This is a genomic window from Microbacterium sp. MYb64 (assembly GCF_002979495.1).
Lineage (GTDB): Bacteria > Actinomycetota > Actinomycetes > Actinomycetales > Microbacteriaceae > Microbacterium > Microbacterium azadirachtae_A.
The window spans coordinates 1-57,228 of the sequence record NZ_PCOW01000019.1 but is presented as its reverse complement, the minus strand read 5'-3'; the positions used below and the strand labels follow the sequence as shown (position 1 = coordinate 57,228).

Annotated in this window: 50 protein-coding genes (1 of these 50 only partly in view); 25 read left to right on the top strand and 25 right to left on the bottom strand. The window is 70.5% G+C overall.

Annotated elements, in window-relative coordinates; all coding sequences use genetic code 11:
* Positions 1-341: the 3' portion of a hypothetical protein gene (locus CQ044_RS15215; RefSeq protein ID WP_105689242.1), read on the top strand. 61 nt of this gene lie to the left of the window's left edge; the window shows 341 of its 402 coding nt (coding positions 62-402); its start codon lies beyond the left edge, outside the window; its stop codon occupies positions 339-341.
* A 194-nt stretch (positions 342-535) separates the two neighbouring features.
* Here the strand turns inward: CQ044_RS15215 and CQ044_RS15210 are convergent, their stop codons facing one another.
* From CQ044_RS15210 to zapE, 3 genes are all read right to left on the bottom strand, one after another.
* Complete coding sequence (locus CQ044_RS15210) at positions 536-1,126, bottom strand: type II toxin-antitoxin system PemK/MazF family toxin (protein WP_258133336.1); 591 nt, start codon at positions 1,124-1,126, stop codon at positions 536-538.
* A gap of 41 nt (positions 1,127-1,167) precedes the next feature.
* Positions 1,168-2,403, bottom strand: a complete 1,236-nt coding sequence (locus CQ044_RS15205; protein ID WP_045273025.1) for an ammonium transporter — start codon at positions 2,401-2,403, stop codon at positions 1,168-1,170.
* Between the two features lie 131 nt (positions 2,404-2,534).
* Positions 2,535-3,587, bottom strand: a complete 1,053-nt coding sequence (gene zapE / locus CQ044_RS15200) for a cell division protein ZapE (RefSeq protein ID WP_105689241.1) — start codon at positions 3,585-3,587, stop codon at positions 2,535-2,537.
* A 178-nt stretch (positions 3,588-3,765) separates the two neighbouring features.
* On the opposite strand from zapE, the gene CQ044_RS15195 reads away from it, so the two are divergent.
* Both CQ044_RS15195 and CQ044_RS15190 read left to right on the top strand, forming a co-directional pair.
* On the top strand, positions 3,766-4,659 hold the full coding sequence (locus tag CQ044_RS15195; RefSeq protein WP_105689240.1) for a sulfurtransferase: 894 nt from the start codon (positions 3,766-3,768) through the stop codon (positions 4,657-4,659).
* 18 nt (positions 4,660-4,677) lie between these two features.
* The gene (locus tag CQ044_RS15190) at positions 4,678-5,127 is read left to right on the top strand and encodes a SufE family protein (RefSeq protein WP_105689239.1); all 450 of its coding nucleotides are present in this window, start codon (positions 4,678-4,680) and stop codon (positions 5,125-5,127) included.
* 85 nt (positions 5,128-5,212) lie between these two features.
* Here the strand turns inward: CQ044_RS15190 and CQ044_RS15185 are convergent, their stop codons facing one another.
* Positions 5,213-6,373, bottom strand: a complete 1,161-nt coding sequence (locus tag CQ044_RS15185) for an alpha/beta hydrolase (RefSeq protein WP_105689238.1) — start codon at positions 6,371-6,373, stop codon at positions 5,213-5,215.
* Between the two features lie 25 nt (positions 6,374-6,398).
* On the opposite strand from CQ044_RS15185, the gene CQ044_RS15180 reads away from it, so the two are divergent.
* From CQ044_RS15180 to CQ044_RS15165, 4 genes are all read left to right on the top strand, one after another.
* Positions 6,399-6,980 carry a DUF3000 domain-containing protein gene (locus CQ044_RS15180; protein ID WP_045273020.1) on the top strand — a complete coding sequence of 194 codons (582 nt, stop codon included), beginning with the start codon at positions 6,399-6,401 and terminating at the stop codon, positions 6,978-6,980.
* The gene (locus CQ044_RS15175) at positions 6,973-8,169 is read left to right on the top strand and encodes an HRDC domain-containing protein (RefSeq protein WP_105689237.1); all 1,197 of its coding nucleotides are present in this window, start codon (positions 6,973-6,975) and stop codon (positions 8,167-8,169) included. The genes CQ044_RS15180 and CQ044_RS15175 overlap by 8 nt, the downstream gene beginning before the upstream one ends.
* A 233-nt stretch (positions 8,170-8,402) precedes the next feature.
* A complete protein-coding gene (locus tag CQ044_RS15170; protein ID WP_105689236.1) occupies positions 8,403-9,608 on the top strand; it encodes a thiolase family protein in 1,206 nt (401 codons plus the stop codon).
* Positions 9,609-9,616: 8 nt separating this feature from the next.
* Positions 9,617-11,761, top strand: coding sequence for a 3-hydroxyacyl-CoA dehydrogenase NAD-binding domain-containing protein (locus tag CQ044_RS15165; RefSeq protein ID WP_105689235.1), 2,145 nt, complete (start codon positions 9,617-9,619; stop codon positions 11,759-11,761).
* Positions 11,762-11,871: 110 nt separating this feature from the next.
* On the opposite strand, the gene CQ044_RS15160 is transcribed toward CQ044_RS15165, so the two are convergent.
* From CQ044_RS15160 to CQ044_RS15150, 3 genes are read right to left on the bottom strand one after another with little or no spacing between them, the layout of a single operon-like run.
* The gene (locus CQ044_RS15160) at positions 11,872-13,509 is read right to left on the bottom strand and encodes a GMC oxidoreductase (protein WP_105689234.1); all 1,638 of its coding nucleotides are present in this window, start codon (positions 13,507-13,509) and stop codon (positions 11,872-11,874) included.
* Complete coding sequence (locus CQ044_RS15155; protein ID WP_105689233.1) at positions 13,506-14,408, bottom strand: diacylglycerol kinase family protein; 903 nt, start codon at positions 14,406-14,408, stop codon at positions 13,506-13,508. Before CQ044_RS15155 ends, CQ044_RS15160 begins: the two co-directional genes overlap by 4 nt.
* A gap of 3 nt (positions 14,409-14,411) precedes the next feature.
* Positions 14,412-16,070: an FAD-binding oxidoreductase gene (locus CQ044_RS15150; RefSeq protein WP_258133335.1), complete on the bottom strand. Its 1,659-nt coding sequence runs from the start codon at positions 16,068-16,070 to the stop codon at positions 14,412-14,414.
* A 20-nt stretch (positions 16,071-16,090) separates the two neighbouring features.
* On the opposite strand from CQ044_RS15150, the gene CQ044_RS15145 reads away from it, so the two are divergent.
* From CQ044_RS15145 to CQ044_RS15125, 5 genes are all read left to right on the top strand, one after another.
* On the top strand, positions 16,091-16,690 hold the full coding sequence (locus tag CQ044_RS15145) for a TetR/AcrR family transcriptional regulator (protein WP_105689232.1): 600 nt from the start codon (positions 16,091-16,093) through the stop codon (positions 16,688-16,690).
* Entirely contained in the window at positions 16,687-18,213 is a 1,527-nt protein-coding gene (locus CQ044_RS15140) for a glycerol-3-phosphate dehydrogenase/oxidase (protein ID WP_105689231.1), read from the top strand. The genes CQ044_RS15145 and CQ044_RS15140 overlap by 4 nt, the downstream gene beginning before the upstream one ends.
* A 66-nt stretch (positions 18,214-18,279) precedes the next feature.
* On the top strand, positions 18,280-18,972 hold the full coding sequence (locus CQ044_RS15135) for a TetR family transcriptional regulator (protein ID WP_045273012.1): 693 nt from the start codon (positions 18,280-18,282) through the stop codon (positions 18,970-18,972).
* The gene (locus tag CQ044_RS15130) at positions 18,969-19,523 is read left to right on the top strand and encodes a hypothetical protein (protein WP_146116800.1); all 555 of its coding nucleotides are present in this window, start codon (positions 18,969-18,971) and stop codon (positions 19,521-19,523) included. The genes CQ044_RS15135 and CQ044_RS15130 overlap by 4 nt, the downstream gene beginning before the upstream one ends.
* Before the next feature lie 50 nt (positions 19,524-19,573).
* Complete coding sequence (locus CQ044_RS15125) at positions 19,574-20,185, top strand: hypothetical protein (RefSeq protein WP_146116799.1); 612 nt, start codon at positions 19,574-19,576, stop codon at positions 20,183-20,185.
* Positions 20,186-20,195: 10 nt separating this feature from the next.
* Here the strand turns inward: CQ044_RS15125 and dxs are convergent, their stop codons facing one another.
* Complete coding sequence (gene dxs, locus CQ044_RS15120; RefSeq protein WP_105689228.1) at positions 20,196-22,178, bottom strand: 1-deoxy-D-xylulose-5-phosphate synthase; 1,983 nt, start codon at positions 22,176-22,178, stop codon at positions 20,196-20,198.
* A gap of 61 nt (positions 22,179-22,239) precedes the next feature.
* Positions 22,240-23,544, bottom strand: coding sequence for a citrate synthase (locus CQ044_RS15115; RefSeq protein ID WP_105689227.1), 1,305 nt, complete (start codon positions 23,542-23,544; stop codon positions 22,240-22,242).
* 131 nt (positions 23,545-23,675) lie between these two features.
* On the opposite strand from CQ044_RS15115, the gene CQ044_RS15110 reads away from it, so the two are divergent.
* The gene (locus CQ044_RS15110) at positions 23,676-24,836 is read left to right on the top strand and encodes a citrate synthase (protein ID WP_105689226.1); all 1,161 of its coding nucleotides are present in this window, start codon (positions 23,676-23,678) and stop codon (positions 24,834-24,836) included.
* A 30-nt stretch (positions 24,837-24,866) separates the two neighbouring features.
* Here the strand turns inward: CQ044_RS15110 and CQ044_RS15105 are convergent, their stop codons facing one another.
* Positions 24,867-25,322: a helix-turn-helix domain-containing protein gene (locus CQ044_RS15105; RefSeq protein ID WP_105689225.1), complete on the bottom strand. Its 456-nt coding sequence runs from the start codon at positions 25,320-25,322 to the stop codon at positions 24,867-24,869.
* A gap of 82 nt (positions 25,323-25,404) precedes the next feature.
* On the opposite strand from CQ044_RS15105, the gene CQ044_RS15100 reads away from it, so the two are divergent.
* Entirely contained in the window at positions 25,405-26,646 is a 1,242-nt protein-coding gene (locus CQ044_RS15100; RefSeq protein ID WP_105689224.1) for an MFS transporter, read from the top strand.
* A gap of 145 nt (positions 26,647-26,791) precedes the next feature.
* Complete coding sequence (locus CQ044_RS15095; RefSeq protein WP_219844975.1) at positions 26,792-28,084, top strand: serine hydrolase; 1,293 nt, start codon at positions 26,792-26,794, stop codon at positions 28,082-28,084.
* 168 nt (positions 28,085-28,252) lie between these two features.
* Here the strand turns inward: CQ044_RS15095 and acnA are convergent, their stop codons facing one another.
* The 4 genes from acnA to dut all read right to left on the bottom strand — a co-directional run bounded on the left by acnA (position 28,253) and on the right by dut (position 33,081).
* Complete coding sequence (gene acnA / locus CQ044_RS15090; RefSeq protein ID WP_105689223.1) at positions 28,253-31,072, bottom strand: aconitate hydratase AcnA; 2,820 nt, start codon at positions 31,070-31,072, stop codon at positions 28,253-28,255.
* 175 nt (positions 31,073-31,247) lie between these two features.
* Positions 31,248-32,024, bottom strand: coding sequence for a DUF3159 domain-containing protein (locus tag CQ044_RS15085; protein WP_105689222.1), 777 nt, complete (start codon positions 32,022-32,024; stop codon positions 31,248-31,250).
* Entirely contained in the window at positions 32,021-32,629 is a 609-nt protein-coding gene (locus CQ044_RS15080; protein WP_045273002.1) for a DUF3710 domain-containing protein, read from the bottom strand. The genes CQ044_RS15085 and CQ044_RS15080 overlap by 4 nt, the downstream gene beginning before the upstream one ends.
* Positions 32,626-33,081, bottom strand: a complete 456-nt coding sequence (dut, locus tag CQ044_RS15075; protein WP_045273001.1) for a dUTP diphosphatase — start codon at positions 33,079-33,081, stop codon at positions 32,626-32,628. The genes CQ044_RS15080 and dut overlap by 4 nt, the downstream gene beginning before the upstream one ends.
* Positions 33,082-33,093: 12 nt before the next feature.
* Between dut and CQ044_RS15070 the strand changes: the two genes are divergently transcribed.
* Positions 33,094-33,591 carry a DUF3093 domain-containing protein gene (locus CQ044_RS15070; RefSeq protein ID WP_105689221.1) on the top strand — a complete coding sequence of 166 codons (498 nt, stop codon included), beginning with the start codon at positions 33,094-33,096 and terminating at the stop codon, positions 33,589-33,591.
* 137 nt (positions 33,592-33,728) lie between these two features.
* On the opposite strand, the gene CQ044_RS15065 is transcribed toward CQ044_RS15070, so the two are convergent.
* On the bottom strand, positions 33,729-34,022 hold the full coding sequence (locus tag CQ044_RS15065; protein WP_045272999.1) for a DUF4193 domain-containing protein: 294 nt from the start codon (positions 34,020-34,022) through the stop codon (positions 33,729-33,731).
* 197 nt (positions 34,023-34,219) lie between these two features.
* On the opposite strand from CQ044_RS15065, the gene sepH reads away from it, so the two are divergent.
* Entirely contained in the window at positions 34,220-35,281 is a 1,062-nt protein-coding gene (gene sepH, locus CQ044_RS15060; RefSeq protein ID WP_105689220.1) for a septation protein SepH, read from the top strand.
* A 56-nt stretch (positions 35,282-35,337) separates the two neighbouring features.
* Here sepH and CQ044_RS15055 read toward each other — a convergent pair whose 3' ends face one another.
* Entirely contained in the window at positions 35,338-36,465 is a 1,128-nt protein-coding gene (locus CQ044_RS15055; protein WP_258133334.1) for an alkaline phosphatase family protein, read from the bottom strand.
* Between the two features lie 81 nt (positions 36,466-36,546).
* Between CQ044_RS15055 and CQ044_RS15050 the strand changes: the two genes are divergently transcribed.
* The 3 genes from CQ044_RS15050 (at position 36,547) to CQ044_RS15040 (ending at position 40,865) form a co-directional block, all read left to right on the top strand.
* A complete protein-coding gene (locus CQ044_RS15050) occupies positions 36,547-38,994 on the top strand; it encodes a DNA topoisomerase (ATP-hydrolyzing) subunit A (RefSeq protein ID WP_105689219.1) in 2,448 nt (815 codons plus the stop codon).
* On the top strand, positions 38,991-39,512 hold the full coding sequence (locus CQ044_RS15045) for an AAA family ATPase (protein WP_105689218.1): 522 nt from the start codon (positions 38,991-38,993) through the stop codon (positions 39,510-39,512). Before CQ044_RS15050 ends, CQ044_RS15045 begins: the two co-directional genes overlap by 4 nt.
* 81 nt (positions 39,513-39,593) lie before the next feature.
* Positions 39,594-40,865, top strand: coding sequence for an LCP family protein (locus CQ044_RS15040; protein ID WP_105689217.1), 1,272 nt, complete (start codon positions 39,594-39,596; stop codon positions 40,863-40,865).
* Positions 40,866-40,909: 44 nt separating this feature from the next.
* On the opposite strand, the gene CQ044_RS15035 is transcribed toward CQ044_RS15040, so the two are convergent.
* Genes CQ044_RS15035 through CQ044_RS15025 form a run of 3 tightly spaced genes read right to left on the bottom strand, consistent with a single transcriptional unit; the run spans position 40,910 to position 44,445 of the window.
* Positions 40,910-41,821, bottom strand: a complete 912-nt coding sequence (locus CQ044_RS15035; RefSeq protein ID WP_105689216.1) for an arginase family protein — start codon at positions 41,819-41,821, stop codon at positions 40,910-40,912.
* A 12-nt stretch (positions 41,822-41,833) separates the two neighbouring features.
* Positions 41,834-42,310 (bottom strand): GNAT family N-acetyltransferase, encoded by a 477-nt coding sequence (locus CQ044_RS15030; protein ID WP_105689215.1) that lies wholly within the window; start codon positions 42,308-42,310, stop codon positions 41,834-41,836.
* Entirely contained in the window at positions 42,310-44,445 is a 2,136-nt protein-coding gene (locus tag CQ044_RS15025; protein WP_374954866.1) for a type IIA DNA topoisomerase subunit B, read from the bottom strand. Before CQ044_RS15025 ends, CQ044_RS15030 begins: the two co-directional genes overlap by 1 nt.
* A gap of 183 nt (positions 44,446-44,628) precedes the next feature.
* Here CQ044_RS15025 and CQ044_RS15020 point away from each other — a divergent pair, with 183 nt between their 5' ends.
* Positions 44,629-44,841: a hypothetical protein gene (locus CQ044_RS15020; protein ID WP_045272992.1), complete on the top strand. Its 213-nt coding sequence runs from the start codon at positions 44,629-44,631 to the stop codon at positions 44,839-44,841.
* Positions 44,842-44,933: 92 nt separating this feature from the next.
* On the opposite strand, the gene CQ044_RS15015 is transcribed toward CQ044_RS15020, so the two are convergent.
* Positions 44,934-45,983, bottom strand: coding sequence for an alanine racemase (locus CQ044_RS15015; RefSeq protein ID WP_105689214.1), 1,050 nt, complete (start codon positions 45,981-45,983; stop codon positions 44,934-44,936).
* Positions 45,971-46,693, bottom strand: a complete 723-nt coding sequence (locus tag CQ044_RS15010; protein WP_258133333.1) for an alanine racemase C-terminal domain-containing protein — start codon at positions 46,691-46,693, stop codon at positions 45,971-45,973. Before CQ044_RS15010 ends, CQ044_RS15015 begins: the two co-directional genes overlap by 13 nt.
* Positions 46,694-46,810: 117 nt before the next feature.
* Here CQ044_RS15010 and CQ044_RS15005 point away from each other — a divergent pair, with 117 nt between their 5' ends.
* Positions 46,811-47,833 (top strand): sugar-transfer associated ATP-grasp domain-containing protein, encoded by a 1,023-nt coding sequence (locus CQ044_RS15005; RefSeq protein ID WP_105689212.1) that lies wholly within the window; start codon positions 46,811-46,813, stop codon positions 47,831-47,833.
* A gap of 122 nt (positions 47,834-47,955) precedes the next feature.
* Here the strand turns inward: CQ044_RS15005 and CQ044_RS15000 are convergent, their stop codons facing one another.
* The 3 genes from CQ044_RS15000 to CQ044_RS14990 all read right to left on the bottom strand — a co-directional run bounded on the left by CQ044_RS15000 (position 47,956) and on the right by CQ044_RS14990 (position 51,063).
* On the bottom strand, positions 47,956-48,660 hold the full coding sequence (locus CQ044_RS15000; RefSeq protein WP_105689211.1) for a coenzyme F420-0:L-glutamate ligase: 705 nt from the start codon (positions 48,658-48,660) through the stop codon (positions 47,956-47,958).
* Positions 48,657-49,901, bottom strand: a complete 1,245-nt coding sequence (locus CQ044_RS14995) for an RNA polymerase sigma factor (RefSeq protein WP_105689210.1) — start codon at positions 49,899-49,901, stop codon at positions 48,657-48,659. Before CQ044_RS14995 ends, CQ044_RS15000 begins: the two co-directional genes overlap by 4 nt.
* Before the next feature lie 226 nt (positions 49,902-50,127).
* Positions 50,128-51,063 carry a proteasome assembly chaperone family protein gene (locus CQ044_RS14990; protein WP_105689209.1) on the bottom strand — a complete coding sequence of 312 codons (936 nt, stop codon included), beginning with the start codon at positions 51,061-51,063 and terminating at the stop codon, positions 50,128-50,130.
* Between the two features lie 110 nt (positions 51,064-51,173).
* On the opposite strand from CQ044_RS14990, the gene CQ044_RS14985 reads away from it, so the two are divergent.
* The 3 genes from CQ044_RS14985 to sucB all read left to right on the top strand — a co-directional run bounded on the left by CQ044_RS14985 (position 51,174) and on the right by sucB (position 55,808).
* Complete coding sequence (locus tag CQ044_RS14985; protein ID WP_105689208.1) at positions 51,174-52,652, top strand: leucyl aminopeptidase; 1,479 nt, start codon at positions 51,174-51,176, stop codon at positions 52,650-52,652.
* Entirely contained in the window at positions 52,649-54,022 is a 1,374-nt protein-coding gene (gene lpdA, locus CQ044_RS14980) for a dihydrolipoyl dehydrogenase (protein WP_105689207.1), read from the top strand. The genes CQ044_RS14985 and lpdA overlap by 4 nt, the downstream gene beginning before the upstream one ends.
* A 97-nt stretch (positions 54,023-54,119) precedes the next feature.
* On the top strand, positions 54,120-55,808 hold the full coding sequence (gene sucB, locus CQ044_RS14975; RefSeq protein WP_105689206.1) for a 2-oxoglutarate dehydrogenase, E2 component, dihydrolipoamide succinyltransferase: 1,689 nt from the start codon (positions 54,120-54,122) through the stop codon (positions 55,806-55,808).
* Positions 55,809-55,814: 6 nt separating this feature from the next.
* Here the strand turns inward: sucB and CQ044_RS19635 are convergent.
* Positions 55,815-57,228: hypothetical protein (locus tag CQ044_RS19635; protein WP_105689205.1), on the bottom strand; the 1,414-nt coding region annotated here is incomplete at its 5' end.

Sequence of the window (57,228 nt, the reverse complement as noted above, 5' to 3'; positions counted from 1 at the left end):
TCGCCACCGGCGGGATCCACCTCTTCCTCGTGTTCGACGGGGTCGGCGGGATCCTCGGCGTGCTGTTCGTGCTCAACGCCGTCGCGGCGCTCGTGCTCGCGGTCGCGATGGCCCTGCTCCGCGGACGGCTCCTGCAGGCCGCGACGGTGCTGTCCCTGCTGTTCCTGATCGCGACGCTCGGCGCGCTCCTGCTCGCTCTCACCGTGGGGCTGTTCGGCATCACCGAGGTGTGGACGTTCACCCTCGTGCCCCAGACGGTCGTCGTGGAGGCGATCGGGATCGTCGTGCTCGCGGTCACGACCGTGCTCGTGCTGCGGAGCGGATCGCCGACGCGTCGCTGAGCAGCTCGCTCGGACGGCCTCAGGCGGCCGCGGTCACGCGGTCGGTCACGGCCTCGTGTCGCGTCCCGAGCCCGAGTGCACGGGATCCTGCCGGGTGCACGGGTTCTGCACGCCAACAGGCCGTGCACTCGGCAGCTAGCCGTGCGCTCGCGGGCCGCGGCCGGGGCCGGGGACGGCCCTTGTCGCAGCCGCCCTCAGGCGGCCGCGGTCCATCCGAACCGGCGCTCCAGCACGCTCGCCACACGCTCGAAGCGGTTGCGGTCCAGGGCGGCCGCCTCGCGCCGCACGCCGGAGACGTGCACGCTGTAGAGCTGGTCGATGTCGACCCAGCTCTCCCTGCCCTGGCCGTCCCAGGGGCCGGATCCGAGCGAGAGGAAATCGCGGTCCCCGTCGTGCGACTTGCTGGTCAGCTTGACCGCGTACACCCGCTCCGCCGACTGCGTGGCGATCACGAGCACGGGCCGGTCCTTGCCCCGCCCATCCCGCTCGGCGTAGGGCACCCAGGTCCACACGATCTCACCGGCGTCCGGTGCGCCGTCGCGATGCGGCGCGTACGCGACCCGCAGCGCGCGCACGGACCGGGGATCCAGCTCGATGGTTTCGGTGGCCCCGCCATGGCCGGGCGTCGGCTCGAGCGTCGCGGTCCCGGCGGCAGGCCGTACTCCCCCTCGACCTGCGGTCCCCTGCGGCGTCCCCGCACGGGAGGACGAGCTCGAGAGAGCCTTCGCGATCGCGGCGATGGCGGAGAGGAGCGCGGACAGGATGCCGTTGCCATTGGTGGTCACAACGACACCCTATCCGCGCCTGTCCCGCATCCCCGCGGGTCTCAGGAGGTGAGCGCGTAGCCCTCCTCGCCGTGCACCACGAGGTCGACGCCGGCGATCTCGTCCTCGCTGGTGACACGGAATCCGATGGTCTTCTCGATGGCGAGGCCGATCGCCAGCGCCACGACGAAGGAGTAGATCAGCACGCCGCCGGACGCCAGCACCTGCACCACGAGCAGCCGGATGTCGCCGCCCGTGAACAGGCCCTGTCCGGTGGCGAAGAAGCCGAGGTAGATCGTGCCGATGAAGCCGCCGACCAGGTGCAGGCCGACCACGTCGAGCGAGTCGTCGAAGCCGAGGCGGAACTTCAGCTCGACCGCCAGGGCGCACACCGCGCCGGTCAGGGCGCCCAGCAGCAGCGCCCACCCTGGCGTCAGGTTGGCGCACGCCGGGGTGATCGCCACGAGACCGGCGACCGCGCCGCTGGCCGCGCCGATCGAGGTGGCCTTGCCGCCGCGGATCCGCTCCACGAGGATCCAGCCGAGGATGCCCGCAGCCGCGGCTCCGAAGGTGTTGATCGTGATGAGGCCGACGCCGTCCATGCCCTTCGTGGTCCACTGCGCCCCGGCGTTGAAGCCGAACCAGCCGAACCACAGCAGCGCGGCGCCGAGGAGCGTGAGCGGCACGTTGTGCGGCTTCTGGATGCCCTTCTGGAATCCGATCCGCTTGCCGAGCACGAGGGCCAGGGCGAAGGCGGCGGCGCCCGCATTGATGTGCACGGCGGTGCCGCCGGCGTAGTCGATGAACTCGATGCCGCTGTCGGCGCCGAACAGCATCGCACCCAGGTGCATGATCCAGCCGCCGCCCCAGACCCAGGCGGCGATCGGGAAGTAGCCGACCGTCGCGAAGACGCCGACGAAGATCAGCCAGGGGCCGAACTTCGCCCGGTCGGCGATGGCGCCGGAGATGAGGGCGACCGTGATGATGGCGAAGGTGGCGCCGTAACCCACCGTGAGCAGCGCCACGTTGGACCCCTTGCCGCTCGCGAGCGATGCGAGGCCGAAGTCGGCGAACGGGTCGCCCGCGAACTGGGTGGGCGACGTCACACTCGCCATCGAAGAGCCGAAGAGGATCCACAGCACCGCGACGAGTCCGATCGCGCCGAAGCTCATCATCATCATGCTGACGACGCTCTTGGCCTTCACGAGACCGCCGTAGAAGAACGCCACCCCCGGCGTCATGAGCAGCACCAGCGCCGTCGCCGTCACTCCCCAGGAGATGTTCCCTGTTGCTTCCATGCTGTGCGCCTCCACCTGATCGCGTCGTGCGTTTCAGTGTGGCCGCGCCGTGTTTCGCGGGAACGAGGCGGATGTTGCGGCGGTGTTACAGGATCCGCCGCTGTGTGAACAGCGTGTTTCGCAGGTCGCTGTCAGCCCGCGGCGGGGCGTTCGGCGTGCGAGAGCGCGTTCAGGCGGGAGATGGCGCGCAGGTACTTCTTGCGGTAGCCGCCGCCGAGCATCTCCTCGCTGAACACCTCGTCGAGGGGGCGGCCCGTCGCGAGCACCGGGAGCTGAGCGTCGTACGCGCGGTCGACGAAGGCGACGAACCGCAGTGCCTCCGACTGATCGGTGAGCTGGCGCACCTCGCGGATCCCCAGCGCTTCGACGCCCGCGATGAGGCGGATGTAGCGCGACGGGTGCACCTGCGCGAGGTGCTTGACGATGTCGTCGAACGCGTCGTCCGACACGCGATGGCCCGCGCTCAGCGCTGCGATCTGCTCGGCGTAGTCCTCGGCGGACAGCGCGACGGCGTGCCCGTCCAGCGCGCGCTGGCGGAAGTCGACGCCGTCGATGCGGATCGTCTCGAAGCTGTCCGACATCGCGTGGATCTCCCGGAGGAAGTCCTGCGCGGCGAAACGGCCCTCGCCCAGCGCGTTCGGCGGGGTGTTGGAGGTGGCCGCGAGCTTCGTGCCGCTGCCGACGAGCTCGCCGAGCAGGCGCGTCATGACCATCGTGTCGCCCGGATCATCGAGCTCGAACTCGTCGATGCAGAGCAGATCGGACCCGCGGAGCAGGTCGACGGTGTTGCGATAGCCGAGTGCGCCGACGAGCGCCGTGTACTCGATGAAGGATCCGAAGTACTTCCGCCGTGCGGGCATCGCGTGGTAGATCGAGGCGAGGAGGTGGGTCTTGCCGACGCCGAACCCTCCGTCGAGGTAGACGCCGGGCTTCGTCTCCGGGACCTTCGGCGCCCGCCGGAACAGGCCGCCGCGCTTGACCTGCTGCGCACCGGTGGCGAACGCCAGGAGATGCTGCTTGGCCTCCTCCTGAGAGGGGTAGGCCGCGTCGGAGCGGTAGCTGTCGAACGTCGCTCCGTCGAACTGCGGCGGCGGCACAAGACCCGTCAGCAGTTCGGTGCCGGTCATCTGCGGCTGGCGGTCGATGAGGTGGACGACGCCGGAGGTGGCGGCCTGATCGGTCATTCGGATCCTGTGTCGAAGTCTTACCCGGCGGGTGCGCAGGGGCGCACGGGGTTCTAGTGTCGAAGAGACGGATCAACCCTACGCCGTCGCCGTCACCGGTTTCACCGCGCGTCATCGCGCGCGACGGGCCGTTCACGGACATCGTCGCCCTGCATCACCACCTCCGAGGGAGCCCCCTGTGACCGTCGAGTTCGACACCACATCCGCATCGTTCGCCGAATACGCCGAGCCCGGCCGGCTCGTCAGCACCGACTGGCTCGCCGCGCACCTCGGCGAACCGGGCCTGGTCGTGGTGGAGTCCGACGAGGATGTGCTGCTCTACGAGACCGGGCACATCCCCGGTGCGGTGAAGGTCGACTGGCACACCGAGCTCAACGACCCCGTCGTGCGCGACTACGTGGACGGCGAGGGCTTCTCCGCTCTCCTCGGCCGCAAGGGCATCTCGCGTGACGACACCGTCGTCATCTACGGCGACAAGAACAACTGGTGGGCCGCCTATGCGCTCTGGGTGTTCTCCCTCTTCGGCCACGAGGATGTGCGGCTGCTCGACGGCGGGCGCGACCGCTGGATCTCCGAGGGTCGAGAGATCACGACGGCGCTTCCGGAGCGGGCCGCTACCGCGTACCCGGTCGTGGAGCGCGACGACTCGGTGCTGCGCGCCTACAAGGACGACGTGCTCGCGCACCTCGGCAATCCGCTCATCGACGTGCGCTCGCCCGAGGAGTACAACGGCTCGCGGACCTCGGCGCCCGCCTACCCCGAGGAGGGCGCGCTGCGCGCCGGCCACATCCCCACCGCGCAGAACGTGCCGTGGGCCAAGGCCGTCGCCGAGGACGGCGGATTCAAGCCCCGCACCGAGCTGGAGACGATCTACCTCGACGGCGCGGGCCTCGAGGCCGGCGACGACGTCGTGGCGTACTGCCGGATCGGCGAGCGCTCCGCCCACACCTGGTTCGTGCTGAAGCACCTGCTCGGCTTCGAGAACGTGCGCAACTACGACGGCTCCTGGACCGAATGGGGCAGCGCCGTGCGCGTCCCGATCGTCACGGGCGAGGAGCCCGGGACGCTCTGACGTGGGAGAATGGCGGGGATGTCCGACACCCCCGCCTTCGTCCTCCCCGACTCCCTCGCCGAGATCAGGGACGAGTTCCTCGAGCTCCCCGAATCCGACCGGCTGCAGCTCCTCCTCGAGTTCTCGAACGAGCTGCCCGCGGTCTCGGACGAGGTCGCGACGCACCCCGAGATGACCGAGCGAGTGGCCGAGTGCCAGTCGCCGGTGTACATCTACCTCGAGCTGACCGGCGGCGCCGTGACGATGCACGCCACGGCGCCCGCTGAGGCTCCGACCACCCGAGGCTTCGCGAGCATCCTCGCGCAGGGCATCGCGGGTCTCAGCCCGGAGGCCGTGCTCGCGATCCCCGACGACTTCCCCCAGTCGATCGGGCTGACCAGGGTGGTCTCGCCGCTCCGCATCTCCGGCATGACCGGCATGCTCATGCGCGCCAAACGCCAGGTGCGCACCCGCCTCGCCGCCGCCTGAGCCACATCCTGACCGCGAGACTCCATCTCCGCGACGAGACAGCACCGCCGGAGCGAATTCTCGTCGCCCAGGTGGAGTCTCGCGGTCAGTCCGCGAAGCCGTGCTCTCCGAGCCAGTCGGTGATCGCGTCGGTCCAGCGATTCTGGTCGTAGTTCCAGAGCTTGGTGTGGCGCGCTCCGGTGAACGGCGGCATCGTCACCAGATCCGGACGCGCCAGGGCCAGGGCATGAGAGGCGTCCGAGGGCACGAAGCCGTCGTCGTCGCTGTGCATCAGCAGGATCGGCACATCCAGCTCGGCGGAGCGGGCGACCATGTCCAGGGCGTCGAAGGCGATGGCCTCGTCCGCACCGCTGAGCCGCGCCGACCAAGGCTGCTCCAGGGCGTCCATCGCGAGCTGCGGAAGCGGATCCGGCAGCTTCATGGCCTTCGCCTGGAAGCGCAGCACCGTGCGCCAGTCCACGACCGGCGAGTCCAGGATCATGCCGACGACCGCGCCGCCGTGATCGGAGGTCACCAGGGTCTGCAGAGCGATCGCTCCGCCCATCGACCAGCCCATGAGCAGGATCCGCTCCGCGCCATGACGCAGCGCGTAGGCGATCGCGGTGTCGATGTCGCGCCATTCCGTCGCCCCGAGTCCGTAGGATCCTGGGCGGGTGCGCGGCCCCTCCCCGTCGTTGCGGTAGGAGGCGATGAGCACCGGTAGTCCCGCGGCGTGCAGCACGGGGACGGCGCGCAGGCACTCGGAACGGGTGGCGCCCCGGCCGTGCACCTGGATCACCCAGGTCTTCGATTCCGCGGGGAACAGCCATGCAGGGCACGGCCCCGCCGGCGTCCCGATCAGCACCGATTCATAGGGCAGGTGCAGCTCCCCGGGCGCGAGGTAGTAGTAGCCGCTGAAGCCGGCCCTGCGCCCCACTTCCGCGCCGGGTTCGATCTGGGTCAGGAGCTTGCGGCGCACGCTGAGCGCGTCCGCGTGCAGCACCGCGCCCAGCTTCACGTAGCCAGGCGTTCCCTCGACGTACAGGCCGTAGCGCCCCGGCAGTTCGGTGTCAGGGGTGCGCGCGAGCTCGATCGTCTGCGTCCCTGTGTCGACGGCCAGCACGTCGGTGTCGTTCTTGCGCGGGGCCGGGGTGATCACCTGCCGCGCGATGCGCAGCACCAGGGCTCCGCCGATCGCCGCGCCGAGAGCCGCGGCGCCTGCCAGCGCGATCGCGCCGATCGTCGCGGCGTGCCTGAGACTCTTCATCGCCTCCTGACTCTAGTCTGTCCGCGTGAGCGCTCATCCCGGACCCGACGGCGTCTTCGCGCTTGCTGCTGAGCAACTGCGGGCGCTGCGATTCCGCGACGACATCGTGGTGCGCGAGATTCCCGCACCGTCCGGCCTCGCGCCCGATGCTCTGGCGCTCGCGGCGGACGTGCGCCCCGACGAGAACGGCGACTCCCTCTACGGCACGGGACGGTTCGTGCTGCTGCACGATCCGGCCGAGCCCGACGCCTGGGGCGGACCGTGGCGCATCGTCGCGTTCGCGCAGGCACCGCTCGAGCCCGAGATCGGCACCGATCCGCTGCTGGCGGATGTAGCGTGGTCTTGGCTGATCGACGCGCTCGGCTCGCGGGGCGCGACGCATCACTCCGCATCCGGAACCTCGACGAAGACCCTCTCGAAGGGATTCGGGGGCCTTGCTGCGGAAGGGGACGGCGCGCAGATCGAACTCCGTGCGTCGTGGTCGCCGACCGGCCCCCTCGCCCCGCATGCCGAGGCATGGGCGGAGCTGGTCGGAATGCTGGCGGGACTGCCGCCGGGCTCAGAGGACATCGCCGTGTTCGGCGCCAGGAGAACCATCCGTGACTGACTACGTCGTCATCGACAACGACAAGGATTTCGTCGCAGCGGCCGAGACGCTCGCTGTGGGGCAGGGACCCGTCGCCGTCGACGTGGAGCGCGCCTCCGGCTTCCGCTACTCGCAGCGCGCCTATCTCGTCCAGGCCTTCCGCCGCGACGCCGGCGCGTTCTTGTTCGATCCGATCTCGATCAGCTCGTTCGTCCCGTTGCAGGAGGCGATCGGCGCCGAGGAGTGGGTCTTCCATGCCGCGAGCCAGGATCTGCCGTCGCTGCACGAGCTGGGCCTCGACCCCGCGCGCGTCTTCGACACCGAGCTCGCCGCGCGTCTGCTCGGCTACGAGCGCGTGGGCCTCGCCGCCGTCGTCGAGCGCGCCCTCGGCATCGTCCTGGCCAAGGAGCACTCCGCCGCGGACTGGTCGACCCGACCGCTGCCGAACTCCTGGCTCGAGTACGCCGAGCTGGACGTCCTGCACCTGGTGGACGTGCGCGATTTCATCGCTTCCGAGCTCGAGACCGCCCACAAGACGGCATTCGCCGCCGAGGAGTTCGAGGCGACGCGCCTCCGCCTGCCCAAGCCCCCGCGCGAGGAACCGTGGCGGCGCCTGAGCGGCCTGCACCAGGTGCGCGGCGCCAAGAACCTCGCGGTCGCCCGTGAGCTGTGGGAGGCGCGCGAGGAGTTCGCCCGAGAGTCCGACGTCTCCCCCGGTCGCCTCGTGCCGGACCGCGCCCTGATCGCCGCCGTGCAGGCGAATCCGCAGAACAAGGGCGCGCTCGCGGCCGTCTCCGCCTTCACCGGGCGCGCGAGCCGCAGCCAGCTGGACCGGTGGTGGAGCGCGATCGAGCGGGGCCGTGAGCGCACCGACCCTCCGCGCGAGCGCGTGCCCAGCGACGCGCCCCCGCCGCCGCGCGCCTGGGCCGATCGCAACCCCGAGGCCGATGCCCGACTGAAGGCCGCCCGTGCGGCCGTCGAGGCGCACGCCGAAGAGCTCGGGATGCCCACGGAGAACCTCCTCACGCCCGACACGCTGCGCCGGATCGCCTGGGAACCGCCCACCGAGATCAACGCCGCGTCCATCGGATCCGCCCTCGCCGCGCGCGAGGCCAGGACCTGGCAGATTGAGGAAACCGCACAGCGGATCGCGGATGCTTTTGTGGAAGCCGCGCAAACAGCGGACGAGGCACCCGGAACCGCTTCGTAGGTTCAGCCCAACCGATTCCTCCACGGATCCCCCACCGCTCCTAGGCTGAGGGAACACCCCCGGAGCGCGTGATCGAGCTGACACTCGGTCTCACGAATTCGGGAACCGCGTTCCTCGGAACGTGCGAAACTGTAAGTCCGGCGCGCAGCTGCGCGCCGGCGACCATCCGTTCCGCGCAGCGGTCCGGATATTGGAGGCCCTGTCCGCGCAGCGGACCGGACATTGGAGGCAGAGTGGCCGAGATCTCGGACGTCTTCTTCGTCGATGGAGTGCGCACCCCCTTCGGGCGCGCCGGCGAGAAGGGCATGTACTGGAACACCCGCGCGGACGACCTGGCCGTCAAGGCCACGATCGGCCTGATGGAGCGGAACGCGAACGTCCCGCTGGACCGGATCGACGACGTCGCGATCGCGGCGACGTCGCAGACGGGTGACCAGGGTCTCACCCTCGGACGCTCGGTCGCGATCCTCGCCGGCCTCCCGCAGACCGTCCCCGGCCTGGCCGTGGAGCGCATGTGCGCGGGCGCCATGACCAGCGTCACCACCATGGGTGCGTCGATCGGCGTCGGCATGTACGACCTCGCCCTCGCCGGCGGCGTCGAGCACATGGGCCACCACCCGATCGGCGGCAACGCGGACCCCAACCCGCGCTTCGTCGCGGAGAGGATGGTCGACCCCGGCGCCTTGAACATGGGCGTCACCGCGGAGCGCATCTTCGACCGCTTCCCGCACCTCACCAAGGAGCGCTCCGACCGCTTCGGCATGCTGAGCCAGCACAAGGTGCAGGCCGCCTACGACGCGGGCAAGATCCAGCCCGACCTCGTGCCGGTCGCGATCAAGGGCGCCGACGGCGCCTGGGGCCTCGCCACCGAGGACGAGGGGCGTCGCCCGCAGACCACGATGGAGGATCTGGCGGCGCTGAAGACCCCGTTCCGCCCGCACGGCCGCGTCACGGCCGGCACCTCCTCGCCGCTCACCGACGGTGCGACCATGTCGCTGCTCGCCGGCGGCGGAGCGGTCAAGGAGCTCGGGCTCGCTCCGAAGATGCGCATGGTGTCCTTCGCGTTCGCCGGCGTGCAGCCGGAGATCATGGGCATCGGACCGATCCCGTCCACCGAGAAGGCGCTCAAGAAGGCCGGGCTCGACATCTCCGACATCGGCCTCTTCGAGCTCAACGAGGCCTTCGCGATCCAGGTCATCTCGCTGCTCGACCACTTCGGCATCGCCGATGACGACCCCCGGGTCAACGCGTGGGGCGGCGCGATCGCCGTCGGCCACCCGCTCGCGGCGAGCGGCGTGCGCCTCATGATCCAGCTCGCGGCGCAGTTCGCCGAGCGTCCCGATGTCCGCTACGGCCTCACCGCGATGTGCGTGGGCCTCGGTCAGGGCGGCTCGGTCATCTGGGAGAACCCCTACTTCGACGGCAAGAAGCGGAAGTGAGTGCAGGAATGACGAACTACGACGCCATCGACTTCTCGCCCATCATGGCCCTCACCGAGGGCGAGGTCGTCACGCACTCCCCCGTGCGCGACGTGCGCCTGCCCTCCGGCAAGGTGCTCGCCCTCGTCACGCTCGACAACGGCCGCGATCACACCCGTCCGAACACGCTCGGCCCCGCGACCCTCACCGAACTCGGTGAGACGCTCGCCGGTCTCAGGGCTCGCGCCGCCGCCGGCGAGATCCACGCGGTGGGCATCACGGGCAAGCAGTACATCCTCGCGGCCGGTGCCGATCTCTCCGACATCAGCCGGGTCGGATCCCGTGATAACGCTCGCCTCATCGCGCAGCTCGGTCACAAGGTGCTGGGATCCCTCAGCTCCCTCGGTGTGCCGTCGTTCGCGTTCGTCAACGGTCTCGCCCTCGGCGGCGGCGTCGAGATCGCGCTGAACTCGACGTACCGCACGGTCGACGCCTCGGCGGCGGCCCTCGCGCTTCCCGAGGTGTTCCTCGGGATCATCCCGGGCTGGGGCGGCGCCTACCTGCTGCCGAACCTCATCGGCATCGAGAACGCGCTCGAGGTCGTCATCTCGAACCCGCTCAAGCAGAACCGCATGCTCAAGCCGCAGCAGGCGTTCGAGCTCGGCATGATGGACGCGATCTTCCCGGCCGCGAACTTCCTGGAGGACTCGCTGCGCTGGGCCGACGCCGTGCTCGGCGGCAAGAAGGTCGACCGCAAGAACGAGCCGGGCAAGATCGAGCGCCTCACCAAGTGGCCGATCGCCATCAAGATGGCCCGAGGCATGCTCGAGTCGAAGGTCGGCACCGTGCCCCGTTCGCCGTACGTGGCGCTCGACCTGCTCGACAAGGCGAAGAGCGGCACCCGCGAGGAGGGCTTCGCCCGCGAGGACGAGGCGCTCGCCGATCTCGTCACCGGCGATCAGTTCGCCGCGTCGATGTACGCCTTCGATCTCGTGCAGAAGCGCGCCAAGCGCCCGGTCGGCGCCCCCGACAAGGCCCTCGCCAAGAAGGTCACCAAGGTCGGCATCATCGGAGCAGGTCTCATGGCCAGCCAGTTCGCGCTGCTGTTCGTGCGCAAGCTGCAGGTGCCGGTGCTCATCACCGACCTCGACCAGGCGCGTGTCGACAAGGGCGTCGCCTACATCCACGAGGAGATCGGCAAGCTCGAGGCCAAGGGCCGCCTCGACGCGGACAGCGCCAACAAGCTGCGCGGTCTGGTCACCGGCACGACCGACAAGTCCCTGTACGCGGACTGCGACTTCGTGATCGAGGCCGTGTTCGAGGAGGTCGGCGTCAAGCAGGCGGTGTTCGGCGAGATCGAGAAGATCGTCGCCGAGGACGCGATCCTCGCGACCAACACCTCGTCCCTCTCGGTCGAGGAGATCGGCTCGAAGCTCGCGCACCCCGAGCGGCTGGTCGGCTTCCACTTCTTCAACCCGGTCGCGGTCATGCCGCTCATCGAGATCGTGAAGACGGCCACCACGACCGAGGCCGCTCTGTCGACCGCGTTCGTGGTCGCGAAGGGACTCGGCAAGAACGCCGTCCTCACCGCCGACGCCCCCGGATTCGTCGTGAACCGCCTGCTCGCCAAGGTCATGGGCGAGGCGGCCCGCGCGGTCTACGAGGGCACGCCGGTCGCCGAGGTCGAGAAGGCGTTCGCGCCGCTCGGTCTGCCGATGGGTCCGTTCCAGCTCATCGACCTGGTCGGCTGGAAGGTCGCCGCGCACGTGCAGGACACCATGGTGCACGCGTTCCCGGATCGCTTCTACGCGAACGAGAACTTCCACGCGCTGGCGGATCTGCCCGAGGTCGTCGAGAAGGACAAGGGCGGTCGGGTCACCGGCTTCACCAAGGCCGCGGACAAGATCGTGAAGCAGGCCGCGGGTTCCGCCCCGACGCCCGCCGCGGAGATCCTCCGCCGCGTGCAGGACGGGCTCGCACAGGAGATCAGGCTCATGCTCGACGAGGGCGTGGTCCCCGAGGTCGAGGACATCGACCTGTGCCTCATCCTCGGCGCGGGCTGGCCGTTCATCGACGGCGGCGCCTCGCCGTACCTCGACCGCGAAGGCGCGTCCGAGCGCGTGTTCGGCGCGACGTTCCACACGCCGGTGATCCGCGGGATCGCGAACCGCTGACCCTTCGTGAAACCCCTGTTCCGGTCCCTGAGCTCGTCGAAGGGTCCGGAACAGGGGCTTCGTCGTTCACGGAGGCGGAGTCGTCTCGCTCGACCTTCGGCCGTGCTCGCTCAACGACCGGGGAGCACCTGAACCGGCCTCGGATCCGCCTCGCCCCGTCGCGGCCAGTACGACATCGCGCGTTCGGCGAGGGCCGTGATCGTGAGCGACGGGTTGACGCCGGGGTTCGCGGGGACGGCGGATCCGTCCACGACCGACAGCCCTGGATGACCCCACACGCGGTGGTACGGATCGACGACGCCGTGCTCCGGGGCCTCCGAGAGCACCGCCCCGCCGAGGAAGTGGGCGGTGAGCGGGATCCCGAAGACCTCGGGCCAGGAACCCCGCGCCGACGCCGGGACGCCGGTCTCCTGCGTCATGCGGGCGGCGATCGCCTCCGCCGCGCGATGCGCCTCGGGCAGATGGCTCGGGTTCGGGGCGCCGTGACCCTGCGCGCTCGTCAGCACGTCGCGCCCGAACCGATGCCGCAGCGAGAGCGTGAGCGAGTTGTCGGCGGTCTGCATCACGAGCGCGATGATGCCCCGCTCGCTCCAGCGCCGCAGCGTGCCGAGTCGGAACTGGCGGATCGGATGGCGCACGACGGCGCCGAGCAGCGCGCCCAGCCGTCGGTGCAGCGGCACATCCCCCGGAACGAGCACCGTCGCGAGGGCGCCCATGAGATTGGATCCCGGCCCGTAGCGCACGTTCTCCACGTGGGTGCGCTCATCGACGTGGAAGGAGGTCGTGATGGCCACGCCGTGGGCGAAGCCGGCCTCCTCGGGCACCGCGGTCGAGACCGCGCCGTCCAGCGCCTCGGAGTTGGTGCGGGTGAGTCGGCCGAGCGCATCCGGGATCCGTGGCAGGGCGCCGCTGGCCTTCATCCGGTGCAGGAGCTGCTGGCTCCCCCACGTACCGGCGGCGAGCACGACGCGCTCCGCGGTGACGGTGCGCCGCCGTCCCCGGCCCCAGGCGCCGCTGTGACGGGTGGTGACCGAGAACCCGCCTCCCGCGAGCTCGCGCACCTCGACGACGGTGCGGAGGGCCTCGATCACCGCGCCACGGCGCTCTGCGAGGGCGAGATAGTTCTTCATGAGGGTGTTCTTCGCACCGACCCGGCAGCCGACCATGCAGTTCCCGCACAGGGTGCAGCCGGTCCGCGCGGGCCCTTCGCCTCCGAAGAACGGATCCGGCACGGTCTCCCCCGGCGCGCCGAAGTACACCCCGACCGGCGCCCTGCGGAACGTCTTCGCGACGCCGAGGTCTTCTGCCGCTCCGGCCATGATCCGTTCCACCGGCCCGGTATGCGGGTAGTGCTCCACGACGCCGAGCATCCGCTTGGCCGTGGCGTAGTGCGGCGCGAGCTCCGCCTGCCACGGGGCGATGCCCGCCCACTGCGGATCGTCGAAGAAGGGCGCTCCCGGCTGATAGAGCGTGTTCGCATAGTTCAGGGACCCGCCGCCGACGCCTGCTCCGGCGAGGATCATGACGTGCGGCAGCCGGTGGATCCGCTGCACGCCGAAGCACCCGAACGCGGGGGCCCACAGGTAGCGGCGGATGTTCCAGTTCGTCTTCGCGAAGTCCTCGTCCTCGAAGCGGCGCCCGGCCTCGTACACACGGACCCGGTAGCCCTTCTCCACGAGCCGGAGCGCGGCGACCGCGCCGCCGAACCCGGATCCGATCACGACGACATCCTCGTCGAAGCCGCTCATGCCGTTCCTCCGCTCGGGACCATCACCGTCAGCGATGCCGGACGCACCCGGATCGTACACTCCTTCTCGGCGACCCGCTCGCCGTCGGCGTAGACCACGAGGTCCGGGGCCGACACCGTGATCTCCCCGACCCTTCGGTGGGCCACCTCCCGCCGCCCCAGATGATGCCCGCGCAGCAGGAGCGGGAACAGGCGCAGCAGTCTGACCCGGCCCAGCGGGGCGACGTGGACGACATCCAGCAGCCCGTCGTCGGGGCTCGCCTCGGGGCAGATCGGCATGCCGCCCCCGTAGCTCACGGTGTTGCCTACGGCGACGAGCGTGCCCGAGGCCTCCCGGGCGCTCTCGCCATCGCAGGCCAGCCGGAACCGGGTGGGGCGCAGGCGCACGACCTCCACGAGGATCGCGAGGTAGTAGCGCGCCGCGCCGCGCGGCCACCGCAGCAGATTGGTGCGGTCGCTGACCTTCGCGTCGAAGCCGAGCGCGGCGACGGTGAGGAACGGCGTGATCCTCCCATCCGCCACGATCTCGCCGACGTCGATTCGGCGACGCGCGCCGCGCAGGGCGAGGAGCGCGGCACCCGCCGGATCGCGCCGTGGCAGCCCCAGGGCTCGCGCGAAGTCGTTCCCGGTGCCGGCCGGCACGAGAGCCACCGGCACCTCGGTGCCCGCGAGCTCGGACAGGATCTCCGACAGAGTGCCGTCTCCGCCGACGACGACGATCGCGTCGGGATCCGCGGCGAGAGCCGCTCCGGTGAGCCGCCGCGTGTCGGCCGCCGAGGCCCCGATGTGCACACGCACGTTCGCGCCCGCAGCGGACAGCGCCGCGGCCGCCGCATCCGCCGCAGCGGCGCCGCGCCCCTTGCCGGAGCGCGGATTGGCGATCAGCGCGATCGTCGTCACGTCTCAGGCTCCCGCGGCCCGTGCGGGGACGGGTGTCGCCGCGCCGAGCACCGCTCCGGGATTCATGATCCCCTCGGGATCGAGTTCGCGCTTGACTGCTGCGAGGATCCGCAGGCCGGTCTCGCCGATCTCCTCGCCGAGCCAGGGCGCGTGATCGCGACCCACCGCATGGTGATGGCTGATCGTGCCGCCTGCTGCCATGATGGCGTCGCCGACGCGGTGCTTGATACCGTCCCACGCCGCCAGGGCGTCGGCGCCGAGCGGCGCCAGCACGGTGAAGTAGAGCGACGCCCCTGTCGGGTAGACGTGCGAGACGTGGCACATCACGAACGCCTTGCGCCCCGCGTCGGCGAAACCGCTCTTGAGCGCGCGCGTCACCGCCTCGCGCAGCCCCTCGAGGCGCGACCAGGTCGTGGCGGTCTCCAGCGTCTCGCAGAACACGCCGGCGTCGAGCAGCGCATCGCGCAGGTAGGGCCCGTCGAATCGGGTGCGCAGCCAGTCCTCGGACGGGCCCTCGCCCGAGGAGGTGCCTCCGGCCGCCTGCAGCATCGCCGCCGTGCGCGTCCGGCGCGCAGCCACGTCGTCCCCCTCGAGCACGGTGACCACGCTCGCACCCCTCGCGAGGGCCTTGCCGATCTTGCCGACCTGGGCGAGGCTCACGCTCGTCTCCGCCTCATCCGACAGGCGGATCACCGTGGGCTCGCCGCCGAGCTGCGCCACGGCGCGCAGTGCCGCGGCACCGGTCGCGAAGTCGGGGAACGCCCATGACTCCATCACGCGCTCGACCGGCACGGGATGCACTCGCACCCTGACCTCCGTGATGACGCCGTAGATGCCTTCGGATCCGAGGAACAGCCGCACGAGGTCGGGGCCCGCCGCACTGCCCGGCGACCGTCCCAGCTCGACGTCACCGGTCGGCGTCGCGACGCGGATCCCCGTGACCATCGTGTCGAAGCGTCCGTACCCGGCCGAGTTCTGCCCCGACGACCGGGCGGCGGCGAACCCGCCGATCGTCGCGTACCGGAAGCTCTGCGGGTAGTGCCCGAGCTCCATCCCGTGCTGCGCGAGCAGCCGCTCGGTCTCCGGACCCGTGGTCCCGGCCGCCAGCACCGCCTCGGCGCTCACGGCGTCGTAGTCGAGCAGCCCGCTCATGCGGCCGAGGTCCAGGCTGACCACGGCGCGGTGGCTGCCGCGCTCGGGGTCGAGGGCGCCCACCACGCTGGTGCCGCCACCGAAGGGGATCACGGCGATGTCGCGCTCGGCAGCGAGCCGCAGGCACACGACCACCTCGTCGTGATCGCGAGGCCGCAGCACCGCGTCCGGCGCATCCTGGACCGCGTCACGGCGGCGCAGCAGGTCGGGCGTGGACCGCCCGCCGGCGTGCCGGATGCGGGGCTCCGCATCCGTCCGCACCTGATCGACCCCGAGGACCGCGGCGAAGGCGTCCGCATCCTCCGGTGTGAACGCAGAGGGGCTCAGCCGGACGTCGGCGAGGGCCACCGCGGGCTCGGGACGGCGGATCCGCCCGAGCAGAAGCGGCAGCATTGACCGCACGGCGAAGGGCAGTTCCGCTGCACGATCCGGGTCTCCCCAGCCGTTCCAGCGCATCTGCGCCGCCTCGGAGCTCGGATCGTCGGCGCCTCTGCCGCTCTCGTGAGTCATGCGTTACAGTGTGACAGATCATGACAAAACGTCAAGCGATTCCGGGGGTCGTCCTCCCCACCTGGGATGCCACGCAGACCAGGATCCTGGATGCCGCGGACGCGCTCATCGCGACCCGAGGCGTGCACGGCATGACGATCGCCGAGCTCGCCCGGCGGTCGGGCGTGAGCCGCCCGACCGTCTATCGGAACTGGTCCGATGCGGACGACGTGGTCCGGTCCGCGCTGCTGCGCCGCGTGGCCCTCATCCTCGACCGATTCCCCGCGCCGGCCACGACGCGCGTCGCGATCGTCGACGACGTCCTGCGGTTCGCCGCACTGTTCCGTGCGGATCACGTCTACCGGCACCTCCTGACCGAGGAGCCGGAGGCGTTCACCCGCTACACGCTCGAGCGGGTCGGATCCAGTCAGCGTGCGATCCTCGGATGGCTCGCCGTCGCGATCCGCGCCGCCCAGCACGATGGCTCAGTACGCGGCGACGACCCGCAGGCGATGGCGGTGATGCTGCTGCTCGTGGCGCAGTCCGCTTTGCTCTCGCAGGGGACGGTGAGCGAGCTGATCGACGAATCCTCCTTCGAACGCGAACTGCGCGCCGCCGTCGAAGGCCTGCTCCGGCCATGAGCGGATCCTCGCGGCTGACCGCGGCGCGGCGGGAGCACGAGCTCGTCCGGTCGGCGGCGGATCGGGTCGATCTGCTCGTGGTCGGCGGCGGAATCACCGGCGTCGGCGTGGCCCTGGACGCGGCGAGCCGCGGACTGTCGGTCGCGCTCGTCGAGGCGGAGGACCTCGCGTACGGCACGAGTCGCTTCAGCTCGAAGCTCGTACACGGCGGACTGCGCTACCTCGCGACCGGAGATGTCGCCACCGCCCGGGAGAGCGCGATCGAGCGCCACCTGCTGATGACCCGCATCGCACCGCATCTCATCCGCCCGATGGCGCAGCTGCTCCCGTTCTCCCCCGCCGTCACGATGACGCAGCGCGCCACGGGTGTCGTGGGCTTCGCGCTCGGGGATCTGCTGCGCCTGCGGGTGCGCACGCCCCATGCCGTGCTTCCGGCACCGCGGTTCGTCAGCGCGCGCACCGCCGCGCGGATGGCGCCCTCCGTGCAGACCGACCGGCTGCGGGGCGCGGTGCTCGCAGCCGACGGGCAGCTCGTCGACGATGCCAGGCTCGTCGTCGCCGTGGCGCGGACCGCTGCGTCGCTCGGCGCACGGATCCTCACCCGGGTGCGCGCGCTCGGACTGCGCCATGACGGCGCATCCCTCGAGGATGCGCTCACCGGGGAGCGGTTCGACATCCGTGCTCGCGCGGTCGTGAACGCCACGGGCGTCTGGGCCGGAGCGCTCGACGACTCGATCCGCATGCGCCCGAGTCGCGGAACACACATCGTTCTCGACGCCGCCGCACTCGGCAATCCATCCGCGGCGCTCACCGTGCCGCACCCCGGGTCCATCAGCCGGTTCGTCTTCGCACTGCCCCAGCAGCTCGGCCGCGTCGTCGTGGGCCTCACCGACGAGGACGCGCCGGGGCCGGTCCCCTCGGTCGCGGCCCCCACGGAACCGGAGATCGCGTTCCTGCTGGACGTCCTCAACCGCGCGCTGCGGACGCCGATCCGCCGCGATCAGGTGCGCGGCGCGTACGCCGGGCTGCGACCGCTCGTCGACACGGGTGACGCCTCCACCGCGGACATCTCCCGGCGGCACCTCGTCGCCGTCTCGGAGGGCGGCTTCGTGAACGTCCTGGGCGGCAAGCTCACCACGTACCGCCGCATGGCCGAGGACGCGATGGATCGCGCCGTCGCGCTCTCGCACCTGCCCGCGGCGCCGTGCCGCACCGCAGCCCTGCCCCTGGTCGGCGCGCTGGCCTCGCCGAGCCGCCCCGGAAGCAACCTGGACTGGCGATACGGCGCCGAGGCGGGACTGGTGCTGGCTCGCGCGCGCTGCGCGGATCCCAGGGAACCCATCGCGCAGGGCATCGGCGTGACGCGAGCCGAGGTCGAGTTCGCCGTGCGCGCGGAAGGCGCCATGACCGCCGCCGACATCCTGGACCGGCGCACGCGCATCGGACTCGTGGACGACGACCGCGCCCGCGCCGAGGCCGCGGTCGCGCAGCTCGTCGCAGAGACAGTCGCGGATCCCGACTGAATCGATCACGACGTCCGCCGGGGCTTCGCGATGGACGTGAGGCTCGCCTCGCGCTATTCTTTGAACATGTTCAGTTCAGAGTCGGACGCCACTGCCAAGCCGCTCACCCCGAAGGCCGAGGCGACGAGAGCGCGGATCCGCGCGGCCGCGATGGCCTCGTTCGTCGAGCGAGGCTACCCGGACACCACGATCCGGTTGATCGCCAAGGAGGCCGGCGTCTCGGTCGGGAACGCGTACTACTACTTCCCCTCCAAGGAGCACCTGGTCCAAGAGCTCTACGACCAGCAGCAGCGGGATCACGGTGCCGCCGCGCGTCCGCGGCTGACGGGGGTGACCGGCCTCGTTGACCGACTGCGCGTGTTCTTCGAGACCGGCCTGGAGACGGTCGGCGCCTACCGCGCCGTGGCGCCGGGCTTCCTCAGCGCGATGGTCTCCCCCGACTCCCCGATCAATCCCCTGTCCGTGGAGTCGTCTCCCGCGCGCGAGATGACGATCGGTCTGCTCCGCGAGGTCGTCGAAGGCGCATCGCATCGCGTGCCGGACGACATCGTCGAGCGCCTGCCAGAGGCGATCTTCCCGATGTATCTGGCGCTCATCCTCCGGTGGACCTATGACGAGTCGCCCGACCAGGCGAAGACCACCCGCCTCCTCGATACCGGTCTCAGGCTGTTCGCCGTCGCGCTCCCGTTCCTGCGTGTCCCCGGTGTCCGCGGCGTGACGCGCGATCTCCTCGACCAGATCGCGGACGTGCGGCCATGAGCGACGAGCGGGCTGCGTCGCCGCGGACGCCCAAGAAGCCGATGGCGTTCACCACGGAGGAGTTCGTCAACGGCGCACTGCTCGCGTGGGGCCTGACCCTCCTCCTCCTGCCGGTACTGATGTTCACGGCGATGACCGTGTTCGGCTGTCCCACCTATGCATCCTCCGTCTCCTGCTCGATCTCGGACGTCTCGTCCCGCCTTCTTGGAGCGGTCATGTTCGCGGTCGTGGGCGCCGTCCTCAGCATCCCCGCATTCCTCCTCTTCGTATTTCCTGCATTTGCGCTCAACCGCATATGCGAACGCTCTGCCCACCCCGCCTTGCACGTCGCCGTCAACGCGATCCTCGGTCTCGCCGTCGGCGCGGCGGGTTCGTTCCTCGCCTTGTTGACCCTGGGGTCTGTCGGCTTGTTCCTCGTCGCTGTGCCGAGCGCCCTCGCGGGGGCGATCGCGTTCCCGCTCGCCTGGAGATTCACCGCGGCGCGGGCGCTGAACGCCGATCGCGGGATCACGGCGCGATGCGCGTGGACGTTCCCGGGGGCCGTGGCATGACTGCCCCAGAGCCTCGGCACCCCGCTCGACCGGATCTTGGAAGTGCAGCCATGAGCGACCCGCATGCGGCATCGCCGCGGACGCCCGAGGAACCCATGGCGTTCGACGGGGGAGAATTCGCCAGCGGGGCGGCACGTGCGGTTGCGCTGCACGTCGCGCTGTTCGCGATCGCCTCAGTACTGCTCGGCCTCGCCCACGGCGTGGCGAGCATGATCGATGAACCGGGTCGCGCGAGCTCCGCCCTCTCAGGCGCATTCAGCGTTTCGATGCTGGTCATGATCTACGCGGTGCCGATCAGCCTTCTCGCCTTGCTGATCGGCGTGTGCCCTGCCTACATGCTGGGTCGCTGGATGGTGCGCATCGCCGCGTTCCGCATCCACTTTCTGGCCTGGTGCGCGTTCGGCATCGTCTTCTGCGGTGCGGTGTCCTTCGCTGTGGCCCGCATCCTGCATGTGGACCAATTGACGCCGTTGCCCGCCTTCGTCATCGCCGGCTTCGTGTCGGGCGCGACGGCGATCCCGCTGGCCTGGGCGAGAACGGCATCGCTCGCGCTGCGCAAGGATCGCGGGCTCAAGCCGCTGCGGTGGTTCCGGCGCCGCCCAGGCGGCTCGGTCAGCGTCGACGTCGGGTCGCCAGGACCTGTGCAGCACGGCGACCGCTGACGGCCCGCCCTCAGCCCCGCCGGCGCTCCTCCGCGCTGTGCTCCGCCCGTACGCTCGTCACGATCTCGACCGTCCCCGTGTGCAGGGGCGCCTCGCCGGTCGGGCGAGCGATCGGAACACGGGTGCCGAGCACCTGCGCGACCACGTCCTGCGCGATCTTGCCGGCGGTGAGCCCGGCGTCCTCAAGGATCTGCTCACGGCTCGCGTGATCGATGTACTCGTCCGGCAGGCCCAGCTCGTCGACCGCGGTGTCGATGCCGGCCTCGCGGAGCACCTGACGCACGCGAGTGCCGACGCCGCCGACGCGGATGCCGTCCTCGAGCGTGATGACGAGGCGGTGCCGAGCGGCGAGCTCGACGACCGAGGGCTGCACCGGGATGGCCCAGCGCGGGTCGATCACGGTCGCGCCGATCCCCTGCGCCTTGAGTCGGTCCGCCACATCGAGGGCGAGGGTCGCGAACGGCCCGATCCCGATGAGCAGCACGTCTTCGCCCTCACCGCGGGACAGCACGTCCACTCCGTCGTGCAAGCGTTCGATCGCGGGGATCTCCGCAGCCACTGCGCCCTTCGGATAGCGGATCACGGAGGGCGCGTCGTCGACGGCGACGGCCTCCTCCAGCTCCTCGCGCAGGCGCTCGGCGTCGCGGGGCGCCGCGATGCGGATCCCCGGCACGATCTGCAGCATCGAGAGGTCCCACAGGCCGTGGTGGCTGGGGCCGTCGGGGCCGGTGACGCCGGCCCGATCCAGCACGAACGTCACTCCGGCGCGGTGCAGCCCGACGTCCATCAGCACCTGATCGAACGCGCGGCCCATGAACGTCGCGTACAACGCGACGACCGGGTGCAGGCCGCCGTAGGCGAGGCCCGCAGCCGCGGTGACCGCATGCTGCTCCGCGATGCCCACGTCGTAGACGCGGTCGGGGAAGCGCTCGGCGAACGGCGCGAGCCCGGTGGGACGCAGCATCGCCGCGGTCATCGCGATGACCTCGGGCCTGCGCGCGCCGAGGTCGACGAGCGCCTCGGCGAACACGTCGGTCCACCCCGTGCCGCTCGCGGCGAGGGGCGTTCCCGTCTTCGGGTCGATCTTGTTGACCGCGTGGAACTGGTCGGCCTCGTCATCGAGCGCGGGCTGATAGCCGCGCCCCTTCTCGGTGATGACGTGCACGATGACCGGCGCGCCGTAGTCCTTCGCGAGCTGCAGCGCCTCCATCAGCGAGGGGATGTCGTGGCCGTCGACGGGACCCAGGTACTTGATGTCGAGGTTGGAGTACAGCTCCTCGTTGTTCGAGAAGCGCGAGAGGAAGCCGTGCGTACCGCCGCGGACGCCTCGGTAGAACGCACGGCCCACGGGCCCGAAGGCTCGGAAGAAGCGATCGGACTTGCGATGCAGGTCGCGGTAGACGCCCGCCGTTCGCACGCGGTTCATGTACCGCGCCATGCCGCCGATCGTGGGCGCGTAGGAACGGCCGTTGTCGTTGACGACGATCACGAGATTGCGCTCGTTGTCGTCCGAGATGTTGTTGAGCGCTTCCCAGGTCATGCCACCGGTGAGCGCCCCGTCGCCGACGACCGCGACGACGTGACGATCTTCCCGGCCCGTCGCCGTGAAGGCCCGGGAGATCCCGTCAGCCCAGCTCAGCGAACTCGAGGCGTGCGAGGACTCGACGACGTCGTGCGGGCTCTCCGAACGCTGCGGGTAGCCGGCCAGTCCCCCGCGCGAGCGCAGCGCGGAGAAGTCCTGACGCCCGGTGAGCAGCTTGTGCACGTAGGACTGATGCCCGGTGTCGAAGATGATCGGGTCGTCCGGCGAGGAGAACACCCGGTGCAGAGCGATCGTGAGCTCGACGACCCCGAGATTCGGCCCCAGGTGTCCGCCGGTGCGGGCGACGTTCTCGATCAGGAACGATCGGACCTCCGCGGCCAACTCGGCGAGCTGCTCGGGGGTGAGCCGATCGAGGTCGCGGGGACCGGAGATACCGGGAAGGATCGCCACCGTGTCTGCCTCCTGAAGCCAATAGAGAGCGACGGGCCGGAGCCCGCAGCACCGATCCAGCCTACCGAGCATTGCTCCCGGGCCGCTGGAGATCCGCCGCATCCGGGCCGACGTAGTGGCCGATCGGCCGCAGCCTCAGCGGGGCGCGCCCGTACTCGTCCTGCGCATGCGCGCACCAGCCCGCGGAACGCGCAACGGCGAACACCGTCTCCCCCGCGTCGGCGGGCATCTCCCAGGCCAGCGCCATGACGGCCAGCCCCAGATCGACGGTGGGATGAAGACCGGTCCTGGCACGCACGACGGTCACGATCTGCTCTGCCACCTGCAGCGCCGCCTCCGCCCGCGGATCCGCGGTCTCCCGCATCAGTCGCAGCAGCAGCCGGGCCCGCGGATCCCCCTCCGGGTACAGCAGTTGGCCGAATCCCGGGATCCCCGCCCCACCGAGTCGTGTCGCGGTCGCGACCGCCGCGGCAGGATCCGCGCCGTCCTGCACCTGTCGCAGGAGGGCGTGCACCGCGACGCTCACCGCACCGTGCAGGGCGGAGTCGAGCGCGCCGAAACCGGCTGCCACGACGGCGTAGGGATGCGCACGCGCGGACGCCGCGGCCCGCGCGGCGAGGGTCGACGCGGCCATGTCGTGGTCGACGAGGAGTACGAGCGCGGCGTCCAGCACCCGCACCCGGGCGGGCGTCGGAGGGAGGGCGGTCAGACGGGGCCAGAGTCGCGCGGCCACCGACATGCCGGCTGCCGTCGACGCCCCGTCGATGCCCTCCTCCTCTGGGCCGAGCAGCGGGAGCGCGTCCACGAGCCCGGCGACGAGGCGGGTCGCGACTCGGGCCACCGTCTCCGGGCGGAGGTCGTAGCGCTCCGGGTCGTCTGCGGCGAGAGCCGCGACCGCGGCGAGGAGACGGCTGAAGGCGCCGGCTCCGGGCGGCAGCGCGGCGAGCACACGACTCGCCGCTGCGCTCCCCGGCCCCTCCAGCGGCGGAGCGTCCCGAGGCGGCAGATCCGTGCGCGCGAAGAGCCAGCGCACGACGGCGTCGAACCTCGGAGCCTCGCCCTCCCCCGAGACCAGCTCGTCGATCGGCACGCCGCGGATCCAGAGTTCGCCGTCCTCGATCAACGCGATGTCGGTGTCGATCACCGCGAGCGGGCTCCCGTCGGCACCGGCCGCGCGTGCTGCGCCGTGCGAGGGAGAGGTCACCCGGCGGCGAGCACGGGCGAAGCGCTCGACTTCGAGAGGATCGAAAAGGGAGCCGTGCGCTCCGCGCTCCCGTGCGATCAGCCCTCGGGAGACATAGGCGTAGAGCGTCTCGGTCCGCACGCCGAGGCGCGCCGCGGTCTGCGCCGCCGTGAGCGCGTCCATTCCCGCCGCCCCTCATTGATTCGATCAACATTGACGATTGCCGGATCCATTATGCATCGTGAGCGAAGAGCCGCATCGCGACTCCGAGCAGAACAGAGCCGCCACCCGCGACTCGCCAGAGAGGAGCCGACATGGCCATCACGATCGATCGCAACGACACGCATCTCATCGACGTCCCCCGGGGCCTCACGAACGTCGTCGTCGCAGAGACCGCGATCGGCGACGTGCGCGGCGAGGAGGGCTTCTTCCACTACCGGGGCGTTTCTGGAGTGGAGCTGGCCGCCGCGGCGCGGTTCGAGGACGCCTGGAGCCTTGTCGCGCTCGGTGCTCTGCCTCAGGACGACGCCGGCGCCGCCGCCTTCCGCGCCCGCACGACCGCGGCGCGGACGATCCCCGAGCACCTGCACGGACCGCTGTCGGCGATCGCGGCCTCGGGTCTGGATCCCATGGCCCAGTTGCGCACCGGGCTCGCTCTCGTCTCCGCGGCGGACGGACGGCGCGCCCTCTACGACGAGACCGACGAGGAGCGCGTCGACGACACGATCCGTCTCGCCGCCGTCGCGCCGTCCCTGATCGCGGCACTGCACCGGTGGAGCCAGGGACAGGATCCGATCGCGCCGGACCCGGAGCTCGACCCTGTCTCCGACTACCTGCGCATGCTCACGGGCACCGCGCCCGACGCCCGTCTCGCCACCGCCCTCGCCACGTATCTGACCGCAGCGATCGATCACGGCTTCAACGCCTCGACGTTCACGGCGCGGGTGATCGCATCGACCGGGGCCGACCTCGCCTCGTGCGTCGGCGGCGCACTCGGCGCCCTATCGGGACCACTGCACGGCGGCGCACCCGCGCGCACGCTGGACATGCTGGACGAGATCGGTGTCCCGGAGCACGCGGAGGCATGGGTGCGCGAGCGCGTGCAGAACGGCGGGCGGATCATGGGCTTCGGGCACGCGGTCTATCGCACGGAGGATCCCCGCTCCCGGCTGCTGCGTGGCGTCGTCCAGCAGCTTCGCACCGACGGACTGGCCTCGGACCGCGTCGACCTCGCCGTGACGGTGGAGCAGACCGTGCTGCGAGTGCTGGACGAGCTCAAGCCCGGCCGCGCTCTGCGCACGAACGTCGAACTGTACGCCGCGGTCGTCATGGAGGCGTGCGGAATCCCTCGGGAGCTGTTCACCCCGACCTTCGCATCGGCGCGCCTGATCGGCTGGGGTGCGCACGCCTGCGAGCAGGTGCAGGACGGCAAGATCCTCCGCCCCTCGTCCCGGTACGTGGGACCGACCGCCTGAGGTCGCGAGTGACGGGAGAACCGATGCCGATCAGCCGCGTCCGATGACGGTGGTCGTGTCGATGTCGATGCCGTCACCGTTCGCGTCGACGGGACGCAACGGGGCGATGGGCCGACCGGCCCCATCCACGAGGACCGAGTGCGCCTCGCCCGGCGCGAACATGTGCCGCTCTCCCCACTGACGCATCGCCACGATGACGGTGAAGAGGTCACGGCCGACGTCGGTGAGCACGTAGACCTGGCGGCGCCCGGAGGCTGCCGGCTCCTGCCGGAGGATCCCGCGATCGACGAGGCGACGGAGCCGGTCTGTGAGGATGTTGCGCGCGACCCCGGTGCGCTGCAGGAAGTCGGTGAACGATCGTGCACCGTCCATCGCGTCGCGGATGATCAGCAGGCTCCACCGGTCGCCGACGACGTCGAGAGTGCGCGCGACCGGACAGGTGGGGTCGGTCCAGGACGCCTCGTGGGCGTGGGCAGTCGGGTTCATCGCGCCTCCTGATGAGTTGCAGATCGCAATCAGTCTGCCGTAGTCTCCGATCAGTTGCAATTCACTACTGATTGGAGAACAGGTGCGCATCACGTCAGGCCAGAGGATCCTGCTCGCAGTGGTCTGCGGCGTCGCTGTCGCGACGATCTACGTCGCACAGCCGGTGCTCGCGCAGATCGGGCGAGATCTGGGCGTGCCGGAGCCCCAGGTGGGCTGGATCGTGGCCGCCGGACAGGTCGGCTACCTGGTCGGCCTGGCTGTTCTCGTCCCCCTCGGCGACATGCGGGATCGACGCCGGCTCATCGGGATGCAGCTGCTCCTCGCCGCTGCCGGCACGCTGATGGCGGCGTTCTCCCCCACGTGGTGGATGCTGCTCGTCAGCCTCGCCGTCACCGGCCTGTTCGCGGTCGTCGTGCAGACCACCGTCGCGTTCGCGGCCGATCTCTCGAGCCCGGCAGAGCGGGGTCGCACACTCGGGACCGTCACGTCCGGTGTCATCCTGGGGATCCTCGGTGCGCGAGTGCTCGCCGGCGTCGTCGCGGACCTCTGGGGCTGGCGAAGCGTCTACGTCGGGCTGACCCTGCTGCTCCTCGCGCTCTCTCTGTTGGTCCTGAGGCGGCTGCCTGCGGACCAGCGGTCGCATCGGGAGACCTATCGTGGCGTGCTGACCTCACTCGGGCGGCTCTTCCGCGAACCGCTCTTCGTCTCGCGCGGGTTGATCGCGTTCTTCCTGTTCGCGTCCTTCGGCACCCTCTGGAGCGGACTCGCTCTGCCGCTGTCCGACGATCCCTGGCAGCTGGCCCCAGCCCAGATCGGCGCGTTCGGCGTCGCCGGGCTCGTCGGAGCGCTGGGGGCGATGCGCGCCGGCCGATGGGCGGATGCGGGTCGAGCAGACCTGGTGACCGGCGTCTCGCTCGCCCTGCTCGCGGTGTCGTGGCTCGCGTCTGCGCAGGCGCCCTGGTCGCTGCTCCTGGTGATCGTCGGCGTCATCGTCCTGGACTTCGCGGTCCAGGCGGCACATGTCAGCAATCAGAGCCTTCTCACTGCCGCCTACCCGCACCAGACCAGCAGCGTCATCGGCGGCTACATGATCTTCTACTCGCTCGGCTCCGCGCTCGGTGCGACCGCCACCACCGCGATCTACGCGGCGGCCGGATGGAGCGGATCCGCCGTTCTCGGCGCCGCCTTCGCGCTCGGCGGCCTGCTCACCTGGGTGCTCAGCCGTCGCACGGTCGCGAACGCGCGACGCGACGTGCGACGGATCCCGCCCTCCGCGCGAACCGAGAGCGACACGCCGCCGAAGGCAGCCCCTGGAGAGCGTTGATCGCGGAACGACCGCAGGTCTATGCTCAGCGACAAGCGAGCACGGGGACGCGAGCAATCGTCTCCGTGCACCGTAGGACAGGCGGACCCTACCCGTCCGCCGGTGCGCTCGGGCATTCCACGATTCTGGATCCGAGAGGACGAACGTGAACGCGCAGACACCGGCATCTCGTACCGCAGGACGGCGAACGGCGCTGATCGTCGCCGGCGCAGCCGTCATCGCGCTGGTCGTGGCCATCGGCTGGATCATCTGGCGCCCGGCCGGCGCGGCCGCGCCCGCGGCGAACGCATCAACCGCACCTCCGACCGTCCAGAACGAACGCGTCGACGCGATCGTCCGCGACGCGATGAAAGCCGACAGCCTCAAGGCGGTGATCGTGCGGGTCACGGTCGACGGCAAGGTCGTGGCCATGCAGGCGTACGGGGACTCGATGACCGGGGTCCCCGCCACCACCGACATGCATTTCCGCAACGGCGCCGTGGCATTCCAGTACGTCTCCACGCTGCTCCTGGAGTACGTCGACGAGGGCAAGATCACCCTCGACGACACCGTCGACAAATGGATGCCCAGCCTGCCCGAGGCGAACAAGGTCACCCTCAGGATGCTGACGAACCAGACCACGGGCTACCCCGATTTCGAGACGGATCCGGGGTGGACCGCGGCCTACAACGCCGACCCGTTCCACGAGTTCACGTTCGAGGAGCGATTGAAGGACGCGTTCAATCGTCCCCAGCAGTTCGAGCCCGGCACCAACTGGAGCTACGCGCACACCAACTTCATGATCCTCGGCCACATCCTCTCGATGATCGGCGGCGCTCCCCTGGACCAGCTGCTGCAGAAGAAGGTCCTCGGCCCGATGGGCCTGACGCAGACCGCGGGCTACACCACGGCGACCGTCCCGGAACCAGTGCTGCACGCCTACAGCTCGGAACGCCGCGTGGCCCTGGGCATCCCTCCGACGATGCCCTTCACCGAAGAGTCGACCTTCTGGAACCCCGCCTGGGGCACCCCGATCGGTGCGGCAGAGACGACGACGATCACCGACATGGCGACGACCGCGGTCGCCGTGGGCACCGGCAAGCTGCTCTCCTCGAAGAGCTTCCATGAGATGACCGACTCGAAGCTCATCGGCTTCGGGACGCCGCTGCCCGCCTGCGCCGGATCCTGCTTCACCCAGGTGAACGGCTACAACTACGGACTCGGAGTGGTGAGATCCGGATCCTGGCAGCTGCAGAATCCGCTGCTCAGCGGGTACAGCGCCACCGAGGCGTATCTGCCGTCGAAGAAGATGGCGGTCGCGGTGGCCACGACCTTCCTGCCCGGCGCCTTCGACGCGAATGGCATCTACGACAACTCAAGCGATCGGCTGTTCCGGCAGATCGCGACGGAGCTCGCCCCGGATGACCCGCCACCGCCGCTGCCTGCGAAGAAGAACTGACGCACCCTCGCGACGTCTGCATGATCGCGCGACGAATGCACGATGGATTCGGCGATCAGGCCCTGCACGTGTCGCGAGGTCGTGCAAGTGTCGCAGGTCACGTCGGCAGCAGGGACACGCGAACGGGGCCGGCTCCCGAAGGAACCGGCCCCGACTCGTGCGCGTGGATCAGACCAGCGAACGCAGCACGTACTGCAGGATGCCGCCGTTGCGGTAGTAGTCGGCCTCACCCGGGGTGTCGATGCGGACGACCGCGTCGAACTCGATGGGCTGCTTGCCCTCGGGCGAGAACTCGCTCGGGGTCGCGGTGACCTTGACCGTCTTAGGGGTGGTGCCGTTGTTCAGCTCCTCCAGGCCCGCGATCGAGACGATCTCGGTGCCGTCGAGGCCGAGCGACTCCCACGACTCGCCTGCCGGGAACTGCAGCGGGACGACGCCCATGCCGATCAGGTTCGAGCGGTGGATCCGCTCGAAGCTCTCGGTGATGACCGCCTTGACGCCGAGGAGGTTGGTGCCCTTCGCCGCCCAGTCACGGGAGGATCCGGATCCGTACTCCTTGCCGCCGAAGATCACCAGCGGGGTGCCCTGCTGCTGGTAGTTGGTCGAGGCGTCGAAGATGTACGCCTGCGGGCCACCGGCCTGGGTGAAGTCGCGGGTGAAGCCGCCCTCGATCTGCTGACCGTCGTTGACCGCCTTGACCAGCGCGTTCTTCAGGCGGATGTTCGCGAACGTGCCGCGGATCATCACCTCGTGGTTGCCGCGACGGGAGCCGAAGGAGTTGAAGTCCTTCTGCGCGACGCCGTGCTCCGTGAGGTACTGGGCCGCGGGCGTGCCGGCCTTGATGTTGCCGGCCGGGGAGATGTGGTCGGTGGTCACCGAGTCGCCGAGGGTCGCCAGCACGCGTGCGCCGCTGATGTCGGTGACGGGAGCCGGAGTCGCCTCCATGCCGTCGAAGTACGGCGCCTTGCGCACGTAGGTCGAGTCGGCGTCCCACTCGAAGATCGGGCCGGTCGGCGTGGGCAGGCTCGTCCAGCGCTCGTCACCGTCGAACACCGTGGCGTACTGCTTGATGAACTGGTCGCGCGAGATCGACGAGTCGATGATCTGCTGCACCTCGGTCGGGTCGGGCCAGACGTCCTTGAGGAACACGTCGTTGCCGTTGCCATCGGTGCCCAGCGCCTGGGTGTCGAAGTCGAAGTTCATCGACCCGGCCAGGGCATAGGCCACGACCAGCGGAGGGCTGGCGAGGTAGTTCATCTTCACGTCGGGGCTGATCCGGCCCTCGAAGTTGCGGTTGCCGGAGAGGACGGCCGTGACCGCGAGGTCGTGCTCGTTGATCGCAGCGGACACCTCGTCGATCAGCGGACCGGAGTTTCCGATGCAGATCGTGCAGCCGTAGCCGACCGTGTAGAAGCCGAGGCCCTCGAGGTCCTTGTCGAGGCCGGACTTCTCGTAGTAGTCGGTGACGACCTTGGAACCGGGGCCGAGCGTGGTCTTGACCCACGGCTTCTGCTTCAGTCCCTTGGCGAGGGCGTTGCGGGCCAGAAGACCGGCGGCGATCATGACCGACGGGTTGGACGTGTTGGTGCACGACGTGATCGCCGCGAGCGTCACAGCGCCGTTGTCGAGGATGTACTTCTGCCCGTCCGGCGTCTTCACCTTGACCGGCTTGGAGGCGGCCTTCGGGGAACCCGAGGAGAGCGTCGGGATCTCGTTGGTCTCGACCTCCTCGCCGGGGACGGATCCGGGATCCGACGCGGGGAAGGAACCAGAGTCCGCGATGTCGATCGGGCCGGTCGCGTAGTTCAGGATGTCCTTCTCGAACTGAGCCTTCGACTCGGACAGCAGGATGCGGTCCTGCGGGCGCTTCGGGCCGGCGATCGAGGGGACGACCGTCGAGAGGTCGAGCTCGAGGTACTCGCTGAAGCTGGGCTCGTTCGCGGCGTCGTGCCAGAGCTTCTGCTCCTTCGCGTACGCCTCGACGAGGGCCACGGCCTGCTCGTCGCGCCCGGTCAGACGGAGGTAGTCGAGAGTGACGTCGTCGATCGGGAAGATCGCGGCGGTCGAGCCGAACTCCGGCGACATGTTGCCGATCGTGGCGCGGTTGGCCAGCGGCACGGAGGCCACGCCGGCGCCGTAGAACTCGACGAACTTGCCGACCACACCGTGCTTGCGGAGGATGTCGGTGATCGTGAGCACGACGTCGGTCGCGGTGACGCCGGCCGGGATCTCACCGGTCAGCTTGAAGCCGACGACGCGCGGGATGAGCATCGACACGGGCTGGCCGAGCATCGCGGCCTCGGCCTCGATGCCGCCGACGCCCCAGCCCAGCACGCCAAGGCCGTTGACCATGGTGGTGTGCGAGTCGGTGCCGACGCAGGTGTCGGGGTAAGCGCGCAGCACGCCGTCGACGGAGCGGTCGTAGATGACCTTCGCCAGGTGCTCGATGTTGACCTGGTGCACGATGCCGGTGCCCGGGGGGACGACCTTGAAGTCGTCGAAGGCGGTCTGGCCCCAGCGCAGGAACTGGTAGCGCTCGCCGTTGCGCTCGTACTCGATCTCGACGTTGCGCTCGATCGCGTCGGGGCGTCCGAAGAGATCGGCGATCACGGAGTGGTCGATGACCATCTCGGCCGGCGACAGCGGGTTGATCTTGTTCGGGTCGCCGCCGAGTGCCGTGACGGCCTCGCGCATGGTGGCGAGGTCGACGATGCAGGGCACACCGGTGAAGTCCTGCATGACGACGCGCGCCGGCGTGAACTGGATCTCCGTGTCGGGCTGAGCCGCGGGGTCCCAGGAGCCGAGAGCCTCGATCTGAGCCTTCGTCACGTTCGCGCCGTCCTCGGTGCGAAGCAGGTTCTCCAGGAGGACCTTGAGGCTGAACGGGAGCTTCTCGAAACCTTCGACCGTGTCGATCCGGAAGATCTCGTAGTCGGTGCTGCCGACCGTCAGGGTGCTCTTGGCACCGAAGCTGTTCACCGTGGACACGGATCCGTCTCCTTCTGTTCGGATGGAAGCGACAGGCGACTCCATCTTGCTCGCCCGCTCCCCCGCGCGGCTAGCAAGGCGGGCCTTACCAGTCTGCTCCCGCGGACTAGCGAGCGAAAGGTGTCGATTTATCTTGACGTCAAGATAAATCTAGCACGGCGACCGGCGCGCGGACTCACTCCTGGCGCGTGTCGGCGTCCGGCTTCGGCGGGTACAGCGCGCGCACCAGCAACCACGTGACGGCGACCATCGGCGCGAACAGCGGCAGACCCATCACGAGCTTCAGCGTGCCCAGCGCCTGCACGTTCCCGGAGAAGTACAGCGGCAGCTGGACGCCGAGTCGCGCGTAGAACAGCGCGGCCCAGGCGATCGTGATCCAGAAGAACGCGCGGCGCTTGCGCTTGTCGGTCCGCCACCCGCGCACGTCGCCCATGAGGAAGCCCGCGGCGAGGCCGATGAGGGCCCATCCGACGAGCGCCGAGACGAGCAGCACGGTGCCGTAGGCGGCGTTGGTGAAGAAGCCGGGGACGAAGTTGTCCTGGCCGCGTCCCGTCCACAACGCGAGTCCCGCGGCGACGGCCACGGCGACAAGTCCGCCGAGCGCCGACGCGGCGGGCGAACGCTGCAGCAGACGGATCACCGAGAAGACCGCGGCGAGCCCGACCGACACGACCAGCGACAGCCAGAGCGGCTCCGGTCGCAGGGTGTAGATGACGAGGAACGCGGCGCTGGGCAGAACGGATTCCAGAACCCCGCGCCACCCGCCCATCGCACTCCACACGATGTGCCCGGTGCTCGCCCCGGAACTCGGGTCGATGCCCAGGCGCTGCGCGGCTCCGCCGAGCGCTGCTCCGAGGCTCTGCGCGGCGTCGGGCGCCGGTGGCGGCGCGTACTGCTCCGCGGGCGCGACGTCGGACGTGCGCTCCGGCTCCTCCGGCCGCGAGGTGCTCACGCCGTGCCGGGGGCTGCGGGCATGCGCAGCGGGATGAGGTCGCGCGGAGGCATGGGCGCCCCGCCGCGGACCACGACGATCGACCGGAACAGATCCTCGACGGCGGCCGCCGCGGATTCGTCGGACGCCGCGGCCCCGCCGATCACGCCGCGCAGGAACCAGCGCGGGCCGTCGACGCCCACGAACCGGGCGAGGCGCGTGACGGCGGTATCACCGGCGACGGCCGGGATCTCCGCCAGGAGCTCGGACCCGAGTGCGCCCTCGCGCTCGGTGACGGTGCCGCCCTGCTGGGCGATCTGCTCCTGGATCTGCGCGCGGGTCTCGTCCCAGAGGCCGCTCGTCCGCGGCGCCGCGAACGGCTGGACCTGCAGGGTCGAATCGGCGTAGTCGAGGCCCACAGCCACGATGCGCTGCGTCTGCTCCTCGACCTCGAGGCGCAGGTTCAGCCCCTCGCGCGGGAGGATCTTGATGGCGCCGAGGTCGATGTAGGGACGGACCGGGTTGGCCTCGCTCTCGTCGAACGGGCCGTCGACCGCGCGGTCGTGGACGGACGCCTCCTGGGCGTCGTCCGCGGGCTCGATCCCGGACGTGGTGTCGTCACTCATGCGTTCTCCTGGCTCTGGGTCTGATAGCCGGTGGATCCGAATCCGCCTGCTCCGCGCACCGATTCGTCCAGCGCGTCGACCGGGATGAACCGGGCTCGGGTGACGGGCATGACGATCAGCTGGGCGATCCGATCACCGACCGCGACATCGTACGCCGCATTGCTGTCCGTGTTCAGCAGGCTCACCTTGATCTCGCCGCGATAGCCCGCGTCGACCGTTCCCGGGGAGTTGACGACGGTGATGCCGTGCTTCGCGGCGAGCCCGCTGCGCGGCACCACGAACGCGGCGAAGCCCTCGGGCAGCGCGATGCTCACTCCGGTGCCCACGAGCGCCCGCTGCCCCGGCTCGAGCCGCAGGGCCTGGGTCGAGATGAGGTCGGCCCCCGCGTCGCCGGGATGGGCGTAGACGGGAAGCTGGGGCGCGATAATGGGAACGTCCACGGAATCGGTCACGGAAAGAGGCTAATGCAGAACGCAGCACGCGAAGCCGGGGCCGCATCCGCGGCCGTCCGCTACCGCGAACGTCTCGCGCCCAGTCTGTGGCTGTTCCTGGCCGCGGCCCTCGGCGGTCCCATGCTGACCCTCGTCTTCGTACCTGCCGGGTCCGGCATCGCGCTCGTCATCGGCGTGATCGCGACGCTCGCGATCATCGCGCTGATGATCGCCGGATCCCCGCGCGTCGCTGTCGAGCAGAACGTGCTGCGCGCCGGCCGCGCCTGGATCGACGCCTCCTGGCTGGGCGAGCCCGAGATCCGCACCGGCGAGGACGCCCGTCAGGCCCGCGGCCCCGGTCTCCCCGCCCGCGGCTGGCATCTCATCCGCGGCGGCATCGACGGCGTGGTCGTCGTGCCGAACACGGATCCTGCAGACCCCGCGCCGAGCTGGACGATCTCCTCCCGCACGCCGGACCGCCTGGCTGCCGCGATCGACGCGGCCCGCGCCTCGGCGCGCCCCCGGTCCTGAAACGGCACCGGCCAGGCCTGAACCGGCACCGCCGCGAACGGCCTCCGACGCGGATCCGCGTTCGCTGACGGCGGACGCCGGAGAACGCAGAACGCGCCCGGAACCGAAACGGTCCGGGCGCGAGCAGCGAAGAGGAATCAGGCCGCGCATTCCTTGCAGATCGGGCCTGTCTTGTCCTCGTGGTCGAGCTGCGAACGATGCTTCACGAGGAAGCAGCTGACACAGGTGAACTCGTCCTCCTGCGGGGGCAGCACCACGACGTCGAGCTCGACGTCGGAGAGATCGGCTCCCGGAAGATCGAATCCGCCGGGGTTGTCCGAGTCTTCGGCGTCGATCGAGCCCGACAGCTTGTCGGGGACGCGCTCCTTGAGAGCCTCGATCGACTCGCTCTCGTCTTCGCTCTTGCGCGGGGCGTCGTAATCGGTTGCCATGGGGTGGATCTCCACTTTCATCCTGCGAGTGGCGGGTGCCGGGGGTGTTCGGCGGCCCATAGTTTGCATGACATGCGTCCAAATCGCAAATGCCACTCTCTCTGCGCATCTGAACTGGCGGCACGCCCGCGATATTCCCGGCCGTGCGCGCAGTGCATGACACCATGAACCGACACTCATTCTGAGGGGCTGAAGCCATGGAACACGTCACGATCGTCGGCGCGGAAGACGACGTCCTCGTCCTCGCCACCGAGTCGGGAGAGCGATTCGCGCTCCCGATCGACGAGGTGCTGCGCGCGGAACTGCGCCGAGCCAAGGCGGGCCGCGAGGAGAAGGCGCCGCCGCTGGCCGCGAGTCCTCGCGAGATCCAGGCGCACATCCGCGCCGGAATGTCCGCCACCGAGGTGGCCGAGCTGCTCGGCGTCGCCCTCGAGGCGGTGCAGCGCTTCGAGAGCCCGGTGCTCGCCGAGCGCGAGCACATCGTCGGTCAAGCCCTCGCCGTGCCCGTGCTGATCGGCAGCGAGGTCGAGCCGGATGCGCAGCCGACCTTCGGCGTCGCGATCCGCGCCAAGCTCGCCGACCTCGCGGCCGCCGACGAGCGCTGGGCGAGCTGGAAAGACGACACGGGGTGGGTGATCAAGGTCGAGTTCCGCGCGAACGACGTCGAGCACGACGCCCGATGGAGCTTCGATCCGCGACGCAGCGCGCTCGCGCCGCTCAACGCGGACGCCACGCAGCTGTCTCGCCAGGGCGCTCTGCCCGAGGGCCTGATCCCCCGGCTCCGCGCGCTCGACAAGGATCGCTCGTCTCCGTACAAGGACGAGACCCGCTTCGACTCCGGAGCGTTCGGACCGCGTCTCGTCCCGGCCCCTGCCGCGCCCGCCGCCGCGGAGGACGACGGCGTAGCCGAGGCCCCTGAGCCGAGGTCCGCACGCCACCCGCAGACCTCGTCGAACGCCCAGGAGGCGGCCACGCGCAGCGCGTCGTTCGCTCCGTCGACGCCGTCCGACACGGCCGATCTGCTGGAGGCCCTTCGTCGCCGCCGCGGCCAGCGGGAAGCGCGCCCCTCGGTCGAGGAGGAGCCGGAGGAGACCCGCCCGCTCGCCCTGTTCGAGGCTCTGGAGCCCGGCTACGAGCCCGATCCCGAGCCCGAGGAATCCCCGGTGCCCGTGGCGATCGACGACTCAGGACCGCGGCGTCGCCGGCGCGAGATGCCGTCCTGGGACGAGATCGTGTTCGGAGCGCGCAGCGACGACTGACGCGCCGTCGGGCCGTCTGCCGTGCACCCGCGGAGAGCGCTCGGCGCGCCTGCGGTTCAGCGCGCGAACGCGCCGAAGCGGAGCAGCGGCACGCGCAGCTCTTCGGGGGTGAGCGAACCGTGCTGGCCGATCATGCCCTGCGAGCGCTGATCGTCCGCCGTGCCGTCGTACAGCGCCCACAGTCCCCGCGCCGGCACGACGAGATCGCCGACCCGCTCCCGCGCCTCCGCGGTGGGCGCGGATCCGAACAGCCCGCCCTCGACGGCCTGCGCCCGCGTGAGCACGTCCGCGGCGCCCTCGACCCCTGCGGCCCAGGTGGCAGCGATATCATCGGTGCGGGCGGGATCCTCCAGATACACGTGCAGCATGCGCGGCTCCCCCGCGATCGCCGAGACGCCGTCGTGGAGGCGACTGCCCTCGTCGAGGATGAGATGCCTGGTGCGAGGGACGTCGACCATGCCGTGGTCTGCGGTGACGAGCACACCCACGCCGTCCGGCATGCGCGCCGGGATCGCGGCATCCAGCTCTTCGAGCGCGGCGACCCACTCCGCGGACGCCATGCCGTGCTTGTGCCCTGCCTTGTCGACCTCGGGGAGGTAGCAGTACACGAGCGAGCCCTCGTGCTCCTCGGCGAGGCTCAGGGCCAGCGCCACGCGCTCCGCCGCGGTGCCTGCGGAGCGGAACGCGGCGCCGCGCAGGGTCGCCACGGAGAAGCCGCTGCCCGAGTATTCGGCGAGCCCCACGGCGAACGCCGGGCGTCCTGAATCGGACGCGGTCTCGAAGACGGTGGGCGTGCGCTGCCATTCAGCCGGATCCACGCGTGCCTTCTCCCAGCCGGAGAGCTGGTTCACGAGAACGCCCGTGCGGGGATCCCTGACCTCGTAGCCGACCAGACCGTGCCGCCCCGGATCCACTCCGGTGAGCAGGCTCGTGAGAGCGGCCGCCGTCGTGGACGGGAACACGCTGGAGAGCACGTCCTTCTTCGTCATCGCGCCGGTCAGCCGCCGGGCGTGACCCGCGTGGCCCCGCAGCGGGATCGCGCCGAGGCCGTCCATGACAACGAGCACGACCGACCGCACGGCCGGCAAAACGCCTTCACGGCCGTCCAGGGCGCCGAACAGGTCGTGCGCCACCCCGGTGATGCTCCGGGACGACGGCGGGATCGCCGGTAGCATGAGGGTCATCCGAGCCAGTCTCCCATAGAGCCAGGCACGGCTCCGGCGTCGAGAACCGCTCCGCCGCCGCCCGACACCCGCAGGAAGCCCATGCCCCGCACGACCACGCCGCCCGAGCCGATCGAAGAGCGCATCCAGGACATCGATCTGTCGAGCGAGATGCAGGGATCCTTCCTGGAGTACGCGTACTCGGTCATCTACTCCCGCGCCCTTCCCGACGCGCGCGACGGCCTCAAGCCCGTGCAGCGACGGATCCTGTTCCAGATGGCCGAGATGGGCCTGCGCCCGGATCGCGGCCACGTCAAGAGCGCGCGCGTCGTCGGCGACGTCATGGGCAAGCTGCATCCGCACGGCGACTCCGCGATCTACGACGCGCTGGTGCGCCTCGCGCAGCCGTTCGCGCTGCGCCTGCCGCTCGTCGACGGGCACGGCAACTTCGGATCCCTCGACGACGGCCCCGCCGCCTCGCGTTACACCGAGGCCCGTCTCGCGCCCTCCTCGCTCGCGCTCACCGAGAGCCTGGATGAGGACGTGGTCGACTTCGTCCCCAACTACGACGGCCAGTTCCAGCAGCCCTCCGTGCTGCCGGCCGCGTTCCCGAACCTGCTCGTCAACGGCGCGAGCGGGATCGCCGTCGGCATGGCGACCAACATGGCGCCGCACAACCTCATCGAGGTCGTCGCGGCGGCCATCCACCTGCTCGAGCACCCCGAGGCGACGACCGAGGAGCTCATGGAGTTCGTCCCGGGTCCCGACTTCCCCTCCGGCGGCATAGTGATGGGCCTCGACGGCGTCCGCGACGCCTATGCGAACGGCCGCGGAGCGTTCAAGGTGCGCGGCAAGGTCTCGATCGAGCCGCTCGGCCCGCGCCGCACCGGCATCGTGGTCACCGAGCTGCCCTACATGGTCGGTCCGGAGCGCGTGATCGAGAAGATCCGCGACGCCGTGCAGGCGAAGAAGCTCCAGGGCATCAGCGACGTCAACGACCTCACAGACCGCAACCACGGCATGCGGATCCAGATCGGCATCAAGACCGGCTTCGACCCGAACGCCGTGCTCGAGCAGCTGTACCGCCTGACGCCGATCGAGGACTCGTTCAGCATCAACAATGTCGCGCTCGTCGACGGACAGCCGCGCACGCTCGGGCTCAAGGAGCTGCTCAGCGTCTACGTGCGGCATCGCCTCGAGGTCGTCACGCGGCGCAGCCAGTACCGCCTCGCGCGCCGCGAGGAGCGCCTGCACCTGGTCGAGGGCCTCCTCATCGCGATCCTCGACATCGACGAGGTCATCCAGGTCATCCGCTCCTCGGACGACTCGGAACAGGCCCGCACCCGCCTGCAGAGCGTCTTCGACCTCAGCGAGCGGCAGGCCGAGTACATCCTCGAGCTGCGCCTGCGGCGCCTCACCAAGTTCTCCCGCATCGAGCTGGAGACCGAGCGCGATGCGCTCCTCGCAGAGATCGCGGCGCTGCAGGAACTGCTCGGCAGCGAGGTCCTCCTGCGCGGCCAGGTCGCGACCGAGCTCGACGCGGCGGCCGAGGCCTACGGAACCCCCCGCCGCACGCTGCTGCTGAACGCCGCGCCGCCCAAGGCGCGGGCGAGCAAGGGCCCCGTCGACACGCAGATCGCGGACGCCCCCACCACCGTGGTGCTGTCCACGACCGGTCGCGCCGTGCGGGTGGACCTCGAACCCGGTCAGGAGCTCTCCCCCGCCACCCGGCGCAGCAAGCACGATGCGATCCTCGCCACGCTCGCAACGACGACCCGCACCGAGATCGGCGCGGTCACGACGGCCGGGCGCGTGCTGCGCTTCACGGCGATGGACCTTCCGTCCGTGCCACCCGCGTCGGTGCACCTCGCCGCCGGCGTGCCGCTGCGCGACTACATCGGGCTGCTCGACAAGAGCGAGCGGATCCTCGCGCTCCTGCGCTTCGACGACGACACGCCGATCGCGCTGGGCACCCGCACGGGTGTCGTGAAGCGCGTGGTGCCGTCCTCCCTCGCGGTCAAGCCCGAGCTCGAGATCATCGGCATGAAGCCGGGCGATGCGGTCGTCGGCGCCGGCGCCGCGACAGACGACGCCGAGCTCGTGTTCGTCACGAGCGACGCGCAGCTGCTGCACTTCCCGGCATCCGGCGTCCGCCCGCAGGGCGCTCCGGCCGGCGGCATGGCCGGCATCAAGCTCGGCGCGAAGGCCGAGGTGATCGCCTTCTCCGTGCTCGCACAGGACGAGGACGCCCTCGTCGTGACCGTTTCCGGTGCCGCGGGCATGATCGCCGGGACCGATGCCGGACGCGCGAAGTCGTCCCGGTTCGCGGAGTTCCCCGGCAAGGGGCGCGCCACCGGCGGCGTCAGGGCGCACGCGTTCCTGAAGGGCGAGGACCGCCTGACCCTGGCCTGGGTCGGCGTCGAGCCCGCGCTCGCGGTCGGTCCCGACGGATCCGCACGCGAACTGCCCGAGGCAGGCGCCAAGCGCGACGGCTCGGGGCAGCCCATCGACGGCGTCATCGGCTCGATCGGCGCGGCGCTGGGCGCATGAGCGGCTCGATCCTGATCGTCTCGGGGCTTCCCGGCGTCGGCAAGACCACGGTCGCCCGTGAGCTCGCGACGCGATCGGCGCGGGGTGCGCATCTCGACACGGACCAGATCGGCGAAGCGCTCATCCTCTCCGGCCTCGTCGCGCCGGGTCAGGACCCTGCGGAGGAGGCCGAGCGGCAGCTGGCCCTGCGCCGGCGGAACATCACGGATCTCGCCCGCAACTTCGCCGAGGCGCGATTCGATGTCGCCATCTCCGATGTCGTGCTCTGGCCGGAGCTCCTGGAGCAGTATCGCGCGGCGATCGACCTGCCGCTGAGGTTCGTGCTCCTCACCGCGACGGCGCAGGCGATCGCCGGCCGCGATGCGGCGCGGGACAAGCACGTCGCCGAGGAGTGGGCGCACCTCCGAGCGGCGCAGGACGAATTCCGCGCGCCCGGGCTGCGTCTGGACACGACCGGGCTCTCCCTCGACGAGACGCTCGATGCGATCCGCGCGCGCTGGGACGATGCGCTGATCTGATCGCGGGCCGGGGTCACACGGATCCCGTCCCGCGGCTCCGCGCGATTTGCCCCTCCGCATGGCGACCGGCACCATGTGAGGATGACGCCCCGATCCCGACGTCCTGTCGCCGGCCACGGCCAGCTGCACGGCCCCGCCGCGTGGAGCCAGCTGCTGAAGATGCTCGGCGTCGTGGCGATCGTGGTGCTCGTCTCCGGCTTCTCCGTCGCGGGGTACGTCGTGTACGACCTCGGGCAGACGTTCAGCGACGAGGTCGTTGCGCTCGACGGCGACGATTCAGTGCCTCCGGACATCGGCGCGATCAAGGGCGGCGTGAACATGCTGCTGGTCGGCAGCGACGTCTGCGAAGACGACTTCAAGGATGGTTTCGGCAACCGCTGCTCCGACCCCGAGAGCGGAGGAGAGCGCAACGACACGAACCTCCTGCTGCACATCTCCGACAGCCCGCGCCGGGTCACCGTCATCACGTTCCCGCGCGATCTCATGATCACGATCCCGTCCTGCACGGACTCCGACGGGAACGCCAGCGAGGAGCGCTCGAAGGAAGCGCTCAACGAAGCCATCGGAATCGGCGGACAGAAGAACGGCCTGGCGTGCGTCGCCCGCACGATCACCAAGGTCTCCGGTCTGGAGATCCAGTTCGCCGCCAGGGTCACCTGGGGCGGCGTCATGAAGATCACCGACGCGATCGGCGGCGTCGATGTCTGCGTCGCGAACGGCATCAGCGACCCGGAGAACACCGGGCTAGAGCTGGCCCCCGGGACGCACACCCTGCAGGGCTACTGGGCGCTGCAGTTCCTCCGGGTGCGCCACGGCGTGGGCGACAACGGGGACCTCAGTCGAGGCAGCAACCAGCAGGTGTACATGTCCTCGCTCGCGCGCAAGATGACGTCGAGCGAGGTGCTCGGCAACCCCGGCAGGCTCCTCAGACTCGCGAACACGGTGATGACCAACGTCACACCGAGCGCCAAGCTGACCAACCCGACCCTGCTCGTGCAGATCGCCCTGGCGATCAAGGATGTGCCGCTGGAACAGATCAACTTCGTGAACTACCCGGTGCTGGACGATCCGGGCAACCCTGGTGTCAAAGTCGTGCCGGACTACGAGAGCGCCGACCGGCTGTGGGCAGCGCTCGCGGCGAACCAGCCGATCCAGGTCACGGGACAGCGCGACGCCGTCGTCTCCGCGACCGAGGCCCCGGCCGACTCTCCCCCCGACCCTTCCACCGGGGCTGACGCGAGCACCACGCCGACATCGGATAAGACCGGCGGACCCGTCGCGCTGCCGCAGAACATCTCCGGACAGTCGGCGGCGCAGCAGACGTGTTCGAACGGCAACGGCACCGGGGGCTGACGCCGCCCCTCGAGGCGGATGGCGGAAGCGACGCCGACGGGCGCCTATTCCGCCACGAGCGCGGACCCGAGGTCCGCGAACCCTTCCGCCACCACCCGGGCCACGGTGCGGGCGTGCGCGCCCTCCGGATCCAGATCCGGATCGAAGACGGTGACCGCGGCGCCCCAGGCGTGCGGAGCGAGCGCGGCGAGCAGCCCGATCAGCTCATCCGGCGCGAGACCGCCCGGATCCGGACTGTCCACGGCCGGCATGTGCATCGGGTCGAGGACGTCGACGTCGACCTGGATCCAGTAGCCGCGATCCAGGTCGTCGAGCGCGCGCACCCGGGATGCGGCTCTGGCCCCGCCGTGCAGGATGACGTCGTCGGCCGGCACCACGAGGCCGATGATCCGGCGCAGCTCCTCCGCGTGCGGATCCTCGTACCTGCAACCGATGTGCGCGGTGATGCCGGACGCGAAGTACGGTCCGAGCCCGTCGATGTCGCTGAGCTCGGGGAGGTGCATCCCGATCGCCGCAGCGAGGTCCTCCCCGGCGAGGCTCGCGACGCCGTCGCTGTTGCCCGGATGCCGGAAGTCCGTGTGCCCGTCGATGTGAACGAACCCGCCGCCACCGCTCACCCGGGCCGCGAGCCCTGCGGCGATCGCCAGGCTGCAGTCCCCGCCGAGGACGAGCGGCGCTTCACCGGCCTCTCGGATCTCGAACAGTCGGTGGGCCAGCCGGCGCGCGTGGTCCACGATCGCGGCCTGGTTGCGGACGGTTCCCGCGGGCCGCCGTCCGTCGTCATCGACGTAGCGCCCTGGGAGCACGACGCCGCCGTCGATCGCGCCCTGCGCGTGCAGAAGCCGGTGCAGCCCCGCCTCGCGGAGCGCCTCCGGAGCCTTGGCCGTCCCCGGCACGCCGCCGCGCACGGGAGGGCGGAGGCCCAGATTCGTGGGAGCTGAGACGACGGCGACCATCGTCTCAGTCTGTCAAGGCGTCGCCGTCACGGCGGCAGACCCGCCAGGCGCCCGGCGCATCCAGACGTCGATCCCGTCGTCGTGCTCGACGACGAAACCGTACCGCTCGTACAGTCGTCGGGCAGCCGATCCGACGAGAACCTGCAGACGCAGCGGACGCTCGGCGGGAACCTCCGCGAGCACTGCGCGCAGCACGGCGGATCCGATCCCGCGCCCCTGATGCTGCTCGTCCAGGTAGAACATCTCCAGCCAGGACTCGTCGCCGTCCGGCCGCAGCGTGATCGTGCCCGCCACCTCTCCGTCGAGCAGGATCATGCGCGTGTGGTCCGGAGAGAAGTGCTCCGCGACCCTCGCGCGCGACCTGTCAGGGTCCCACCCGACGAGCGGTTCCAGATCCCGGCGCAGGACGCGCTCCTTCAGCGCGGCCACGAGTTCCACATCCTCCGGAACGGCCACCCGCAGCGCGACGACCGGCAGCGGCGCGCCCATCAGGCGTCGATGGCCTCGCGTGCCAGGCGGTCCGAGGAATCGATGATGAACTCCCGCCGCGGGGCGACCTCGTTGCCCATCAGCAGCTCGAACACGCGCCCGGCCGCTTCGGCATCCTCCATGCGCACGCGCCGCAGCAGGCGCCCGGAGCGATCCATCGTGGTCGAGGCGAGCTGCTCGGCATCCATCTCGCCGAGACCCTTGTACCGCTGGATCGGCTCGTGCCAGCGCTTGTTCTGCTTGCGCAGCTTGGCGAGCAGGGTGTGCAGCTCGCCCTCGCTGTACGTGTAGATCGTCTCGTTCGGCTTGGATCCCGGGTTCATCACGATCACCCGGTGCAGCGGCGGCACGGCGGCGAAGACCCGCCCGTCCTCGATGAGCGGGCGCATGTACCGGTAGAACAGCGTCAGCAGCAAGGTGCGGATGTGCGCGCCGTCGACGTCGGCGTCGCTCATCAGGATGATCTTCCCGTAGCGCGCGGTGGAGAGGTCGAAGGAGCGGCCGGATCCGGCGCCGATCACCTGGATGATGGACGCGCACTCGAGATTCGACAGCATGTCGCTGACCGATGCCTTCTGCACGTTCAGGATCTTGCCGCGGATGGGCAGGAGCGCCTGGTACTCACTCGTCCGGGCGTGCTTGGCCGTGCCGAGTGCGGAGTCGCCCTCGACGATGAACAGCTCGGTCTGCGCGATGTCGGTGGACCGGCAGTCGACGAGCTTCGCGGGCAACGACGAGGACTCCAGCGCGTTCTTGCGGCGCTGGGTCTCCTTGTGGGCCCGTGCCGAGACGCGCGCCTTCATCTCCGCGACGATCTTGTCCAGCAGCATCGAAGCCTGGTTCTTGTCATCGCGCTTGGTCGAGGCGAAGCGCTCGCCGAGCGCCTTGCGCACCACCTGCGCGACGATCGTGCGCACGGCGGGAGTGCCGAGCACCTCCTTGGTCTGCCCCTCGAACTGCGGCTCCGGCACGTTGACGGTCAGCACGGCGGTGAGACCCGCGAGCACGTCGTCCTTCTCGAGCTTGTCGCTGCCTGCCTTGAGGCGTCGCGCGTTCTGCTCGACCTGGGCGCGCAGCACCTTCAGCAGCTCCTGCTCGAAACCCTGCTGGTGCGTCCCGCCCTTGGGCGTGGCAATGATGTTCACGAAGGAGCGCGTGCTGGTGTCGTAGCCCGTCCCCCAGCGCAGGGCGATGTCGACCGCGCAGACGCGCTCGACCTCGGTCGCGACCATGTGGCCGTCCGGCTGCAGCACCGGGACGGTCTCCTTGAAGGTGCCCTCTCCCTGTACGCGCCAGGTGTCCGTCACGGGAGCGTCCGTGGCCAGGTACTCGACGAACTCCGCGATGCCGCCCTCGTAGTGGTACGAGGTCTCGTTCACCGCGTCCGCGACGCCGGGGGCCGCCTCGGCCTCCGCGCCGCCCTGTGGCTCCGCGGCTGTCGAGGCCCGCTCGTCGCGCACGACGAGTTCGAGCCCTGGCACGAGGAAGGCGGTCTGCCGCGCACGGGTCTCGAGCTCGGCGAGCTGGAACGCGGCGTCCTTCGTGAAGATCTGCCGGTCGGCCCAATAGCGGATCCGCGTGCCGCTCACGCCGCGCGGCGCCTTGCCGATCACGCGCAGCTCGCTGTTGTCCTGGAACGGCCTGAACGGAGCGTCGCGCCGCTTCTCCCCCGCATCCGTGAAGATGCCGGGCTCGCCCCGCCGGAACGACATCGCGTAGGTCTTGCCGCCGCGGTCGACCTCGACGTCGAGCCGCTCGGACAGGGCGTTCACCACAGAGGCGCCGACGCCGTGCAGACCGCCGGAGGCCGCGTACGACCCTCCGCCGAACTTGCCTCCCGCGTGCAGCTTGGTGAAGACGACCTCGACGCCGGTGAGCCCGGTGCGCGGCTCGACGTCGACGGGGATGCCTCGGCCCCGGTCGTGCACCTCGACGCTGCCGTCGGGGTGCAGGATGACGTCGATCTTCGAGCCGTTGCCGGCGACCGCCTCGTCGACGGAGTTGTCGATGATCTCCCACAGGCAGTGCATGAGACCCGGGGAACCGTTCGAGCCGATGTACATTCCAGGCCGCTTGCGGACGGCCTCGAGCCCCTCGAGGACCTGGAGGTGATGGGCGGAATACTCGGCTGTCACAATCCCCCATCGTATCGAGGAGCGGGGACACCGCCCCGACGACACTCCTTGCCGTCACCCGCTCGTCACCTGGCGCGTACGCGGTGAGCGAAACACGCCGTCTCGCGGGCATGACTCCCAGCTCTGCGTGGTTGTATTGAGCACACTCCACACAGCGGACCCGAACAACGAGGAGGCATCGAGATGAACGCGACGACCGAACGGGATAGCACAGTCATCCCCCGCCTCACGGCGATGGACCGATGCGACTCCTGCGGAGCCCAGGCCTACATCGCCGCCGAGGTCAACGGCAGCGAGCTGCTGTTCTGCGCCCATCACGGGCGCAAGTACGAAGAGAAGCTCCGTGCGGTGGCCACGAGCTGGCACGACGAGACGTCGCGACTGCTCGAGTCCTGATCCGCTCCCTAAGACAGAAGCGCCCGGTGTCCTGCGACATCGGGCGTTTTCCTGTCCGGACGTCGGTTCCTCCGAGCGGATCCGAACCGCGTTCAGCGGTACTCGCGCCGCACGTGCGGAGTGAGCCGGCAGAGGATCTCCTCGCCCACCGTGCCGACCGCCTCCGCGAGGGTCGTCGGCGAGGACTCGCCGTGCGCGCCTCGGCCGAAGAGGACGACCTCGTCGCCGACGGCGGCACCGTCCCACCCGGCGACGCGCGCGGCGTCCGGGCCGACCGCCAGGAGCGCTCGGGCACCGGCAGGGGTGCCCACCTGCACACGGCCGGCGAGGATGCTCGGCAGCCCGTCGAAGGATCCGGCGCCGACGACGACCTCGTCGCCGTCGACCTCCCGCACCGGCGCCACGAGCTCCGCGGCGGGGGCGATCCCCGGCAGATCCGGTCCGTCGGCGGAGCGCACGCCGAAGCAGAAGGCTCCGACGCGCACGAGCGACCCGCGCAGCTCGGGGCGGGCCCAGGTCGCGGCCGAAGCGGTCAGGTGCCGATAGGGCAGCTCGGCGCCGAGTTCGCCAGCGCGGTGCACGGCGTCGAGGAAGCGCGCCTGCGCGGCGTCGTCCTCCTCGTCGCTCGCCTCCGCGAGATGGCTCCACGCGCCCACGAGCAGGATGTGTCCCGCCTCCTGAGCGCGCAGGGCGGACGCGACGCCCTCGTCCCACTCGTCCGCCGACAGCCCGTTGCGATGCAGTCCGGTGTCGACCTTGAGATGGATGCGCGCCACGGCGCCGAGGGCGGTGGCGCGGGCGATCACCCGGCGCAGGTAGTCCAGCGTCCCGACGCCGAGATCCACCTCCGTGCGCAGGGCCGCGTCGATCTCCTCGTCGAGCGAGGTGACCCAGGCGAAAAGCCGCGGAACGTCGCCGACCTCGTCACGCAGCCGGAGGGCGGTGGGGATGTCGTAGGTGCCGAACCAGCCGACCCCCGCGTCCGCTGCGACCCGGGCGGCCCAGGGCGCGCCGAGTCCGTAGCCGTCGTCCTTGACTACCATCATCAACGCGGAGGGGGCGACGCGCGCGGTCACGGCCGCGATGTTGGCCCGCAGCACCGCTTCATCGGCGCGCAGCACGGGTCCGGTCAGGCCTCCCATGAACGCTCCGTCCGCTGCCCCACGACGGCGACGAGTTCGTCGACGCCCATTCCGGTGATCCGCGCCCATTCCGCGGCACCGGCCCTCATCGGACCGCGGCCGCCGAAGTAGGTCGCCTCGGCGCCGAGGGCGACGTCGGCGGCGCCGATGTCGACGACGCACACGTCCATGGCGATCCGGCCGACGATCGGGTGCACGAGGCCGTCGATCTCGACCGACGCCCGGCTGCCGAGCGCGCGCACGACGCCCTGCGCGTAGCCGCCGGTGACGAGCGCCAGGCGCGAGTCCTCCGGAGCGCGGTGGATGTAGCCGTAGGAGACGCCGCCGCCGGCCGCGATGTCCTTGGTCGAGAGCACCCGACCCGCCACGCGCATCACGGGCGCGCCGACCAGGGCGCCGTCGCCGTCCGGCAGGCCGTACAGCAGGTGAGGATCCAGGTCCGGCGCCTCGGTGCAGGTCGCTTCGAGGCCCTCCGCCCGCAGCAGTGCGGTCTCGGCCTCGCCGTCCACGCGCACGCCGCGCGCCCCGGCCGAGACGACGGCTCGGGCGACGTCCAGGAGCCCATGCCCCCAGGCATCACGACGGAGATCGGCGATGCCCGCTCCCCCGGCGGCGACCGCGGCTGCAGCCCCGTCCTCGAGGGCGGACCGGGAGATCAGCGAACGCAGCATCGCACTCCGCGACGGAGTGGCGGGGAGCGGCTCGTTCACCTTTCCACCCTACCTGCGCGCCTCCATCCGGATCCGCCCGCCCATCAGCGCCCGGGGGTCTCGGAGGCGGCCCGCCCTAGAATGGACCGGTTCCCGATCCCTCGACCCGGAGTACGCATGCCCTCGAACGGCCTCGGCCTCAAGTCCCGTCTCGGCTATCTCGCCGAGCGCGCCCGTCGCATCAATGTCGGCTCGGTGATCGAGCGCGCCAAGGAGGCATCCGCGCAGCACGGCAAGGCCGTCCCCGCCGTGGTGGTGGACATGCTGTGGTCGGCCGGCCGCCACAACGTCGGGTTCCAGGACTACATCGACTACGACTTCGCGATCCTGAACCGCGCCGAGCGGGCGACCTACATGACGCACCCCGTGTCGAACCAGATCTCGGAGCGGTACGCCCACCCCGACTATCGGCACCTGTTCCACGACAAGATCGAGTTCGACGAGAAGTTCTCGGACTTCCTCCGTCGCGAGTGGATGGTCGTGAAGCCCGGCAACGCAGAGGAGCTGCGCGCGTTCCTGGAGCGCCAGGGCACCGTCATCGTGAAGACGCCGATGGGACAGGCCGGATCCGGCGTGTTCCGCTACCACGCCGCCGACATCTCCGACTGGGACGCGTTCCATGCCGACCTGCTCGGCCAGGGCCGTCTGCTCGTCGAGGAGGTCATCCGGCAGCATCCCGACCTCGCCGCGGTCTGCCCCGGCACGGTCAACACGACCCGCGTGACCGCGTTCTTCGACGGCGAGAAGACGCACATCCTCGCGATGGCGCAGAAGTTCGGGCGCGGCGAGGTCAGCGACCAGATGTCCTTCGGCGGCTTCTACACGATGCTCGACGAGGACGGCCACGCCGTGAGCGCCGGCTACGACTCGCACGGGCACGTGCACGAGCTGCACCCCGACTCCGGCTTCCGCATCGCCGACTTCCAGCTCCCGATGATCGACGAGGTCAAGGCCTTCGTGGATCAGGTCGCCCGCGTCGTGCCGCAGGTGCAGTACGTCGGATGGGACATCGTGGTCGGTCCCGACGGCCCCGTGCTCGTCGAGGGCAACTGGGGCGCCGGCGTCTACGAGAACAAGCCGAGCGTCTCGGGCATCCGCACCGGTCACAAGCCGCGCTACCAGGCCGCCATCAAGTTCTGAGCGCAGCGCCCTTCGTCTCGCTGCGCTCGCTCAGGGACCGGAGCGTCGGTCCCTGAGCGAGGAGCGCAGCGACGAGACGAAGGGCGGTCCCTGAGCGAGGAGCGCAGCGACGAGACGAAGGGTCAGGCCGGGCGGATGATGCCCATCGGCGTCGACTCCGTGCCCTGACCGAGCGGGTTGTCCTTGAGGATCGCGACGAGGCGCTTCTCAGCGCCCTTCTCGAGCGTGGAGCCGAGGATGTTGCCGCCGAGGTCGTTGATGTCGACCACGGCCACGTCGCACACCCCGTCGATCAGCTGCTGCATCTCGTGAGCCACCTCGCGCGGGCGCGCCGGCCCCAGGACGACCGAGCGGTCGTACGGCGGCATGGTGCCCTCCGTCGGCCCGTCGATCGCGCGGGCCTTCTCGCCGGCGATCCGGTAGAAGTCGCCGCGACGGCCGAACGCCTTGGTCACGGCGGACACCGCCGCCGCGAACAGGATCCGGGGCGTTCCGCACTCCCGCAGCGCCATCTCCATGGTCTCGGGCATGCCGAGGCCGATGCCGTACGGCGTGCGCGTCACGTACTTCGACAGGAAGAACGCGAGCTTGCGCGGCTGGATCTCCTCGAGCAGGAACGACCGGCCCTGGGTGATGCCGACGATCTTCTCGGTGATGAAGAGGAGGTCGCCCTTCTGCACCTCACCCGCGGCGTACTCGGTGACGATGTCGGCGAGCACGTCGCCGGGCATGACCACCTTGGTGCGGATCGGAATCCGCAGCCAGCGAGAGCCCTCGACCGAGATCTCGAGGTTCTTGCCGTCGTTGGGCTTCGCCTCCGCGCTCACTCGAGGTAGTCCCGCAGCGACTGCGAACGGCTCGGGTGACGCAGCTTCGCCATCGTCTTGGACTCGATCTGGCGGATCCGCTCGCGGGTCACGCCGAAGGTGTCGCCGATCTGGTCGAGCGTCTTGGGCTGGCCGTCGCCGAGGCCGAAGCGCATGCGGATCACGCCCGCCTCGCGCTCGGACAGGGAGTCCAGGAGCTGCTCGAGCTGACGCTGCAGCATCGTGAAGCCCACCGCGTCGGCCGGGACGACCGCCTCGGTGTCCTCGATGAGGTCACCGAACTCGCTGTCGCCGTCCTCGCCGAGCGGGGTGTGCAGCGAGATCGGCTCACGGCCATACTTCTGCACCTCGATGACCTTCTCCGGGGTCATGTCGAGCTCGCGGCTCAGCTCCTCGGGGGTGGGTTCACGACCGAGGTCCTGCAGCATCTGCCGCTGCACGCGCGCGAGCTTGTTGATGACCTCGACCATGTGCACGGGGATGCGGATGGTGCGGGCCTGGTCGGCCATGGCGCGGGTGATGGCCTGACGGATCCACCACGTCGCGTAGGTCGAGAACTTGAAGCCCTTGGTGTAGTCGAACTTCTCGACCGCTCGGATGAGACCGAGGTTGCCCTCCTGGATGAGATCCAGGAACTGCATCCCGCGGCCCGTGTAGCGCTTCGCGAGGGAGACGACGAGGCGCAGGTTGGCGCCGAGCAGGTGGCTCTTGGCACGCTGACCGTCGCGAGCGACCCACTGCAGGTCGAGTCCGAGCTGACCGGTCTTCTCGGCCGCCGACATCACCGAGAGCTTCTCCTCGGCGAACAGACCCGCCTCGATCCGCATCGCGAGCTCGACCTCTTCGGCCGCGTTCAGGAGCGCGACCTTTCCGATCTGCTTCAGGTAGTCCTTGACCGGGTCGGCGGTGGCACCGGTGATCTGCGTCGAGTAGACGGGGACGTCATCCTCGTCGGTCGAGCTGATCCGGATCGCGCCGGTGGGCAGCGGCTCGGTGAAGGCGGGCTTGGCGCCCTCCTCGTCGTCGCCGTCATCGGCGGCGTCAGCGGGGGCCTCTTCGGCGGTGTCGCCCTCGGCCTCGTCCTTGCTCTTCGCTCTGGTCGCCCTCTTGGCCGCAGGCTTCTTCGCCGCCGCCTTCTTCGGGGCCACCGGCTCCGCGGCGTCGACGGCCTGGGCCTCGACCTCCTCGGGCTCGGCCTGGTCGTTCTTCGTCCGGGTGTTCTTCTTCGTGGCAGTCGTCACGTCTCGCCTTTCAACGGAGCGCTTGCGCGGGCGCCCTGTGGTGTTTCGGCCTGTGGGCCTTGCAGCCCGTGCCCTCGCGGGCACTAGTAAGACCCTTGTCAAGTCCCCAGACCTTGCGGAATGGGTATTGACAACGGGTCGTCAGATAAGTATCGCACACTCTGCGCGCGCAGACGCCGGATCCCGCAATCGGCGTGGATCCTCTCGGGACACTCCCGGGATCGGCTCAGATCCGGCCGTTCTTGTCCTCGTCGCCGCCCTGGCGGGTGGCCAGGAAGCGCTCCAGCTCCGCGGCCAGCTCGTCGGCGCTGGGGAGGGATCTCTCGTCGAACCCGACGGGCGCCTCGTCCTCGAGTTCCACGCCGGACATGTAGGAGTCGTAGCGGTGCTCGAGCGTCCGCACCATCTGCGCGAGCTCCTCGTTGTCGCGCACCTGCTCGTCCACCCGCTCGAGGTACTCGGCGCGCTTGTCGCGCAGCGCGTCCGTGAGCAGCACCAGTCCGGTGGCCGCCATCACCTTCTCCGCGGCGGTGAGCACCGCGTCCGGGTACTCCGTGTCGGCGAGGTAGTGCGGCACGAGCAGCACGAAGCTCGCGACACTGCGCTCGGCCTGCACGAAGCGGTACTCCAGCAGGTGCCCGGCAGTGCCGGGAACCTGGGTGCGCGGTCGCCACACCGAGTGCGCGGCCGTGAGCTCCGCCCTGTTGCCGCTCGCCGTGACGCCGATCGGGCGCGTGTGCGGCACCGGCATCGCGATCGAGTGCACCCAGGTGACGGTGGACACGTCGTACTCCGCCGCGAAGTCGAGCACCACGTCGGCGAAGGCGTTCCAGGCGAAGTCGGGCTCGTAGCCGGCCAGCAGCAGGAACGGCCGTCCGAGCGCATCTTGCGCGAGCGACAGCTCCAGCCGGGCGGGCTTGAACTCGGCGATGTGATCCTGATCGAAGGTGAGCACGGGCCGGCGCGCGCGGTAGTCCAGCAGCAGGTCATTGTCGAAGACCAGCACCGGCTGCGGATCCGTCGTCTCCGCGAGGTGATCGATGAGCCCCGAGACCGCGGATCCCGCGTCCGTGAAGCCGGTCAGCAGGATGACGAGCGGCAGACCGGACGGCACGCCGCCGGGGTAGGCGACGCGTTCGTGGATCTCTCCGGAGATGGGCATGCCTCCATGCTACGAGGCGCCCCGCCGGCCGGATCCGCTGAGCGCTGAGAGCGAACACGCGGAGGGGGCATCCTCTCCTCGCGCACCGTGCCGAACCTAGGATGGAGACCATGACGTCTCCTGCGCTCGAGCTGCACACAGGCGCTCCGGCGGACGCGAACGCAGATGCGGTCGTGCTCGTCGTCGCCGGTCTCACGGACACCCCGGAAGACCTGTCCCCCTTCTCCTCCGCCCACGCCGCTTTGACCGCGGTCGGCTTCACCGGGAAGGCGGGCGCCTACGCGCGGATCCCCGCACCCGATGTCGCCGACGTGCCGGTCGCCGTCGTGAGCGCCGGATCCGCCCCCGATGCGAACGCCGTGCGCGAGGCCGTCGGCGCCGCGCTGCGCACGCTCACCGGCTTCGGCCGCGTGTCCGTCCTGCTCGGCGACGCCGTCGCGGAGCACGCGTCGGCCGCCGCCGAAGGCGCGCTGCTGGGCGGATACCGCTTCGACGACTACCGTTCCGGCGACCAGCCGAAGCGCGCGGAAACGGTGGTGCTGCACGCCGAGCTCGCGCCGGAGGAGGCCGCACACGCCACGGCGCTCGCCCAGGCCGTCGCGCTGACCCGGGATCTCGTCACCACTCCCGCCGAGTGGCTGGGCCCCGAGGATCTGGCGAGCCGCGCCGTCGAGGAGCTCACCGGGCTCGATGTGACCGTCGAGGTGCTCGACGAGACCGCACTCGCCGCCGGCGGCTACGGCGGCATCCTGGGCGTCGGCCAGGGCTCCGACCGCCCGCCGCGGCTCGTCCGCCTCGACTACTCCCCCGCCGGCGCCACGGGGCACATCGCCCTCGTCGGCAAGGGCATCACGTTCGACACCGGAGGCCTCTCCCTCAAGCCGCCGGCGAGCATGGTCGGCATGAAGACGGACATGGCGGGAGCGGCCAGCATCCTCGCCGCGACCAAGGCCGTCGCGGCCCTCGGTCTGCCGATCCGCGTGACCACCTGGCTGTGCATCGCGGACAACATGCCCTCCGGCTCGGCGATCCGCCCCGGCGATGTGCTGCGCTTCGCCGACGGCCAGACCGTCGAGGTTCTCAACACCGATGCGGAAGGACGCCTCGTCCTCGCCGACGGACTGGTGGCCGCGAGCCGGGAGAACCCCGATGTGATCCTCGACGTCGCCACTCTGACCGGCGCGATCATCGTCGCGCTCGGCATGCGTCATACCGGCGTCTTCGGAGACGACGACACGGTGCACGAGGTGCTGGCCGCGGCCTCCGCGACCGGCGAGGCCGCATGGCCGATGCCGCTTCCCGAGCACATGGAGGACGAGCTGAAGTCGCCGATCGCCGACCTGGTCAACGCCAAGATCGGCGACCCCGCAGGCGGCGCGCTCTTCGCCGGGCTGTTCCTGCGACGCATGGTCGGGCGCACCTCCGACGAGGCCGACGCGCCCCGCATCCCCTGGGCCCACCTCGACATCGCCGGCTCGTCCGAGCACAAGGGCGCCCCCTACGGCTTCACTGACAAGGGCGCCACCGGCGCGATCGTGCGCACGCTGATCGCCTTCGCCGAGGCGCGCGCGAACGGAGCACGCGCATGACCGCTCACACCTTCGACATCGTGATCCTCGGCGGCGGCAGCGGCGGCTACGCCGCGGCTCTGCGCGCCGCCGAGCTCGGCAAGTCCGTGGCCCTGATCGAGAAGGACAAGGTCGGGGGCACCTGCCTGCACCGCGGCTGCATCCCGACCAAGGCCCTGCTGCACTCCGCTGAGATCGCCGAGAACGTGCGCGACGCGGCCAAGTACGGCGTCGGGGCCTCCTTCGAGGGGATCGACCCCGCCGGCGTCCGCGCCTACCGCGAGGGCATCGTCGCGAAGAAGTACAAGGGCCTCGAGGGGCTCGTCAAGGCCCGCGGGATCACCGTCGTCGGCGGCGAGGGCACCCTGCGCCCCGATCGCTCCATCGCGGTCGGCGACGACGTCTACACCGGCGCCGACGTGATCCTCGCGACCGGCTCGTACAGCCGGTCGCTGCCCGGACTGGAGATCGGCGGGCGGATCCTCGCCAGCGAGCAGGCGCTCGCTCTCGAGGAGGTTCCGCAGCGCGTCGTCATCCTCGGCGGCGGCGTGATCGGCGTCGAGTTCGCCAGCGTCTGGCGCTCGTTCGGCTCCGAGGTCACGATCGTCGAGGCGCTCGATCACCTCGCCCCGAATGAGGACCTCGCACTCAGCAAGGGCCTGGAGCGCGCGTTCCGCCGCCGCGGAATCTCCTACTCGCTCGGCGTGCGGTTCGCGAGCGCGACCCAGACCCAGGACGCCGTCACGGTCACCCTGGAGAACGGCACCACCTACGAGGCCGACTACCTGCTCGTCGCCGTCGGCCGGGGACCGGCCACCGCCGGGCTCGGATTCGAGGAGGCCGGAGTCGCCATGGAGCGCGGCTTCGTACTCACCGACGCCGAGCTGCACACGAACGTGGAGCACGTGTGGGCCGTCGGCGACATCGTGCCGGGTCTGCAGCTCGCCCACCGCGGCTTCCTGCAGGGCATCGCCGTCGCCGAGCGCATCGCCGGGCTGGCCCCCGCCGTCATCCCGGATGCGCAGATCCCGCGCGTCACCTACTGCAGCCCCGAGGTCGCCTCGGTCGGTGTGACCGAAGCCGCCGCGATCGAGGCCTTCGGCGCCGATGCGGTGGTCTCCTACGAGTACAACCTCGCCGGCAACGGCAAGAGCGAGATCATCGGCACCGGCGGACTCGTCAAGGTCGTGCGACAGAAGGACGGTCCTGTGCTGGGCGTTCACCTGCTCGGCGACCGCGTCGGAGAGCTCATCACGGAGGGGCAGCTCGCGGTGAGCTGGGAGGCGCACCCTGAGGACATCGCCCCGCTGATCCATGCCCACCCGACCCAGAGCGAGGCGCTCGGCGAGGCGTTCCTCGCGCTTGCCGGCAAGCCGCTTCACGCAATGTGAAACTTTTCTTGCGCATCGTGGAAACCGCAACTGGGCTGAACGCCCGGTTGCCCACTAAGCTGAACACCATCACGATTTTTCCTAAGGAGACTCCGTCATGAGCACACCCGTGGTCCTTCCCGCCCTCGGCGAAAGCGTCACCGAGGGCACTGTGACCCGTTGGCTCAAGCAGGTGGGCGACACCGTCCAGGCCGACGAGGGCCTGCTCGAGATCTCGACCGACAAGGTCGACACCGAGATCCCCTCGCCGGTCACCGGCGTGATCGAGGAGATCCTCGTCAGCGAGGACGACACCGTCGAGATCGGCGCGATCCTCGCCCGCATCGGCGACGGCTCCGGCGCATCCGCCCCGGCCGCGCCCGCCGCCGAGGCCGCCCCCGCTGCCGCGACTCCTGCTCCCGCCGAGGCGCCCGCGCCCGCGGCAGAGCCCGCACCTGCCGCCGCAGCCCCCGCCGCATCCTCGGACGCGACGGACGTGCGACTCCCCGAGCTGGGCGAGAGCGTCACCGAGGGCACCGTGACCCGCTGGCTGAAGCAGGTCGGCGATGACGTGGCCGTCGACGAGCCGCTGCTGGAGATCTCGACCGACAAGGTCGACACCGAGATCCCCTCGCCGGTCGCCGGCACGCTGCAGGAGATCCTCGCCGCCGAGGACGAGACCATCGCCGTCGGCGCCGTTCTCGCCCGCATCGGCAGCGGTGCTCCGGCTGCTGCTGCTCCGGCCGCTCCGGCTGCGGCTCCGGCCGCTCCGGCACCCGCCGCCGAGCCCGCCCCGGCTCCGGCCGCTGCTGCTCCCGCCCCGGTTGCGGCACCTGCTCCGGCAGCTGCTGCTCCCGTTGCCTCGGCTCCGGCTGCCGCTGCTCCGGCCGCCGCCGACTCCGGATCCGACTCGGTGTACGTCACGCCGCTCGTGCGCCGTCTAGCGACCGAGAAGGGCGTCGACCTGGCGTCGATCACCGGCACCGGTGTAGGCGGACGCATCCGCAAGGAGGACGTGCTGAACGCCTCTGCGGCTCCGGCTGCTGCTCCCGCTGCGGCTGCTGCGCCGAAGAAGGCCCGCGAGATCTCCCCGCTGCGCGGCACCACGCAGCCGATGTCGCGTCTGCGCAAGGTCCTCGCCGAGCGCGCGGTCGCGTCGATGCAGCAGACCGCTCAGCTGACCACCGTGGTCGAGGTCGACGTCACGAAGCTCGCCGCGTACCGCGACCAGGTGAAGGGCTCGTTCCAGCAGAAGACCGGCGACAAGCTGTCCTTCCTGCCGTTCTTCGCCCTCGCCGCCGCCGAGGCGCTGCAGGAGTTCCCGATCGTGAACTCCACGGTCGACGGCACCGACATCGTGTACCCGGCCTCGGAGAACATCTCCATCGCGGTCGACACCGAGCGCGGCCTGCTCACGCCGGTGCTGCGCGATGCCGCGTCGAAGAACGTCGCCCAGATCGCTCACGAGATCGCCGATCTCGCGGCCCGCACCCGCGACAACAAGCTGAAGCCCGACGAGCTGGCCGGCGGCACGTTCACGCTGACCAACACCGGTTCGCGCGGCGCGCTGTTCGACACCCCCGTGGTGTTCCTGCCGCAGTCCGCGATCCTGGGCACCGGCATCGTCGTGAAGCGCCCCGGTGTGGTCACGGTGGACGGCCAGCAGGCCATCGCCGTGCGGTCCTACGTCTTCCTCGCGCTGTCGTACGACCACCGCACGATCGACGGAGCGGACGCCGCGCGCTTCCTCTCCTCGGTGAAGGCGCGCCTGGAGGATGCGGACTTCGCCGCTCAGCTCGGCGCCTGACACCACTCACGGAGCCCCGGCTCCTCCGGATGGCGGATCCGCGATGTCGTACACATCGCGGATCCGCCATCCGGCGTTTCTGCGGATGATCACGATCATCTGCGCCTGATCTCCGGATCCGTTCCGGATCGCGGCGATGTCGCCGTAGTCCTCGATCAACTCCGCGGGCTCCGGCGCCGGGCGCACCGGGCGGGAGGCCGCCGCGCCGCCGTCCCACACCTCGGCACAGGCCGGCCGCGGCGACGCCTCGCAGGTCCGCACGGCGGCGATCAGCTCGGCGCCCGCCGCCGCAGGGTCGGAGCGCGACGACGCCCTCGGCGCCCTGGGGCGATCGGATCCGGTGGGCGCTGCTCCACCGACCGCCGCGCTCCCCGACTCGGCGGGCGAAGGCGAGCCGCTTCCTGACGGCAGGATCTCCGCCGTCGGGGACGAACGCCCGGCGGCGTCGGCACCACTCGTGTCGGACGGCCACAGCGCCCCGGTCATAGTGATCGCCACCGCCGCCGAGACCGCGACGACGACCGGCCCTCGCCACCGCCGGCGGCGCTGCGGTCGCTCCAGCTGCGGCCCGGACGATCGATACCGCACGCGAAGGCGGAGCGCACTCGAATCCCGGCCGTATCTTCGCGCATGCACCAGGGCGCTCCGCAGCACGCGCGCCGGTCCTCCCGTCGCAAGCCGGCCACCGGTCGCCCGGCGTCCCTCGCGCTGCTCCGCACGTGGAGCGGCACGTGCGCGCAGGGGGCGCCGCTTCGCATCGCCCCTCGGCGCCCCGGTCCGCCTCGGAGCGACGATGTCGATCCGCCCCGCGGCGCGCAGCTCTCTCCGCCGCGAAGGTCGTTCATACCGTGGCGGGACCGCTCCTGCAGGATCCCCCTCGCCATCAGCCGCGGCGAACTCGTCGGCGATCAGCCGCAGTGGCCGCGGCGCGGCGATCTCCAGCAGTTCAGCCTCCCACCGTGCGGCTTCAGCACGGAGGCGACGCGGATCGTGCAGCGCTTCCGCGAGACGCGCGAGGACGCGCCGGAGCGCCCGATCCTCGATCCGCCTCTCCACGTCGCGCAGCAGCCGCTCGCCCGTCTCACGCGGCACCCCCTCCCCATGTCTGCCCCCGGGGGCATCGATCACGAACACGGGCCGGGCCTCGTCCGTGAGCCACCAGCTGCCGTGCCGCTCGTCGCCCGCTCCGTCGGCCCGGGCGTGCCGGCGGTCGAGCTCGGCGTCGTGCTGCCCTCCGTCGAGCTCGAGCACCCCGCGCAGGATGCTGACGGCGAGCGTGACCGCTTCCCCGTGCGAGATCCCGCCCGCTTCCGTCGCCTGCGCGAGAGCGGTGCGCACGGTCCGCACGCACCAGGGCAACAGCACGTCCTGCCCGTCCGCCCGCAGCGCGATATCGACCGGCGCCGCCACGTGCTCCGCC

Excerpts from the sequence above, each read along its gene's own strand:
- CQ044_RS15015 (WP_105689214.1), bottom strand. The coding sequence starts at position 45,983 with ATGGGAGGCCTGACCGGACCCGTGCTGCGCGCCGATGAAGCGGTGCTG.
- CQ044_RS15070 (WP_105689221.1), top strand. The coding sequence starts at position 33,094 with ATGCAGAACGCAGCACGCGAAGCCGGGGCCGCATCCGCGGCCGTCCGC.
- CQ044_RS15135 (WP_045273012.1), top strand. The coding sequence starts at position 18,280 with ATGTTCAGTTCAGAGTCGGACGCCACTGCCAAGCCGCTCACCCCGAAG.
- CQ044_RS15190 (WP_105689239.1), top strand. The coding sequence starts at position 4,678 with ATGTCCGACACCCCCGCCTTCGTCCTCCCCGACTCCCTCGCCGAGATC.
- CQ044_RS15030 (WP_105689215.1), bottom strand. The coding sequence starts at position 42,310 with ATGGGCGCGCCGCTGCCGGTCGTCGCGCTGCGGGTGGCCGTTCCGGAG.
- CQ044_RS15050 (WP_105689219.1), top strand. The coding sequence starts at position 36,547 with ATGCCCCGCACGACCACGCCGCCCGAGCCGATCGAAGAGCGCATCCAG.
- CQ044_RS15005 (WP_105689212.1), top strand. The coding sequence starts at position 46,811 with ATGCCCTCGAACGGCCTCGGCCTCAAGTCCCGTCTCGGCTATCTCGCC.
- CQ044_RS14990 (WP_105689209.1), bottom strand. The coding sequence starts at position 51,063 with ATGCCCATCTCCGGAGAGATCCACGAACGCGTCGCCTACCCCGGCGGC.
- CQ044_RS15160 (WP_105689234.1), bottom strand. The coding sequence starts at position 13,509 with ATGAGCGGCTTCGACGAGGATGTCGTCGTGATCGGATCCGGGTTCGGC.
- CQ044_RS14985 (WP_105689208.1), top strand. The coding sequence starts at position 51,174 with ATGACGTCTCCTGCGCTCGAGCTGCACACAGGCGCTCCGGCGGACGCG.
- CQ044_RS15205 (WP_045273025.1), bottom strand. The coding sequence starts at position 2,403 with ATGGAAGCAACAGGGAACATCTCCTGGGGAGTGACGGCGACGGCGCTG.
- sucB (WP_105689206.1), top strand. The coding sequence starts at position 54,120 with ATGAGCACACCCGTGGTCCTTCCCGCCCTCGGCGAAAGCGTCACCGAG.
- CQ044_RS15020 (WP_045272992.1), top strand. The coding sequence starts at position 44,629 with ATGAACGCGACGACCGAACGGGATAGCACAGTCATCCCCCGCCTCACG.
- lpdA (WP_105689207.1), top strand. The coding sequence starts at position 52,649 with ATGACCGCTCACACCTTCGACATCGTGATCCTCGGCGGCGGCAGCGGC.
- CQ044_RS15080 (WP_045273002.1), bottom strand. The coding sequence starts at position 32,629 with ATGAGTGACGACACCACGTCCGGGATCGAGCCCGCGGACGACGCCCAG.
- CQ044_RS15130 (WP_146116800.1), top strand. The coding sequence starts at position 18,969 with ATGAGCGACGAGCGGGCTGCGTCGCCGCGGACGCCCAAGAAGCCGATG.
- CQ044_RS15140 (WP_105689231.1), top strand. The coding sequence starts at position 16,687 with ATGAGCGGATCCTCGCGGCTGACCGCGGCGCGGCGGGAGCACGAGCTC.
- CQ044_RS15110 (WP_105689226.1), top strand. The coding sequence starts at position 23,676 with ATGGCCATCACGATCGATCGCAACGACACGCATCTCATCGACGTCCCC.
- CQ044_RS15145 (WP_105689232.1), top strand. The coding sequence starts at position 16,091 with ATGACAAAACGTCAAGCGATTCCGGGGGTCGTCCTCCCCACCTGGGAT.
- sepH (WP_105689220.1), top strand. The coding sequence starts at position 34,220 with ATGGAACACGTCACGATCGTCGGCGCGGAAGACGACGTCCTCGTCCTC.
- CQ044_RS15115 (WP_105689227.1), bottom strand. The coding sequence starts at position 23,544 with ATGGACGCGCTCACGGCGGCGCAGACCGCGGCGCGCCTCGGCGTGCGG.
- CQ044_RS15035 (WP_105689216.1), bottom strand. The coding sequence starts at position 41,821 with ATGGTCGCCGTCGTCTCAGCTCCCACGAATCTGGGCCTCCGCCCTCCC.
- zapE (WP_105689241.1), bottom strand. The coding sequence starts at position 3,587 with ATGACCGATCAGGCCGCCACCTCCGGCGTCGTCCACCTCATCGACCGC.
- CQ044_RS15185 (WP_105689238.1), bottom strand. The coding sequence starts at position 6,373 with ATGAAGAGTCTCAGGCACGCCGCGACGATCGGCGCGATCGCGCTGGCA.
- CQ044_RS15105 (WP_105689225.1), bottom strand. The coding sequence starts at position 25,322 with ATGAACCCGACTGCCCACGCCCACGAGGCGTCCTGGACCGACCCCACC.
- CQ044_RS15040 (WP_105689217.1), top strand. The coding sequence starts at position 39,594 with ATGACGCCCCGATCCCGACGTCCTGTCGCCGGCCACGGCCAGCTGCAC.
- CQ044_RS15150 (WP_258133335.1), bottom strand. The coding sequence starts at position 16,070 with ATGACTCACGAGAGCGGCAGAGGCGCCGACGATCCGAGCTCCGAGGCG.
- CQ044_RS15165 (WP_105689235.1), top strand. The coding sequence starts at position 9,617 with ATGACGAACTACGACGCCATCGACTTCTCGCCCATCATGGCCCTCACC.
- CQ044_RS15065 (WP_045272999.1), bottom strand. The coding sequence starts at position 34,022 with ATGGCAACCGATTACGACGCCCCGCGCAAGAGCGAAGACGAGAGCGAG.
- CQ044_RS15125 (WP_146116799.1), top strand. The coding sequence starts at position 19,574 with ATGAGCGACCCGCATGCGGCATCGCCGCGGACGCCCGAGGAACCCATG.
- CQ044_RS15055 (WP_258133334.1), bottom strand. The coding sequence starts at position 36,465 with ATGACCCTCATGCTACCGGCGATCCCGCCGTCGTCCCGGAGCATCACC.
- CQ044_RS15045 (WP_105689218.1), top strand. The coding sequence starts at position 38,991 with ATGAGCGGCTCGATCCTGATCGTCTCGGGGCTTCCCGGCGTCGGCAAG.